We start from the raw sequence: 44,733 nt of genomic DNA, 5'->3' as shown, positions 1-44,733 counted from the left end.
GTCCGAAGGTGTCGGCCCGCCCCCGCCTGGGACGGCGAACGGCGCGCCGACACCTTCGGACCCGCGCCCCTGCAACCACAGCCGCCCCGCGACTCGATCATGTACCACACCAACTTCGCCGACCGGCGTGCCCTGGTGATGAGCGAGGACTGCCTCTACCTCAACGTCTGGACACCGGACGCCGCCGGGGGACTGCCGGTGATGGTGTGGATCCACGGCGGCGGCAACCGCTACGGCCACGGGGGCCAGGAGATCCACGACGGCACCTCCATGGCCCGCCGCGGCCTGGTCGTCGTCACCCTCAACCACCGGCTCGGCGCCCTCGGCTTCCTCGCCCACCCCGAACTCGCCGCCGAGGACGACACGGGCGCCTCCGGCAACTACGGGCTGCTCGACATCGTCGCCGCCCTGACCTGGGTACGGGAGAACATCGTGGCCTTCGGCGGCGACCCCGACCGGGTCACCCTCGCCGGCAACTCCGCCGGAGCCGCCCACATCTGCCACCTCATGGCCGCACAGCGGGCCAGACCCTTCTTCCGCGCGGCCCTCGCCCAGAGCGCCTCGGGCATCGGCCGCGCCGAGGGACCGCTGCCCGCGCAAGCCGCCGCGCAGAAGCGGGGGCTGCGCTGGGCCGAGGACTTCGGCGACCGGGACATCGCCGCACTGCGCCGCCTCGACGGAGTCGAACTCGTCCTCAAGGGCCACTTCGGACCGGTCGTCGACGGACACCTCCTCACCGAGCCCAGCGACGACGTCTTCGCCTCCGCCCGCCAGCACGCCGTACCCCTCCTGCTCGGCAGCAACCGCGACGAGGGATCCGTGTACGCGTCGCCGGCCGCCCTGCGCCAACTGCCCGTCGAACCCGGCACCGACGAGGTCTACCCCGTACGCGACGCCGACGAGGCCCGGCTCACCGCCCGCCGGTTCACCGGGGAGAGCCGCTTCACCCACCCCGTGTGGCACTGGGCCACGGCCCACCACATCAAGGCCCCCACCTGGCTCTACCGCTTCGAACGCACCCCACCGCTCCCCGCCGACCTGCCCCTGACACCGCCACGCGACGGCCTGCGCTCCTACGGTGTCCATCACACCGCCGAACTCCCGTACACGCTGGACACCCTGGACTGCCGCCCCTGGCCCTGGACGGACACCGACCGTGCCCTGGCCCGCACCATGGCCGAGGCCTGGACCCGCTTCGTCGCGACCGGCGATCCCAACGGGGGAGCCCTCCCGGCCTGGCCCGCCTTCACCGGAACCGAGGCCATGGTCTTCGGGGAAACGGTGGCGGCGGGAACCGTGGAGCGGCTCGACGCCCTGCGACTGCTGGCCCGCTGTCCCCGCCCGCTCTGAAAGGACCGCACGTGGCAAGACTCCCCGACACCGACGGCAGCGGCGAGATCGCCCAGCGCGTCCGCGACCGCCGGGGCGGCACCCTGCGCCCCCTGGACCGCATGCTGCTGCACAGCCCCCAACTCGCCGACGGCTGGAACAGCCTCCTCGGCGCCGTCCGCAGCCGTATGGAACTACCTCCCGACATCAGGGAGCTGGTGGTCCTGCGCATCGCGGTCCTGAACCGGGCCGACTACGAGTGGACGGCCCACGAGGGCGAAGCACGCAGAGCGGGCCTCGCCGACGCCGAACTCACCGAACTGCGCCGCGAGAAGCCCGAGTTGGACGGGCGGCGCCGACGGGTCATCGCCTACACCGACGCGATGACCCGTGACATCCAGGTACCGGACGAGCTCTTCGACGCCCTGCGCGCCGACTTCACCGACGCGGAACTCGTCGAGCTGACGGCGACCGTGGCGGCGTACAACATGGTGTCCCGCTTCCTGGTCGCCCTGGACGTCTAGGACCTACGGCCGTGTCGTCGCATGAAGCGGATCAGCAGCCTGTTCCACGCGTCCGGCTGCTCCCAGTGCGGGTTGTGCCCGGCCTCGGCGACCACATGGGTCTCCACGTCGGCGAGGTGCCGGGCGTTGAGCCGCATGACCGAGGGCGGGCTGTACAGGTCCGCGTCGCCGGTGATGAGCTGGACGGGCAGGTCGATCGTCTCCAGCGCCGCCCAGGTGATCGTGTTCGCCAGCGACTGCGGGAAGGCGTCGGCGGTCCTGGCCCGCTCGTGGATCTCCAGCCAGGCCGCGACCCCGTCCGGGTCACCGCCCCGGTACGAGGGGCCGAGCTCCTTGAACTCGACCGGCATGTCCCCGAACGGGTCCGGCTGCAGCGCGGACGTCAGAGCCAGGTACTCGGCGTCCTGGATGCCCATGATGCTGCCGGAGACGGTGAGGCTGAGGAGGCGGTCGCCGTGGGCGAGCGCGTAGTCGATCGCCAGCGGGCCGCCCGCCGCCGAGCCGTCCACGTGGAAGCGGCCCAGCCCCAGGTGGTCGGCGAGGGCGTCGAGGTCCCCGGAGGCGGTGTCGGCGTCCGCGCGGGTGCCGGCCACCGATCCGTACGCGCCCCGCCGTGAGTAGCCGATGACGCGGAAGCCCGCCCCGGCCAGCACCGGCTGCTGGTACGGCCAGCTCTCGCCGCTGCCCGACCCCGGGTGCAGCAGCACCACCGGCTCGCCGTCGCCGCCGGTGTCCCAGCACCACAGACTGCCGCCCCCGGAGACGGGCACCTGGTACTCGGTCACCGGCACCTGCTCGGGTACCGCGACCGGCTCCCACGGCTCCCGCGTAGGTGACGTGGTGGCCTGGGCCGTGCCCTGCGCGGCGCCCGTCACGGCGAGCGCGGCGAGGGCGCCCGAGACCACGGTGCGTCTGCTGACGGACGCGGCTGTGCGGTCCGGATTCATGGGTCCTCCATTGATCGTTTGTCTGTCGACAGGTGAACGGGGATGGCCGAAAGGGCTTACAGGGGGATGAGATAGTGTCGACACCGTTGAACCGGCTGTGAGCCGTCGCAGGCAGGGAGAGTCGCCGCATGACCGACGATCAGGACACGCACCTGGTACTGGAACGCCTGCTGCGGCTACGGGACCGGCGTGAGCCGTTGGTCGCGCAGATCGCCGAATGGGTCGGCGCGGGCATCATCGAGGGGCGTCTCGAACCGGGACAGGACCTCAACAGCGTCGAGCTGTCCCGCCGGTTCGACACCAGCCGCACGCCCGTCCGCGAGGCGCTGATGCTCCTCGAACAGGAGGGCCTGGTCGAGATGAAGGCCCGCCGCAGGCCGCGGGTCGCGGCCCCCTCCCTCCAGGACATCCGGGACATCTACCAGGTCAGGCGGCAGCTCCTGGCGATGCTCGCGAGCCTGCTGGTCGAGCGCGCCACCGACGCCGAACTGGCCGAACTGCGGGGCCGGGTGGAACGGATGCGCAAGGTCGCCGACTCCGGGGACGTGGACGGCTACTTCTGGGCCCACGTCCAGCTCCAGGAGCGCATGACCGAGGTCGTCGGCAACGCCACCCTGAAGCAGATCCTCGACTCGCTCGCGCTGCGCACCCTGATGCTGCGCCACCTCAGCCTGACCCGCGCCGGGCGCCTCGCCTACAGCATCGACGACCAGGAACGCCTGTTGCAGGCCTGCGAGGAGCGGGACGGGGAGCTGGCGTCGGCGCTGATCGCGGGGGCGACCGTCCGGGCGCTGCGCGCGGTGGAGGAGCAGCTGGAGCAGGACGCGGCCCGCAACCGCAAGCCGGTGCGGAAGCGGGGCGCGGCCGCCTCCTGACGAACGGCCCCCGGGCGGTGGTCACTTGGCGAGGACTCCGCCGTCCACGGGGAAGTTGCCGCCGGTCACCCACGCCGACTCGTCCGACGCCAGATACACCGCGCACCACGCGATGTCCTCGGGGGTGCCGGTCCGCCCCAGCGGAATGCGGGCCAGCAGCGCCTCCCGGGCGGCACCCTCGTGGGCCCCGGCCGACTCGGTGGCGGGGGTGCGGACCATCCCGGGCGAGATGGTGTTGGCGCGGATACCCGACGGCCCGCCCTCCACGGCGAGTTGGCGGGTCAGCCCGAGCACGGCCGACTTGCCCGCACAGTGCGCCACCATGCCGAAGGTCCCGCTGCCGCGGAACGCGTTCACCGAGGCGAAGTTGACGATCGAGCCGCCCCCGGACGCCTCCAGGTGCGGCCAGGCGGCCTGCACGGGCAGGAAGACCACGTCGACCTCGCCCTGGAGCGTGGGCGTCCACTGTCCGTCGAAGTCCATGTCGGCGGCCGTGGCCATGTGCGGGGCGATCGCGCCCGCGGTGACCAGGACGTCCACGCGCCCGTGCCGTGCGGCCGACTCGTCGGCGAAGCGGCGGGCGTCCGCGGGCCGGGTCATGTCGAGCGGGGCGAGCATGTCGACACTCAGCCCGCGATCGGCCGCGAGCTTGCGCGTTCCCTCCGCCGCGTCCGCGTCGATGTCGCAGCCGACGACGGTCGCGCCCTGCTCGGCGAAGAGCAGAGCGCACCCTTGTCCGATGCCGGCGCCCGCGCCGGTGACGAGAGCGACTTTTCCGGAGAGCCTGCCGGTCACGTGGACCCCCTTGTCGAGGCAGTCGTACGAGACCGCGGTACGGCTCGCCCTCCATTCCTAGTGTCGACACTATGGCGCGGTCAAGGGTGAGGGCGTTCGTCATTCCCGATAGTGTCGACAGTCGGGGTGAATTGCAGCCGTGTACGCGCTTTCTATTGACGTGTACTTGGCATGATGGCTTTTATGGGAGCGCTCCCACCCCCTCTTCCCCAGCCTGAGTTTCTTGGCGCTCACTCCCTGGAGTCGCAGTGAGAAGAACAAGAAGCACAACAACAAGCAGAGCGAGAAAGAGCCTCCTCGCGCGTCTGGTGACCGTCCTCCTCGGCCTCGTCGTCCTGGGCGCCCTGTGCCCGGCCGCGGCCCTGGCCCAGGCCGAACCGCCGGGCATCCAGGCCACCGGCCTGCACATCAGCAACGGCAGACTGCTCGAAGGCAACGGCAACGACTTCGTGATGCGGGGCGTCAACCACGCCCACACCTGGTACCCCAACGAGACGCAGTCGCTGGCCGACGTGAAGGCGCTCGGCGCCAACACCGTCCGTGTCGTCCTCGCCGACGGTCACCGCTGGACCGCGAACAGCGCCGCGGACGTCGCCAACGTTGTCAGCCAGTGCAAGGCCAACAAGCTCATCTGCGTCCTGGAGGTGCACGACACCACCGGATACGGCGAGGAAGCCGCGGCCGGTACCCTCGACAAGGCGGCCGACTACTGGATCGGCCTCAAGAGCGTGCTCGCCGGCCAAGAGAACTACATCATCATCAACATCGGCAACGAGCCCTGGGGCAACACCAACCCGGCCGGCTGGACCGACCCCACCATCGCCGCGATCAAGAAGCTGCGCGGCGCCGGATTCGAGCACACGATCATGGTGGACGCGCCCAACTGGGGCCAGGACTGGCAGGGCGTCATGCGCGCCAACGCCCAGTCCGTGTACGCCGCCGACACCACCGGCAACCTGGTCTTCTCGATCCACATGTACAGCGTCTTCGACACGGCGGCGGAGATCACCGACTACCTCAACGCCTTCGTCACCGCCAAACTCCCGCTCGTCATCGGCGAGTTCGGCGGCCCCGCCGACCAGTGGGGCGACCCCGACGAGGACACCATGCTGGCCACCGCCGAGCAGCTCGACCTCGGCTATCTCGCCTGGTCCTGGAGCGGCAACACCGACCCGATCCTCGACCTGTCGATCGGCTTCGACCCCGCTCAGCTGAGCGCCTGGGGCCAGCGCATCTTCAACGGCGTCAACGGCATCGCCCAGACGTCGAAGGAAGCCACCGTCTACGGCGGCGGCACCCCGGGCGACACCCAGGCGCCCACGACCCCCGGCACCCCCAGCGCCTCCGCGGTGACCGCCACCTCGGCGACCCTGACGTGGACCGCCTCGACCGACAACGTGGGCGTCGCCGGATACGACGTGGTGCGGGTGAGCGGCGGCACCGAGACGAAGGTCGCCGCCTCCACCACCAACTCGGTCACGGTCTCCGGCCTCACCGCCGAGACGGCGTACACCTTCGCCGTCTACGCCCGTGACGCGGCAGGCAACCGCTCGTCCCGGTCGGCCACGGTGAACGTGACGACCGACGACACCCCCGCCGGCAACTGCTCCGTCGGCTACCGCGTCGTCGGGGAATGGCCCGGCGGATTCCAGGGCGAGATCACCATCCGCAACACCGGGACGGCCGCCATCAACGGCTGGACCCTCGGCTTCTCCTTCGCCAACGGTCAGACCGTCTCCAACATGTGGGGCGGCACACCCACCCAGAACGGCGCCGCGGTGAGCGTCACCCCGGCGTCCTACACCTCGACCATCCCCGCCGCCGGCTCCGTCACCGTCGGCTTCATCGGCACCAAGGGCACGACCAACACGGCCCCGACCGCGTTCACCCTGAGCGGGAGCACCTGCACGACCGCCTGACCGGTGCACCTGAGCGAGCGACCGGCGGGGGCGCTGCCCCGCCGGTCGACGCGTGTCGTGACGTGCGTCCTTCAGTGGTGGTGCCCGTGCCGGCCGAGGGTCTCCACAGGCGTCGCGCCGGGGCGGGTCCACTGCGGCACCGGGCGGCCGGTCGGGCCCCACGTGGGGTTGCCGTCCGCGTCCGAGCGCCAGGACCAGCACGCGTCGCGCCCCTCGGGCCAGCCCTCCGGGTTGTCCTCCCACGCCTCGCCGCGGCCGTACGGCGTCATGTCGAGCAGACCCATGGCCGCGTTGACCCGTTCGTTGCCGCGGCCCGTCGTGGAGTAGGTGAGGAACACGCGGTCGCCGTCGCGCAGGAAACCGGTGAGGAACCCCATGTCCCCGCCGGCCGGTCCGTCGACGTCCCGCACCGAGTACCAGGGCTGGGTGTACCCCATGAACGCGACGTAGGCGGCCACCTCGTCCCACGGTCCCGTCGTCAGGACCGCGAACGAGACGCCGCGGGCGTGGAGGTACGCGGCGTCCTGGAGATGCCAGGCCGTGGTGGTGCATCCCTCGCACTGCCCTTGGTGCGGGGCGCCGTCGTACCACATGTGCTTGTAGACCACGAGCTCGTCGCGCCCCTGGAACAGGTCGAGGAACGGGACCGGCCCGTCGGCGCCGACGACCTCGACGGCCCCGTCGAACTCGACCATCGGCAGCCGCCGCCGGGCCGCGGCGATGGCGTCCCCCTCACGGGTGTGCGCCTTCTCGCGGACCAGCAACTCCGCACGCGCCGCCTCCCAGGTCCTGAGGTCGACGACCGGCGGCCTGCCGGGGAGGTCGCCGCTCATGCGGGCGGTCGTGTCGGTCATGGTGTCCTCCGTGGTGTCTCGTCCGGGGCAGCGCCGTACGACGTCCCACGACGCTCACGAGCACAGACTCGTGCCCCGGCCGGAACTCATCGCGGGGAGGAGCGGAAGAAGTACGTCACCCGGACGGGACGGTCTCCGGTCCTGCGCGCAGTCACCTACACTGCGGCCACCGGCACGAGTGACGCGGGCGGACTGGGCCTGCCGCGTGCCGTGGGTATGACGGGTGTCTCCGGCAGCTGTGCCGTCGAGGAACCGCCTCCGTCACCGCCCCCACCACTTCCACCATGCACGAGAGGCTTTCGAATCATGCGCCGTTACGTTCTCACCGGCACGCCGGGCGCGGGCAAGACGTCGATCCTGCGCGGCCTGGCCGACCTCGGTCACGTGGTCGTCGAGGAGGCGGCGACCGCGCTCATCGCCGAGGCCCAGGCCCGCGGGGAGGACGAGCCGTGGACTCGGGCGTCCTTCGTCGAGGAGATCGTGGAGCTGCAACGGCGACGGCAGTTGGCGGCCGCGGCCACCGACTCCCCCCAGGTGTACGACCGTTCACCGGTGTGCACCCACGCCCTCGCCCGGTACCTGGGGCAGCCGGTGCCGCCGTCGCTGACCGCGGAGATCGAACGGATCACGACCGAGGCGGTCTACGAGCCCGAGGTGTTCTTCGTCCGCAACCTGGGCTTCTGCGAACCCACCAGCGCCCGCCGGATCAGCTTCGAGGACTCGCTGGAGTTCGAGAAGGTCCACGAGGAGAGCTACCGGGCCTTCGGCTACGAGCTCATCGACGTCCCCGCCGCCGACCTGGCCCGTCGCGTCGCGTCGGTCAGCGCCGCGATCTCGCGCTGCGGCCCGTGAAGGCGTCGGCCTCGACGAAGTGCTCCACGTCGTCCGGCGTGGGCCGCAGCACTCCGTCCCGTACGCACAGCGCCGTCGCCTCGGCGCGCGAGGCGCAGCCGGTCTTGCGCAGGAGGTGCTCGACATGGCTGTGCACGGTCCGCGGCGACAGGAACAGCGCCTGGGCGATGGCCTGGTTCGTCTGTCCCCTCGCGGCCCGGGTGAGCACCTCCAGTTCGCGCGGGCTCAGACCGTACGGCAGTTCCGTGGGCGTCTCGGAGACCAGCACCGCCCGCCGTGTGCGAGGCGACCCCGTCGTGCATCGGTGCAGCACCACCCGGTACCACCTGCGCCCCACCGGCCACAGGAAACGCAGCCGCAGGCCGTCCGAACCCAGGAACGCGCCGACCAGGGAGGCGAACTCGGCGTCCTCCAGCACCTGGGCGTGCCCCCGGCCCGGGAGGCCGACGGCGCCCTCGGCGGTGACGAGGCTGGCGTCCGCCTCGGCGGGCAGGTCGTACAGTTCGCCGACGCGGGCCGTCGGGTCCGCGAGGGTGCCCAGGGCCGGCAGGACCGAGGCGAGCAGGTGGCGGGCCTCGGAGTCGTAGCGGTCCGGCCCCTCGACGGACAGGGTGATCAGACCGACGAGGCGCCCGTGGTGCCGCAGCGCCCCGGACAGCGCGTCGCGGAACCCGGCCGGGCGGACCCGCTCGGCGTAGAACCAGCCGTTGCGGAAGCGCTGCCCGCCGTCGGCCGTGTCCTCGGCGTCCTCGGTGATGGACGGCGGGAGGGACTGCCGTACGACATTGGCGTACCACTGCGTGGCCACGAACTCGGCGGCCAGTGCCTCCGAGGCCACCGCGGTGTAGCCGATGCCCGCGACCTGGACATGGGTCCCCGTGAGGGGATCGATCGTCAGCAGGGTCGCCGCGTCGAGGGGGAGGGCCTCGGCCAGTTCGCGCAGGGCCTGGGCGCAGGCCGAGGCGGTGTCGCGTTCACGGGTGAGCATGCCGATGCGGGTGGCGGCGGCGAGCTGTTGGTGGGTGACCATGCGGGCCTCCGGGAACCCACGACCGAGCATGTCGTTTGGCCCCTAACGATAGGCGGCCGCGGGGCACCGGACAAGGGCTTCGCCGTTTCGTGACGCTCGGACGGGCCGCCCGTCCGCAGTCGGTATTTGTACGGATGGCGGGGCGGGGCGCCCCGGTCTTTCCTGTTCGGCACAGCCGGACGCCCGATTGCCAGTCATCCCGGGCCACATCCCTCGGAGCCCCGCCATGACCAGATTCCCGACACCCGCCCCGGCCTCCCGCCGCCAGTTCCTCGCCCTGTCCGGAGGCGTCACGGCCGCCGCCCTGCTGGGCGCCGCGGGCTGCTCGGCACCCGACGACGGCTCGGCGAGCGGCGCCCAGGCCGCCGGGGCCTCGGCCGGGGCGAGGAAGCTCACGACGATCGGCCTCGACTACCCCTTCACCCAACTCCCGCTCTACTCGACCCTGGTGAAGCTCTCCACCGCCGCGGCGAAGAAGCACGACGTCTCCCTGCGCACGACCAGCGACGCGGGCAGCGCCGACACCCAGGCCACCAACCTCAAGGCATGGGTGGCCCGGAAGGTCCCGGCCATCGTGTCCTTCCCGATGGTCTTCGAGGCCACCGAGTCGATCGCGAAGTCCGCGCTGGACGAAGGGCTGATCTGGGTCACGTACGGCGGAACCCTGGAACACCAGAGCGCGGACATCCAGTTCAGCTTCCTCGAAGGCGGCACACTGCTCGGACAGGCGGCCGCCCGGTGGGCCGACGAACACCTCGGCGGCAAGGGCAAGATCGCGTTCCTGACGGACAGCACCATCCAACTGGGCCGCGAACGCACCAAAGGCATGATCGACGCGTTCACCAAGGCCGCGCCCGGCGTCGACGTGGTCGCGCAGGAGCAGGCCATCGACCCCGACACCGGGCTGTCGAAGACCCGAGCCGTCCTCGCCAAGCACCCCGACCTCAACATCGTCCTGGGCGTGACGGACGCCGCGGCCTACGGCGGCTTCAAGGCGCTCCAGCAGACAGGTCGCAAGGCGGCCGACGCCAAGACCTTCGTCGGCGGCCAGGACGGCTCCGCCCCCTCCCTCCTCGCCATCAAGCAGGGCACCTTCTACCGTGCCTCGGCAGCCCTCGCCCCGCGGGACATCGCCGACGCCATCGTGGACGTGCCCCTCGCGGTCGCCGCCGGCAAGGCGAACCCCGGCGCCCAGGTGCCGATCGCACTCGTCCAGCGCGCCGACACCGCGAAGATCGACGCGCTGCTCGCCCAGAACTCCTAGGCCCCGCCATGACCGAACCGACCCTCCGCATCCGCGGCCTCACCAAGTCCTTCGGCGGCGTCAGAGCCCTCGACGACGTGGACCTCACCGTCCCGGCCGGACAGGTCCACGCCCTCCTCGGCCACAACGGCGCCGGCAAGTCCACCCTCATCAAATGCCTCGGCGGCGCCTTCTCGCCGGACGCCGGCACGATCGAGGTGGCCGGAACCCCGTACCCCCGACTGTCCCCACGCGAGTCCATCGCCGCCGGCGTCGCGATCATCTACCAGACCCTCAGCGTCGTCGACTCCCTCACCGTGGCCGAGAACATCTTCCTCGGCCAGGAATGGACCCGCTACGCAACCGTCCACCGCCGCGCCCAGGACGAGGTGGCGGCCGGCCTCCTGGAACGCGTCGCGGCGACCTGCTCCCCACGCGACCGCCTCAGTGAACTCCCCATGGGTCAGCGTCAGTTGGTGGAGATAGCCAAGGCCCTGAGCCGCAGCGCCTCGATACTGGTCCTGGACGAGCCGACGGCGGCCCTCTCCGGCGCCGAGAGCGACGCGCTGGCCGAGCGGGTGGAGGACCTGCGGGCCCAGGGATTGGCGATCGTGTACGTGACCCATCTGCTGGGCGAGGTAGAACGACTGGCGGACGCGGTCACGGTTCTGAGAGACGGCCGGGTAACCCACCAGTCGTCGGGCCCGGGACAGTCACGGCACGATCTGATCACCGCGATCACCCACCAACCCAAGGGGCGCGGGGAACGGCGCGACCAGCCGCATACAACCGTGAAGTCGCCCGCGAACACACAGTCCCCACCCCTTGGGCGAACCGCTCTCAAGCTGAACGCTCTGTCAGGCCCCGGCTTCGGCCCCATCGACCTCACCGTCGCCGAAGGCGAGATCGTAGGCCTCTACGGCCTGATCGGCTCCGGCCGCACCCGCATCCTGGAGACCCTCTACGGCAGACGCCCCGCCTCGGCCGGAACGGCTCAGGTGGGCGAGCGGCCCGTCACCGCCGCCCGTCCCGCCGACGCCCTCGCCGCAGGCATCGCCCTGGTACCCGCGGACCGTCGCGGACAGGGCCTGTTCCCGTCACTGAGCGCCCAGGACAACACCCTGCTCCCGTCGATCCGCACACTCGCCCGGCACGGAGTGCGATCCCGACGTACGGAACAGCGGGTGTTCGCCGCCCTGGCCGACGCCGTAGGGCTGCGTCCCGCGCGACCACACCTCCCCGCCACCGCCTTCTCCGGCGGCAACCAGCAGAAACTCGTCCTGGGCCGCTGGATCCACGAGGCACGCGACGTCGACGTCCTGCTCCTCGACGAACCCACCCAGGGCGTCGATGTCGGCGCGCGCCACGAGATCTATCAGGTGGTCTCGGGCCTCGCCGAACAGCAGGGCACCGCCGTCCTGTTCGCCTCCAGCGACCCCGAGGAAGTCGTCGCCCTCGCCCACCGCTGCCTGATCGTCTCCGCCGGCCGGATCGTCGGCGAACTCTCCGGCCCGCGGCTCACCGAGGCCGCACTGCTCGCGGCCGTCCACGACCTCACCTCGCAAGGAGCAGCATGACCACCGCCCTGCCCCTGCCCCGCACCCTCGCGGGCGGCGGCCTGAACGCCCTACGGCGGCAGCCGCTCCTCGTCGTCCTGACGCTCATGGTGCTGGTCTTCCAGCTGACCACCGGCAGCTTCCTGGACGCCGGCAACCTGCGCGGGATCGCCACTGACGCCGCCACCCTCGCCATCGTGGCCGTGCCGCTCGCGCTGCTCGTCATCAGCGGCTACCTCGACCTGTCCGTCGGTTCCACCCTCGCCCTGGGCGGGCTGGTGGGGGGCTGGCTCGCCGGTCAGCAGCACCAGTCACCGGTCGTCGCCGTGCTCGGCGCGCTGGCGGTGGGCGCGGCGGTGGGTGCGGTGAACGGCATCCTGTGCTGCTACCTGGGTCTGTCGGCGTTCATCGTGACGCTGGGCATGCTGACCGCGGTACGCGGACTGGCCCAGCAGCTCTTCCCGCTGCCGCTGAGCAGCTTCGGGTCCGGGTTCGCCTGGCTCGGCGGATCACGGATCGCCGGGATCGACGCGCCGGTCGTCCTCGCCGCGCTCGTGCTGGTGGCGGGCGCGGCGTTCCTGGCGCTCACCCCGGGCGGGCGGCATGTGTTCGCCATCGGGGTCAACCGGGAGGCCGCCTACCTCTCCGGGATCAATGTCCGCCGGATGCCGTTCGCGTTGTTCGTCGTCACCGGGGTCGCCGCGGCCCTGGCCGGCGCCATCAAGGCGTCGGTCCTGGACAGCGCGGTCGCCGGTACCTCCGGCGCCGGATTCGAGCTGACCGTGCTCACCGCCGTACTGCTCGGCGGAGTCGCCCTCACCGGCGGATCGGGCTCAGTTTTCGGCGTACTCCTCGGCGTGCTCTTCCTCGGTAGCCTCCAGAACGGGCTGACCCTGTTGAACGTGCCCGCCTTCTGGCAGCAGATGGCTCAGGGCACCGCCCTGGTGGCGGGCGCCGCCCTCGCCTGCTTCGGACCGCGGGCGACGCGGTGACACCCCACAACTCCCGAACCCCGAGAGGAATCGCGTGAGCGACAGCGACCCGACCCTGATCCTGACCGGTGGCCAAGTCATCACCGTCGACGCGGACTTCGGCGTCACCGAAGGCGTGGCCGTGCGCGGGCGGGACATCGTGGCCGTCGGCAGCGACGCCGAGATGCGCGCCCTGGCCGGCCCCGGCACCCGGATCGTCGAACTCGGCGGCCGCAGTGTCCTGCCCGGTATCAACGACTCCCATCTGCACGGGGCGGCGTACGGACTGACGAAGCCGCCGTTCGCCCTCGACGTCGGTCATCCGACGGTCGCGTCGATCGCCGACGTCGTCGCCGTGATCGGGCAGGCGGTGGGGGAGGCCCGGCCCGGTGAGTGGATCGTCGGGCTCGGCTGGGACCCGGGTTATCTCGCGGAGTGCCTCGCGGATCCGCGCCGCTTTCCGCACCGCCGGGACCTGGACGCGGTCGCGCCGGACCACCCGGTCTGTCTGACGGACTTCTCCTCGCACATGGTGTGGGCCAACAGCGAGGCGCTGCGCCGCTGCGGCATCGACGCGCACAGCGGGGAACCGGCGGGCGGTGTCATCGACCGCGACCCCGACGGTTGGCCCACCGGCATCCTGCGCGAGACGGCCCAGCGGCTCGTCCAGGCCGCGCTGCCCAGCCCGACCGTGGCCCAGCGCCGCGAGGCGATCGGGACGGTGATCCGTGAACTCCACACCCGCGGCATCACCAGCTACACCGAGCCCGGTCTCGGCCCCGGCGGCACCACCTCGCTGTTCGGCGGACTGAGTACCGACAACTGGACGGCGTACGCCCAACTCGCCGACGAGAACGCCCTGGACGCCCGGGTCAGTGTCCTCCTGCTCCCCGCCCCCATGGGCGGCTCCGCCGACGACGTACGCAAGGGGCTGGCCGAGCTGCGACGCCCCGCGTCCGCGGACGAACGGCTGCTGCGCGCCATCGGGGTCAAGATCTTCGCCGACGGAGTCCCGCCGAACCGTACGGCCTGGATGAACGAGCCCTACGCGGACGGCGGCCACGGCGCCCTGTGCGTGCACGGTGACACCCCGGCCCTCCGGGCCGGCGAGCTGCGCGAGATGATCCGGGTCGCGCACGAGGCCGGGTACCAGCTCGGCGTGCACGTGACCGGTGACCGGGCCATCGACGAGGTCGTCGACGCCTTCGTCGCCGCGAACGAGGCGGCGCCCCGACCGGAGGCGCGGCACTACGTCATCCACGGCGACTTCGTCGGCCCCGCGAGCCTCGCCGCGCTCGCCGCGCACGGCTACGGCGTCAACATGAACCCCGGTATCAAATGGACCATCTCCGACCTGATGGACGAGGTCGTCGGCCCCGAGCGCTCCGCCTACCAGTGGCCCGTACGCTCCGCCCTCGACGCCGGGGTCACGGTCTGCGCCAGTTCCGACGCGCCGATCACGGAACCCGACTGGCGTCAGGGGGTCGCCGCGATGATGCTCCGGGAGTCCAAGGCCAGCGGCCGGGCCAGCGGTCCCGAGCAGTGCGTACCGCTCGCCGACGCCCTGCGCGCGTACACGATCAGTCCGGCCCGCCAGGACTTCGCCGAGAAGTGGAAGGGGTCGATCGAGGTCGGCAAGGTCGCCGACCTGTGCGTCCTGGACCGGCCGCTGCTGGAGCTGGACCCGCACGACATCACGGATGTACAGGTGGATCTGACGGTGTTCGACGGACGCGTGGTCCACGAGCGGGGCGCGCGCTGAGTGCCGGACCCCGCGACTTTACGAGGTGGGGGGTGTTCTCTGTTCGCGTGGTGGACTAGTTTTCACTCTCGTACGGACTGGTTGATCCCCTGAGGAGTCGTCGATGAGCGCAAGCGAGCATCCGGAGGCCGCGACGGCGGCGGGTACCGTGCGGGGCCGGAGGGAGGGGGAGCTGGCGGTGTTCCGCGGGGTTCCCTACGCGCGGCCGCCCGTGGGCGAGGCCCGCTTCGCGGCTCCGCGCCCGGTGGAGCGCTGGGACGGTGTGCGGGAGGCCTTCGCGTTCGGTCCGCCTCCTCCGCAGGAGCCGATCGGCCCCGAGTTTCCCGGGAACCCCGCGGCCGGTGACGACTGGCTGACCGTGAACGTCTGGACCCCGGACGCGGACCCGGCGGCACGCCGTCCGGTGATGGTGTGGATCTACGGGGGCGCCTACAAGTTCGGTTCCTCCGACGACCCCGCCTATGACGGGGGCCGGCTCTCCCGCGAGGGCGGGCTCGTCGTGGTCACCCTCAACTACCGGGTCGGCATCGAGGGCTTCCTGCGGATCGAGGGCGCTCCCGCGAACCGGGGCCTGCTCGACCAGGTCGCGGCGCTGGAGTGGGTGCGCGAGAACATCGCCGCCTTCGGCGGAGACCCGGACCAGGTCACCGTCTTCGGAGAGTCGGCCGGCGCCGGGTCCATCGCCGCTCTGCTCGCGATGCCACGGGCGCGGGGCCTGTTCCGGCGGGCCATCGCACAGAGCGTGCCGGGCACGTACTTCTCGGACGCGCTCGCCGCCGACATCGCCCAGGCCCTGGCCGCGGAGGTCGGTCTGCGGCCCACCGTGGCCGACCTCGCCGGGGTGGACCCGCGCAAGCTGCCCGAGGCGGGGGCCGCACTGACCGGCCGTATGCGGGAACACGTGCCTCGCTGGGGCGCGGTCGCCCTCACCCCCACCCCCTTCTCGCCCGTCGTCGACGGCGAGGTCCTGCCCACCGCGCCCTGGGAGGCCCTGGCGAACGGCGCCGCCCGTGACGTGGAGCTGATCGCCGGACACAACAGGGACGAGTACCGCCTCTTCCTCCTGCTCGGCGGGCTGCTCGGCCGGGTGGACGACGGGCTGGCCGCACTGGCCCTGAGCCTGTTCGGTCCGACACCGGACGCCGAGCGGGCCTACCGGGCGGCCTTCCCCGACGCCTCCACGGAGTACCTGTTCGAGCTCGTGCAGTCCGACTGGCTGTTCCGGATGCCCTCACTGCGTCTGGCCGAGGCCCACGTGGCCGGCGGCGGCCGGGCGCACGTCTACGACCTCACCTGGTCCGCCCCCGCGAACGGCGGCGCGCTCGGTGCCTGCCACGGACTGGACGTACCCCTGACCTTCGGCGTGTACGACGGCAACGGTCTCGGCACCATGCTGATCGGACCCACTCCCACGCCCGAGACCGAGATCCTCTCCACCCACATCCGGTCCTCCTGGACCGCGTTCGCCACGACGGGCGACCCGGGCTGGCCCGCCTACGACCCCGAGCACCGTCTGGTCCGGCTCCTCGACGCCGAGCCCACGGTCGCCGCCTACCCGGAGGAGGCCTCGCGCCGGCTGTGGGAGCGGCACACCTTCACCGCGCTGCCCCTGACGACGGCGTAGCCCCACCCGCGTAGGTCACAGGCGTGCCGCGTGGTCGGGGACGTAGGTCTGAAGATCGCGCGGCGTGCGCTGGTAGCCGGTCGACGCCGGGCGCTCGGGGAGCTCCAGCACCGGCGGCGGCACCTCGTGATACGGCACCGAGCTCAGCAGATGGGCGATCGTGTTCAGCCGGGCCCGGCGCTTGTCGTCGCTCTCCACCACGGACCACGGGGCCTCGGCGATGTCGGTGTGCACCATCATCTCGTCCTTGGCCCGCGAGTACGCCTCCCAGCGGGTGATCGACTCCAGGTCCATCGGGGACAGCTTCCAGCGCCGCAGCGGATCCTCCAGCCGGCGCCGGAAGCGCTCCTGCTGCTCGGTGTCGCTCACCGAGAACCAGTACTTGTGCAGCAGGATGCCGTCCTCGACCAGCATCCGCTCGAAGACGGGGCACTGGCGCAGGAAGAGCTGGTACTCCTCCTTCGTGCAGAAGCCCATCACGTGCTCGACCCCGGCCCGGTTGTACCAGGACCGGTCGAACAGCACGATCTCCCCGGCGGCCGGCAGCTGCTCGACGTAGCGCTGGAAGTACCACTGACCGCGCTCGCGCTCGGTCGGCTTGGGCAGTGCGGCGATCCGCGCCACGCGGGGGTTGAGATGTTCGGACACCCGTTTGATGGTGCCGCCCTTGCCCGCCGCGTCGCGTCCCTCGAAGACGACGACCAGCCGGGCCCCCGTGGCTCGCACCCACTCCTGCAGTTTCACCAACTCCGTCTGCAGGCGCAGCAGTTCCTTCTCGTACACCTTGCGCGGAAGCTTCTCCGCCTTCTCGCCGACCATGCCAGCACCGTACTGTCCGGGCGGTGACCGCGCATCGTGGACGCAGCCTTGTCCGGAGTACTGACAGTGCGAAGTGTGGCGTGTAGATTGCGGCCGTCACGAAAATGCACAAAATAAGCCGGGCTGTCGAGCCGCACCAGGACAGCCGTGGTCTCTTCCCCCACCCCTTCCCCCCAGGAGGAGCCCATGCACAGACGCGTACTCGGGCTTGGCGCAGCGCTGATCACCGTCATCGGTGTGGCCGGATGCGGATCCTCGGACTCGGGGACGAGCGGGTCGTCGTCCCCGGGAGGCGGCGGGACCACGACGGTCAAGGTCGGCATCGTTCCGATCGTCGACGTCGCCCCGCTCTATCTGGGGCAGAAGAAGGGCTTCTTCAGCAGCCGCGGCATCAAGCTGGAGATGGTTCCGGCCCAGGGTGGCGCCGCGATCGTTCCGGGTGTGGTGAGCGGTCAGTTCAAGTTCGGGTTCAGCAACACGACCTCGCTGATGGTCGCCCAGGTCAAGGGAGTTCCGGTCAAGTCCGTCGTCAACGGGGCGGCCTCCAACGGCAAGGTCGGCGGCGACGTCACCGCCGTGATGGTGAAGAAGGACAGCCCCGTCAAGACGGCCAAGGACCTCGCCGGACGGACGGTGGCCGTGAACACGCTCCAGAACATCGGCGACACCACCGTGCGCGAGTCGGTGCGCAAGGCCGGCGGCGACCCCTCCGCGGTCAAGTTCGTCGAGATCCCCTTCGACCAGATGCCCGCCGCCGTGGACGACGGCCGGGTCGACGCGGCCTGGATGGGCGAGCCCGCGCAGACGGTCGCCAAGGCGCAGGGTGCCCGCGTCGTGGCCTCACCGTTCGCCGAGACGGACCCCCGGCTCACCGTGGCGACCTACTTCACCTCGACGCAGTTCGCACAGCAGAACCCGGACCTGGTGAAGAAGTTCGCCGAAGCCACGACCGAGTCGCTCGAGTACGCCTCCGCCCACCCGGACGAGGCCCGCCAGACCCTCACGAGCTACACCAAGATCAGCGGCGACGTACTGAAGAACCTCATCCTCCCCAGCTGGCCGGCCGACGTCGACATGGCCTCCCTGGAGAAGCTGGCCTCGCTCAGCGAGGAGGACGGCCTGTTCGGCGGCAAGAAGCCGGACCTGGACGCCCTGTTCTCATGACCGGGCCGTGCCGTCGTCCTGGGGGCGAGGCGGGACGATCTCGCCCTGAATCACCTGAGGGGTCGCGGGTTCCTCGGCGGAACCGTCCTGCGCGGCGTTCTTCTCCGCCTTCAGGATGCGCGCCGACTTGCCCGCCGAGCGGGCCAGTTCGGGGAGCTTCCTGGCCGCCAGGACGGCGACGACGACGATGAGGAGGATGGCGAGCTCGCTCAGTCCGAACATGGGGATCCCTCCGGATCAGACGGTGACGCCGAAGTCGGAGGCGATCCCGGCCAGGCGGGCAGCGTACCCTTGCCCGGCCGCACGGAGCCGCCCGGTGTCCCTACCATGGACCGCCTGTGAGGTGCGTGGCAGCGGAAGGGAGACAGGACGTGACGGATCACCGACGGCCCCGGCGGGGGCAGGGCGAGCTGGAGGCGCAGGTCCTGTCGGCCCTGCGCGAGGCCGACGGTCCGGCGACGGCGGGCTGGGTGCAGGAGCGGCTCGGCGCGGGCCTCGCCTATACGACGGTGATCACGATCCTGACCCGGCTGCTGGCCAAGGCCGCGGTGACCCGGGAGCGCTCGGGCCGGTCCTTCGTCTGGACACCGGTGTCGGACCAGGCGGGTCTGGCCGCCCACAAGATGCGCAAGCTCCTGGACGGCGAGAGCGACCGCGAGGCGGTCCTCGCCAGCTTCGTCACCTCGCTCGATCCGGACGACGAGAAGCTGCTGCGTGACCTGCTGGGGCAGGCGAGGGGCGAAGGGGACATGAGCGCGGGGGACATGGGCGAGGACCCCGAGGACGAAGGGGACGTCTGACTTCTCATGGGAGTGTTCGTCTTCCTTCCGCTGGTGCTGCCCTTGACGGCCTGGCCGATCGCGCGGCTCGCGGAACAGCATCTGCATCCGCGCGTCGCCACCCGCCTGCTGACGGGCGTGGCCGGGGTGATGGCGCTGTGCAGCACCGTCTGTCTGGGGCTGCTGATGGTGGTCGGCACGGCGCAGCTGCCGGGCAACCCCCTGCCCGACGGCTGGTCGGACCCCGAGGTGCGCGAGGCCGTCCCCTACGACGAGGTGGCCGGCAAGGCGGCCATCCCGGCCCTGCTGGCCGTCGCCGTGCTGTGCGGGCGGGCGCTGTGGCGACATGCCCAGGTGCGGCGGCGCGCCCATCGGGCACTGGTCGGACTGCCCGGCACGGAGGTCGCGGTGCTGCCCGACCCTGAGCCGTACGCGTACGCGCTGCCCGGCGGGGCCCGTGACCGCATCGTGGTGAGCGCGGCCCTGCTGTCGAGTCTCCGGCCCGCCGAGCGGCGTGCCCTGTTCGCCCATGAGCGCGTGCACCTGGCCGCCCGCCATCACCGGTTCCTGCTCGTCGCCGAGCTCGCGGCGCGCGCCAACCCTTTTCTGCGTCCGCTGCGCACGGCGGTCGCGTACACCACGGAGCGCTGGGCGGACGAGGAGGCGGCGCGGGTCGTCGGCGACCGCCGCACCGTGGCACGCGCGATCGGCAAGGCGGCGCTGGTCTCCCGCGGCACCCCTGTGCCCACACTCGCGGGCTTCGCGCTGCCCGGACCGGTGCCCCGGCGGGTGGCGGCCCTGCTGGCGCCCGCTCCCGCCGGCCGGAGCTGGCCGTCGGTGTTCACCGCGGTCGGGATGGCGGCCTGGGCGGCCGCCGCGGGCACGGCGGTCTCCGCGCTGTCGTCCGCCAACTCCGCGGTGACGATGATCGTCATCCTGCGCGCGGCGACACCGCTGTGACGGCGCCGCCGCGTGCTCTCCTCGCTCAGAGGTCGAACTCGTGCGGCGGCAGGTCGAGTGCGAAACACGCCTCGCGTACGACGGCCTGCTCGGTCTTGTCGAAGTCGCCGTCGGCGCCGCCGATGACGATGCCGATCTGGACCACGGCACGCGCCTCGGCGGGCTTCTTCTTCGCCTTGCCGATCTCCTGGAGGACGCTCACCTTGCCGAAGGCGAAGTCGGCGGTCAGCTTGTCGATGTTGGCGTCGAAGCGGCGCTGGAGATCCATGGCGTCGAAGTTCTGCAACACCTCGTTGGTGGCGATCAGCTGGGCCACCCGCTGGCGCTCCGAGGGATCGACGGTGCCGTCCGCGGCGGCGACCAGCGCGCACATCGCCATGCTCGCGTCGCGGAAGGCGCCGCTCTTGAGATCGTTCTTCTTCGCCACGAGCTGGGTCTGCATCGTCGACGCGGACTCCTTGAACCGGTCCCACAGGGCCATGACTACTCCAAAAGGTCGGTCGGGGCCCGGCCCGCTCCGGCGGCGATCCGGGCACCCCGTAATATCTACAGCAACGTAGAAACTAGCGGCCGGGGCGATAAGTTCCACCGATCCGGAAGGAACTCGACTCCCGCCCCGCTCGTTCACGCACCGCACACCGACTGAAGGAGCAAGGCTTGTCCGCCACCATGACGGACTCCCCGGGGCACGCCCCCTCTCGATCGACCCGCCGATGAGCACCGTGAACGCGCTGCTCGGCCTGCTGGCCGTCTTCGTCCTCACCGCCGGCACCGGCTATTTCGTGGCCCAGGAGTTCGCCTACGTCTCCGCGGACCGGCTCGCCCTCGCCCGTGAGGCCGAGGCGGGCGACCGGCGGGCCGCCCGCGCCCTGACAGTGCTGGAGCGGCTGTCGTTCATGCTGTCCGGCGCACAGCTCGGCATCACCGTCACCGGCCTGGTCGTCGGCTTCATCGCCGAACCCTCCGTCTCCGCGCTGCTCAAGCCCGCGCTGACCGGCATCGGCATCCCCGAGGGCGCCGTCGCAGGCATCTCCGTCGTCCTCGCCTTCGTCCTGGCCACCGTGGTCCAGATGGTGCTGGGCGAGCTCGCCCCCAAGAACCTCGCCATCGCCGTCCCGGAGCGCCTGGCCAAGTCCCTGGCCGCCTCCACCCTGGCCTACCTCAAGGTCGTCGGCCCGGTCGTGCGGATCTTCGACGGAGCCGCCAACCGGCTGCTGCGCAAGGCCGGCATCGAGCCCGTCGAGGAACTCCACCACGGCGCCACCCTGGAGGAACTCGGCCACCTCATCGGCGAGTCCCACCAACAGGGCGAACTGCCCAAGGAGACCGCCGAACTCATCGACCACGCCCTGGAGTTCTCCGAGCGCACCCTCGACGAGGTGATGGTCCCGCGCGTGGACGCCGTCTTCGTCCGCAAGGACGCCACCGCGGCCGAGGCCGTCGACCTGATCGCCGAGTACGGTCACTCCACCTACCCCGTCCTCGGCGACCACCCCGACGACGTCCCCGGCGTCGTCGGCGTACGCGAGCTGATGCGCCTGCCCGCCGCGGCCCTGGCCACCACCGCCGCGGGCACGCTGGCCCGGCGCCCACTGCTGCTGCCCGACACGCTCCCGCTGCCCGACGCCGTCGAGCAGATGCGCGAGCGGGACGACGAGTTCGCGGTCGTCCTGGACGAGCACGGCGGCGTCGCCGGGATCGTCACCTACGAGGACATCGCGGAGGAACTGGTGGGAGACATCGCCGACGAGACCGACACGGTCATCGAGGTCGCCGTCCAGGACGGTGCGGGCTGGCTGGTCGACGCGGGCCGCCGCCTAGACGAGGTCGCCGACGCCACGGGCGTCGAACTGCCCGAGGAGGACGACTACGACACCGTGGCCGGCCTGATCGTGGACCGCCTGGGCCGCTTCCCGGCCATCGGCGACCGCCTCACCGTCGAACTCCTCGACGGAGGACGCGCGCTGATCGACGTACGCACCCTCGACCGGCACGTGCCGGAGCGGGTCCGGATCCAGAAGGTGGAGGAGTACCCGTCATGAGCTTCCCGATGGCGCTCTTCGTCACCGTGCTGCTGCTGATCGGCAGCGGATTCTTCGTCGCCGCCGAGTTCGCCCTGGTCGCTGCCAAACGGCACCGCGTGGAGAAGGCCGTCGCACAGGGACAGCGCGGCGCCAAGGCGGCGCTGGCCGGCATGCGCGAGCTGTCGCTGATGCTGGCCGGCGCCCAACTCGGCATCACCGTCTGCACCCTGGGCCTGGGCTCGGTCTCCAAGCCGGCCATCTCCCACGAACTCGACCCGCTCCTGCACGACCTGGGCCTGCCCAGCGCTCTCAGCTACGGCATCGCGTTCGTCCTCGCCATGGTCGTCGTGGTGTTCCTGCACATGGTGCTCGGCGAGATGGCCCCCAAGTCCTGGGCCATCGCCCACCCCGAACGCTCCGCGATGCTCCTCGCCCCGCCCTTCCGGGCCGTGGTGAGGACGGTACGGCCGCTGATCGCGGTGCTCAACCGGATGAGCAACGCGCTCGTACGGCTGTGCCGCGTCACCCCGCGCGACGAGCTCGCCTCGGTCCACAACCGGGAGCAACTCACCCACCTCGTCGAGGAGTCCGAGCGCCTCGGCCTGATCAGCGAGAGCGACTCGGAGCTGCTCACCCGCTCGCTCGTCGAACCCGAGACCCCTGTCGGCGACCTCCGGATCCCGGCCGCGGAGATCACCTCGGTCGACGGCGACGCGGGCATCGACGACATCCTGCGGCTGGCCGCCGAGCACGACCGCACCCGCCTGCTGGTCCAGGACGCGGGCACCGTCCTCGGCTCCGTCCATGCCCGCGACGCCCTGGTCGCCCGGGCCCGGTCCCGCGCCACCAGTGCCCGCGCGCTGGCCCGACCGGTACCGGAGGTGACGCAGGAGACCACGGTCGCCGACGCGATCGAGCTGCTGCGCCGCAACCGTGCCTCCCTGGCGGTCGTCCGGGACGGGACGGGCCGCCTCACGGGCATGGTGACGCTGGACGACCTGCTGGCCCGTTATCTGCAACCGGCGTGAGGGTGAGCCGGGGAGCGCCCCGGCTCACTGGAAGGCCGGCACGACTTCCTTGATGAACAGCTCCAGCGAGTCACGCTTCTCCTCGTGCGACAGGCTGTTGTCGATCCAGAAGCTGTACTCGTCGACGCCGAGTTCCTCATAGGCGCGCAGCCGCTCGATGACCTCCGCCGGAGTACCGATCATCGCCGTCCTGTGCAGCGATTCCGGTCGGAACTCCGGCCGGTCCTCGAACTTCGACTCCGGGCTGGGCGGCAGGAACCCGTTCACCGGGGTGGCCTTGTTGCCGAACCAGGCGTCGAAGGTGCGGTAGAACCGGTTGATCGCCTCCGCGGCCGGGCGCCAGCCCTCGGGGTCGTCGGGGGAGTGGACGTGGGTGTGGCGCAGGACCATCAGGTCGGGGCGCGGCACCTCCGGGTGGTTCGCCACGGCGGTGTCGAACTTCCGCTTGAGGTCGACGACTTCCTCGTCACCCTTCATCAGCGGTGTGACCATGACGTTGCAGCCCTGCGCCACCGCGAAGTCGTGGGAGGCGGGGTCGCGGGCGGCGATCCACATGGGCGGGGTGGGCTGCTGCACCGGCTTGGGGACGCTGGTGGAGGTCGGGAACCGCCAGATCTCGCCGTCGTGGGCGTAGTCGCCCTGCCACAGCGCCCGGACGGCCGGCACGAGCTCCCGCAGGTGCTTTCCGCCGTCGGCGGCCGGCAGCCCGTCCGCCAGCCGGTCGAACTCGAACTGGTAGGCGCCGCGGGCGAGTCCCACCTCCATCCGGCCGTTGCTGATGACGTCCAGCAGCGCACACTCACCGGCGACCCGCAGTGGATTCCAGAACGGGGCGATGATCGTCCCCGCGCCCAGCCGGACGGTCGAGGTCTGCGCGGCCAGGTGGGCCAGCAGCGGCATCGGGCTGGGGGAGATCGTGTACTCCATCGAGTGGTGCTCGCCGATCCACACGGTGGAGAACCCGCCGGCCTCGGCCATCAGGGCCAGCTCGGAGAGGTTCTCGAAGAGCCGGCGATGGCTGACCGACTCGTCCCAGCGCTCCATGTGCACGAACAACGAAAACCTCATGACTGCTCCTTGACGGTTGCTGCCGCCGTGACGGCGTCCATCTCGGTGAGGGTGATGTCACCGGTGGCCCAGTGCGTCCGGGGGACCTCGTGGACGACGACACGGATGTACTCGGGCCGGGTCCGCACGGTGCGCAGGACCGCCTCGTGGACCTCGTGGATCAACTCCCGGATCTGCGCCGGGGTGCGGCCCTCGGCGAGGGTGATGGCGACCTGTGGCATGTCAGCTCCGCATCGTGAACGGGTCGGCCACGGGCTCCTCGCTCGTGTTGATCCACACGCTCTTGAGCCGCGTGTACTCCAGGACCGTCTCGGTGCCGTGCTCCACGCCGACCCCGCTGCTCTTGAAGCCCTGGCGCGGTGACATCGGGGACATGGCCCGGTAGGTGTTGACCCAGATGGTTCCGGCGTCCAGGCGCCCCGCCATCCGGTGCGCCCGCGCGAGGTCGGTCGTCCACACGCCGGCCGCGAGTCCGTACTCGGTGTCGTTGGCCAGTCGTACGACCTCCTCCTCGGTGTCGAACGGCATGACCGCCAGCACGGGCCCGAAGATCTCCTCGCGCACGACACGCATGCTGTTGTCGACGTCCACGAGGACGGTCGGCTCGTAGAAGTACCCGCCGAGACCGCCGTCCGTGGCCCGGCCGCCGGTGAGCACCCGGGCGCCCTCGCCGCGCCCCAGGTCGACGTACCCGGCGACCTTGTCGCGCTGGTCCTCGAAGGCCAGCGGGCCCAGCTCGGTCTTCTCGTCCAGGGGGTCGCCGATGACGATGGTCCGGGCGCGTTCCGAGACCCGTTCGAGCAGCTCGTCGTAGACGGACCGATGGGCGAACACCCGGCTGCCGGCGATGCAGGTCTGCCCGGCGGCGGCGAAGATCCCGGCGACGACCCCCATCGCGGCGTTCGCGACGTCGGCGTCCTCGAAGACGATGTTGGGCGACTTGCCGCCGAGTTCGAGCGTGGCGCCGATGAAACGGCTCGCCGTGGCGGCGGCGATGCGGGCCCCGGTGGCGGTGCTGCCGGTGAAGGAGATCTTCGCGAGGTCGCGGTGGTCGACCAGGGCCTGTCCCGCCTCGGCGCCGAACCCGGTGACGACGTTCACCGCACCCGGCGGGAACCCCGCCTCCAGCGCCAGCTCGGCCAGCCTCAGCACCGTGGCCGAGGTGTGCTCCGAGGGCTTGATCACGACGGTGTTGCCGGCGCAGAGCGCGGGCGCCAGCTTGCTGCTGGTCAGCGTCAGCGGGGAGTTCCAGGGGGTGATCGCCCCGATCACGCCCAGGGGTTCGCGGGCCGTGTAGTTGAGCACCTGCCGGTCGGAGGTGGGGATGAAGTCGCCGTGGATCTTGTCGGCCAGTCCGGCGTAGTAGTAGTAATACTCCGGCAGTGTCGCCAGCTGCCCGCGCATCTCCCGCAGCAGCTTGCCGTTGTCCTGCGTCTCCATGCGGGCCAGGTCCTCGGCGTTCGCCGCGATCAGGTCGCCCAGGCGCCGCAGCAGATGCCCGCGCCGCGTCTGGCTGAGGTCGCGCCAGCGCGGATCCTCGAAGGCCTTCCGCGCGGCGGCCACGGCCTTGTCGACGTCGGTGGCGTTCCCGCGCGCGGCCCGGTAGAGGACCTCGCGCGTGGCCGGGTTGGTGCTCTCGAAGTACTCGCCCGACGCGGGCTCGACCCGTGCCCCGTCGATGAAGTGCCGCAACGTGGTGAGGTCAGACATGTGCGCACTCTCCGATGAAGGTGGTGAGGCGGTCGACGAACGCCTCGGGGCGCTCGACGGGCAGCATGTGACGCGCCTGGGGGATGATCTCCGCCCGGCAGTCGGGGAGCGCCGAGGCGAGCCGGTGGGTCATCGCGGGGGTGGACCCGGGATCGTTCTCACCCGTCACCGCCAGTGCGGGTACGGCGATGGCGGGCAGGTCCGGCGCGAGGTCGGCGTCCGCCGTGGCGAACACGCGGTAGCAGGCCAGGAACGACCCGATGTCGTTGGCGAGCAGGGTGGCCTCGGTGCGGGCCACCCGGTCGGCGGGGACGTCGGTGCCGTCGTACCAGCGCTTCAGGGACGCGGTGGCGCTCGCCGTGAAGTCGGCCTCGGCGGTGCGCAGCCGGTCGAGCACGGAGGCCCGCTCCCCGGCCGTACGCGCGCACACCGAACTGACCGAGACCAGCGTGGCCACCCGCTGGGGGTGGTGCAGGGCCACGTACTGCGCGACCAGGGCGCCCAGCGAGAATCCGACCAGGTGCGAGCCGGCCGGGATCCCGTCGAGCACCCCGGCGGCCAGCTCCGCGAGGTTCACCCCGTCGCGCACCGGTGGGCGGGTGCCGTGGCCCGGCAGGTCGGGGGCGAGCACGGTGAAGCGGTCGGCCAGGAGCGCGGCGGTGGGCTCCCACATGGTGTGGTCGAGCCCTACGCCGTGCAGCAGCACCACGGTGGGCTTGCTCATGTATGCCTACTGCTCGGTCGAGAGCGGCGCCAGGCGCTGCTGGGGGCGCCCCTGGGAGGCCGCGGCCAGTGCGATGACGATCTCGTGCGGGTGGGGGGCGTCGGCGATCCTGACCTCGAAGCTCTGGTGGTGCGAGCGGATCGTGGCGTCGGTGATGTGCTTCAGCGGGATGTCGAAGACCACACCGGCCGGCCCGCGCTTCTCGACGGCGGGCAGCAGGGTGGTGGCGTTCGCGGCCTTGCGGAAGTGGTCGCCGAACTTGAGCGTGTGGATCAGCCCCGAGCCGTGCTCGATCTCGCCGTCCAGGCCGACGATCGCCGCCTTGCCGTACGCCTCGGCGGGGGCCTCCAGGGCGTCGAGCACCGCGGGGGCGAGCAGGGCTCCGAGGTCGGAGGCGTGGGCGTCGATGCCGGGGTTGAGGTCCTCGACGAAGCCCTGACCGGCCCAGGGGTTCTCGATCACCGCCGCGACGACGGCGATCCGGGCGGGGCCGGCGACCGCGCGGCCGCCTTCGGTGCGGATCTCCTCGACGACGGTCACGATCTTGCGGACGTTCATGAGGGAACAACCTCCAGGCTCTCGGTGGTGACGACGGGGTCGGTCATGCGGTCCCCGATCCGGGGGTGCGGGCGCGGGCCCGTCGACGCGGCCGCGATGACGACGATCTCGTCCGCGCGCGGGGCGTCGCAGACGCGGGCGCTGATGGTCTGGTAGTGGCTGCGCGTCGAGGCGTGTGTCTTGTGCCAGAGCGGCACGACCAGCGTCTCGCCCGCCTCGGCACGGGCGTCGGCGAAGCAGATGATCGACTCGCCCTGGAGGTACTCCCGCACCAGATTGCCGAAGTACGGGGTGTGGATGAGGGCACCGGCGTGCTCGATCTCGCCCGCCGTACCGACGATGGCGGCCTTGCCGAACGCCTGGATCTCGCCCACGCCGCCCAGCGAAGCGCTGAGTCGGTCGGTCAGCAACCTGGCGAGCACGGGAGCGATGCGCTCCTGCTGCCGGGACAGGTCGGCCGCCGGGCCGGTGCCCGCCCACGGGTTGCGGATGACCGCGGCGACGCTGGCTCTTCGCGCGGGCTGTGCGGGTGTCTCGCCCGCCTCGGTGAGAACGACATCGCGGTAGAGCACGAGCTTGCGCAGACCGATGCCCTCGTCAGGATGTTCCATGCGCTCTTGCATGGCACAGGACGATAGGCATCGTCATCTGCGGTGGTCAAGGGGTGAGCTGGCCGACGCCATAAATGCGGTCCTGAACTGCATATATCAGCGATACGCAAAGTTAACCGGATTCCGCGCAGGCGAACTCTTGACGCTCCATCTGTGACATGCCTTACTGCTTCTTGCATGCCAGAGCGGGGGCATCAGGCTCTGCGGACTCTTAAGGAGTTTCATGTCCAGTCACCTTCGGACCGGCGCGGAGACGACACCCGCGCCACAGTCGGGCAGCGGTGCGCAAGGCACCTCGGACGACGGCGGCAGGCTCGGATCCGTCTTCTGGACCTCGCTCGGTATCTCCGCGATCTTCGTGGCCTGGGCGGTGCTTTTCACCGACAACCTGAACAAGGTCACCGACACGTCGCTGAACTGGGTGACCTCCACGTTCGGCTGGTCCTATCTGGTGATCACGCTCGCCATCCTGATCTTCCTGGTGTTCCTCGCCTTCAGCCCGGCCGGCGACATCCGCCTGGGCAAGGACGAGGACCGCCCCGAGTTCTCGACCCTCACCTGGTTCGCCATGATCCTCAGCGCGGTCATGGGCATCGGACTCGTCTCGTACGGGGTCGCCGAACCGATCTCCCACCTGGCGTCGCCGCCGCACGGTCTCGCCGAGCCCAACACCCCGGCGGCGGCCGTCCGCGCCCTCCAGTACTCCTACTTCGACTGGGGCCTCCAGGCCTGGGCGATCTTCGCCGTCTTCGGTCTGGCCATCGCCTACTCGACCCACCGCAAGGGCCGCCGCACCCTGGTGAGCCAGCTGTTCGTACCGCTGCTCGGGGACCGGGTGAACGGGCCGATCGGCAAGACGATCGACGTACTCGCCGTCTTCGCGACCCTCTTCGGCACCACGACCTCCCTCGGCCTGGGAGCACTCCAGGTCAACAACGGGCTCGGCAGACTGTGGGGGATGCCGGTCAACAACGTCAGCCAGGTGCTGATCATCGCCGCCGTCACCTCGATCTTCACGCTCTCGGCGGTGACCGGCGTCAGCAAGGGCATCAAGTTCCTGAGCCAGGGCAGCACCCTGCTGGCGATCGGGCTCTTCGTCTTCATGCTGGTCGTCGGCCCGGCCGTGTTCATCGCGAACCTGTACATCGAGTCCGTGGGCCAGTGGGCCACCGACTTCTTCCGGATGAGCCTCCAGGGCACCGCCTTCGGCGGGCTCGAATGGATGCAGTGGTGGACCTACTTCATGATGGCCTGGTGGGTCTCCTGGGGCGCCTTCGTCGGCGTCTTCCTGGCCCGCATCTCACGGGGCCGCACCATCCGCGGCTTCATCATGGGCGTCCTGGTCGTGCCCAGCGTGGTGTTCTTCACCTGGTTCACGGTCTTCGGCGGCACGGCGATCCACGTCGACATGTACGAGGGCGGCGACATCGCCAAGCAGACCGCGGCCGACATCAACAGCGCGTTCTTCGCGACCCTGGACCACTTCCCGCTCGCCTCGGTCACCTCGGTGATCGCGATCATCCTGGTCGTGATGTTCTTCGTCTCCGGCGCGGACGCCAACACCTACGTGCTCTCCATGATGACCTCGGACGGTTCACTCACCCCACGCCGTTCGGTGCTCATCCTCTGGGGCGTCCTCACCGGTGTCACCGCCGTCGTCCTGATGCTCGCCGGCGGACTGAACGCCCTTCAGAACACCGTCATCGTGACGTCCTTGCCGTTCCTCGTGATCATCGCCGGACTGGCGGTGTCCTTCTGGAAGGAACTGAGCGCGGACAGGAAGGAGAAGTCCGGTGCCGCACTCTGACGCCCGTCGCGGACTCATCGAGAAGGCCTGGGCCGCTGCCTGGGGCGAGGGGGACGTCGACGCTCTCGACGCGGTGCTCAGCCCGGCGTACCTCCGCCACAGCCAGGACCCGCAGCCGCAGGACCTGAACTCCTTCAAGGCCGCGATCGTCTCGACCCGGGCGGCCTTCCCCGACCTGGTCACCACGATCGACGACATCGTGATGGAGGGCGACCGGGCCGCGATTCGCTGGCACAGCAGCGGAACCCACGAGAACTCGCTCCTCGGTGTCCCCGCCACCCGGCGACGGGTCGAGGTCAGCGGCGCCACGTTCGCCCGCTTCGAGGGCGACCGGGTCGTCGAGGAGCACGTGACGTGGGATCCCAGGGCGCTGCTCGCGGCGCTGGGGGTCATCCGGGTGGGACAGGACTGAGGACCGAGATGGACAGGAGCAGTTCCATGGCCGCGCTCGCCGCGAAGCCCGACCTCGATGTGATGAAGCAGGTCAACCGGCAGTTCGTCACCGGTGTCACGGTCGTGACCGCGATGGACGGGGAAACCCCCAGAGGGCTGGCCGTCAACGCGTTCTCGAGCATCTCGCTCGACCCCGCCACGGTGATGGTGTGCGTCCAGCACACCTCGTCCACCCACGACTGTCTGTTCCGGGCGGACCATCTGGCGATCAACATCCTCTCCACGGACCAGCTCGACGTCGTCGGCAGGTTCGCGAGCAAGGCCGACGACAAGTTCAAGGACCTCGACTGGGAGCCCGGCCCGTTCGGCAGCCCGCTGATCGCCCGGAGCAGCGCGCGGATGGAGGTCGAGATCCGCGAGCGGCTCCAGGCGAGCACCCACACCGTGTTCATCTGCCGCGTGGTGCACGCCGCGGTCTCCGAGCGTCATCCGATGGTCTACAGCGCGGGTAAGTTCTTCGACGGCGGCGCGCTCGCGCCGCTGGGATGAGGAGGGTTCGGTGAATCGCGCAGAGGGCCCGCAGGGCGAACCGAAGTCGGGGTCCCCCCGGTCGGAGGCCGGGGGAGGGTCGATGCAGGGCAGGGTGATCGCCGAGATGCGCGGGCGGATCATCAAGGGCGACATCGAACCCGGCGCCCCGCTCTCGGAGCTCGCCCTCGCGGAGGAGTTCGGCGTCAGCCGGACGCCGGTGCGCGAAGCCCTCAAGCAGTTGCAGACCGAGGGGCTCGTCGAGATCAGGCCGCGCGTCGGGACGTTCGTCTCCACGCCCTCGCGCCGTGAGATCACGGAGCTCTTCGAGATGAAGGAGCTCATCGAGGGCGCCGCGGCCCGGCTCCTCGCCCGGCGCGGCCGTGTCGCGGAGATCGACCTGCTGGAACGCAACCTGCGGGAGTCCGACGAGGCGGTGGCCCGGGACGACCGGGAGCGGTACGCGGAGCTGGTCCAGGAGTTCCACGACCTGCTGATCACCGGTGCCGACAACAGCAAGCTGGAGGCCCACTACCGGATGCTGATGAACCAGCTGGCCTACTACTCACGGCTGGTGCACACCTCGCTGAGCCGGCCGGGCCGGGTCCTCCAGTCGGACCGTGAGCACCATGTCGTCCTGGAGCTGATCCTGGAGAAGGACGGCGACAGCGCCGAGCAGGTGATGCGTGAGCACGTCAGGGCGAGCCGACGCGCCCTGCTGGCGGGGCTGCCGATCGGCGGCCCGCACACCTCCTGACGGTGCGCCAGGGCCGGGTTCCGCCTCTTGGGAGGTGGTGCCCGGCCCTTCGGCTTACCGGGACCTTCCACGGCGGAAATCTCTCCGAAACGCCATCGGTGTCTACTCATATGCAACAACGATTCACCGCAGTGGACACCCTAAGGAGGGGCCCATGGTGACCGCCGCCCCCGATCCCGCCGAACTCCCTGATCTCGCCGAACTGGTCCGCGCCGACGGCATCGAGTTCGTGCTCGCCGTCTTCGTCGACCTGACCGGCAAACCGTGCGCCAAACTCGTCCCCGCCCAGGCCGTCGAGGAACTCCGCGACGAGGGCGTCGGGTTCGCCGGATACGCGGCCGGAGCACTCGGCCAGCAGCCCAGCGACCCCGATGTCGTCGCCCGTCCGGACGCCCGCTCCTACACCCCCCTGCCCTTCGTGAAGCCCGGCCTCGCCCTCGTCCACTGCGACCCGTACGTGGAGGGCGAACCCTGGCCGTACGCCCCACGCGTCATCCTGCGCACCCTGCTGGAGCGGGCCGCGGCACACGGACTCGCCCCCTCGGTCGGCGCCGAGGTCGAGTACTTCCTCGTCAACCGCGACGAACACGGTGTCCTCAGCGTCGCCGACCCCAAGGACACCGCCAGCCAGCCCTGTTACGACGCCCGCGGCCTGACCCGTATGTACGACCACCTCACCGCGGTCTCCAGCGCCATGAACTTCCTCGGCTGGGGCAACTACGCCAACGACCACGAGGACGGCAACGGCCAGTTCGAGCAGAACTTCAAGCACGCCGACGCCCTCACCACCGCCGACCGGGTCATCACCATGCGCTACCTGGTCTCGGTACTGGCCGAACAGCGCGGCATGACCGCCACGTTCATGCCGAAGCCGTTCACCGACCGCACCGGCACCGGCATGCATCTGCACATCTCGCTGTGGCGGGGCGACGAGCCGGCCTTCCCCGACGCCACCGACGGACGCGGCCTCGGCCTCTCCCCGCTCGCCTACTCCTTCGTCGCCGGAATCGTCGAACACGCCCGCGCGCTCCAGGCCGTGATCGCGCCGACGGTCAACTCCTACAAGCGCACCGGAGCGGTCTCCACCCGCTCGGGCGCCACCTGGTCACCGCGCCTGGCGAGTTACGGCGGCAACGACCGCACCCACTTCATCCGCGTCCCCGACGGCAACCGCGTCGAACTGCGCGGCGGAGACGGGGCCGCCAACCCCTACCTCGCCGCTGCCGCCGCGCTCGCCGCGGGCCTCGACGGCATCGAACGCGGCCTCGACCCGGGCGAACCGGGCGCGGCCGGCAAGGGCCCGGAACTCCCGCCCACCCTGCTGCACGCCGTCGAGGCGCTCCAGGAGGACGAGGTGATCAGCGGCGCCCTGGACGCGGCCGGGTCGGGCGTGAGCCGCTACTTCGCCGACCTCAAACGCGAGGAGTTCTTCGACTGGCACGCCACGGTCGGCCCCTGGGAGCTCGACCGCTATCTGACCGCCTTCTGAAGGGACCTGAGATGTGCGGAATCGTGGGGCTCCATCTGCGCGAGCCCTCCCTCGAACCGCGGCTGGGCGAACTGCTGACCGCGATGCTCGGACAGGTCGTCGAGCGCGGCCCGGACTCGGCGGGTGTCGCGGTGTACGGCGACCCGCGCCTGTCGCCGCCCGGCCGAACCGTCGTATCGGTGCTGGGGACCTCACCGGCCGAGGTCGCTCAGGCCCTGCCCGGCACGGTCGCCCACGACGCCGACGCCACCACCGTCGTGCACGCGGATGCCGCCGAGGTCGCCGCCGCGCTTCCCGGCGCCAGGATCATCGGCTCCGGCGAGGGCTTCGCCGTACTCAAAGGCACCGGCAACCCGCTCGAACTGGCCGACTCCTTCGGGCTCGCCTCCGTCACCGGCTGGCAGGGCGTCGGCCACACCCGCATGGCCACCGAGTCCGCCGTCACCCCCGAGGGCGCCCACCCCTTCTCCGTCGGCCCCGGACAGTGCCTGGTGCACAACGGCTCCTTCGCCAACCACGCCACCATCCGCCGTGAACTGCGCGCCCAGGGCGTCGAGTTCGACAGCGAGAACGACTCCGAGGTCGGCGCCCGCTTCATCGCGCACCACCTGGAACAGGGCGCCGACCTGGAGAAGGCACTGCGGCTGCTGTGCGAACGCTTCGACGGCTTCTATACCCTGCTCGTCTCCACCGGCGACTCCTTCGCGGTCGTCCGTGACGCCATCGCCTGCAAGCCGGCGCTCGTCGCCGAGACCGACGCCTGGGTCGCGATGGCCTCCGAATACCGGGCGCTCGACGTCCTGCCGGGCATCGAGAACGCCCGCATCTTCGAACCCGAGCCGGAAGAGGTGTACGTATGGCGACGCTGATCGACCTGGCGGCGACGCCGGTACGCGAGCTCAACCAGGCCCTGCACGAGGCGCCCGCGGCGGCCTGGCGGGTACTGAACCCGCGCGGCGCGCATGCCGTGGCCTGCGGGATCCGCGAGAACCTCACCGTCGACATCGAAGGCCACGTCGGCTACTACTGCGCCGGCATGAACCAGCGCGCCACCGTCACCGTCCACGGCAACGCGGGCACCGGGGTCGCCGAGAACATGATGTCCGGCACGGTCCGCGTGCACGGCAACGCCTCCCAGTCGGCCGGCGCCACCGCGCACGGCGGCCTGCTGGTGATCGACGGGGACGCGTCCGCGCGCTGTGGCATCTCGATGAAGGGCGTGGACATCGTCGTCGGCCAAGACGTCGGCCACATGAGCGCGTTCATGGGGCAGGCCGGCCGCCTGGTCGTCTGCGGTGACGCGGGCGACGCCCTCGGGGACTCGCTGTACGAGGCCCGCATATACGTCAGAGGCACGGTGAAGTCCCTCGGCGCGGACTGCGTCGAGAAGGAAATGCGGCCCGAACACCTCGCGGAACTCGCCGAGTTGCTGAAGGCGGCCGAGCGGGACGAGGACCCGGCCGACTTCCGCCGCTACGGATCGGCCCGGGAGCTGTACCACTTCAACGTCGACAACACCGCCGCGTACTGAGGGAGTTCGACCCCATGGAACCCGCATCCCACGGACTGCGCGAGTCGGCGACCTTCGACCGCGCCACCATCCACGCCATCCAGCGCGCCGCCGAGACCGGCATCTACGACATCCGCGGCTGGGGCGCCAAGCGGCGACTCCCGCACTTCGACGACCTGCTGCTGCTCGGCGCCTCCATGTCCCGCTATCCGCTGGAGGGTTACCGTGAACGCTGCGACACGGACGTCCTGCTCGGCACCCGGCACGCCAAGAACCCTCTCAGGCTGGCCACCCCGGTCACCATCGCCGGCATGAGCTTCGGCGCTCTGTCCGCCCAGGCCAAGGAAGCCCTCGGACGCGGCGCCAGCGAGGTGGGGACCTCCACGACCACCGGCGACGGCGGCATGACCCCCGAGGAGCGCGGCCACTCCAAGCACCTCGTCTACCAGTACCTGCCGTCCCGCTACGGCATGAACCCCGACGACCTGCGCGCCGCCGACGCCATCGAGATCGTCCTCGGACAGGGCGCCAAGCCCGGCGGCGGAGGCATGCTGCTCGGCCAGAAGATCACCGAGCGGGTCGCCGGCATGCGGACCCTGCCCGTCGGCATCGACCAGCGCAGCGCCTGCCGCCACCCCGACTGGACCGGCCCCGACGACCTCGCCATCAAGATCCTCGAACTGCGCGAGATCACCGACTGGGAGAAGCCGATCTATGTGAAGGTCGGCGCGACCCGGACCTACTACGACGTGAAGCTGGCCGTCCACGCGGGCGCGGACGTCGTGGTCGTCGACGGCATGCAGGGCGGCACGGCCGCCACCCAGGACGTCTTCATCGAGCACGTCGGCATCCCCACCCTGGCCGCCCTGCCCCAAGCCGTGCGCGCCCTCCAGGAGTTGGGCGTGCACCGCGAGGTCCAGCTGATCGTCTCCGGCGGCATCCGGGGCGGCGCCGACATGGCCAAGGCCCTCGCCCTCGGCGCGGACGCGGTCGCCATCGGCACCGCCGCGCTGATCGCGCTCGGCGACAACCACCCGAAGTACGACGCCGAATACCGTCGACTGGGCTCCGCGGCCGGCTACTTCGACGACTACCAGGACGGCCGTGACCCGGCCGGCATCTCCACCCAGGACGAGGAACTGTCCGCCCGCCTGGACCCCGTCGACGCCGGCCGCCGGCTCGCGAACTTCCTGCGGGTGATGACCATGGAGGCCCAGACCCTCGCCCGCGCCTGTGGCAAGGGACACCTCCTCAATCTGGAGCCCGAGGACCTGGTCGCCCTGACGATAGAGTCCGCCGCCATGGCCCGCGTACCGCTCGCGGGTACGAACTGGATCCCCGGGGAGGGTCTGTGATCGCAGTCGTGGGTGCCGGTCTGATGGGCGCGGCCACCGCCTGGCAACTGGCCCGGCGGGGCCACGAGGTCACGCTGATCGAGGCGTACGACATCGGCCACCGGCGGGGGAGCTCGCACGGCAGCTCGCGGATCTTCCGACGGGCGTACGCCGACGGCCTGTACGTGGACCTGACCGGGCGGGCCTACGAGCAATGGCGCGAGCTGGAGCACGACAGCTCGACCCCCTTGCTGCGCATGACCGGCGGTGTCGACTTCGGGGCGGGGCGCGACCCCGAGGGGCTGGCCGGAGCGCTGGGCGGGGCCGGAGTGCCGCACGAGGTCCTGGGCGCCGAGGCCGCGTCGGAGCGCTGGCCGTACATCCGCTTCGACGGGCCGGTCCTGTACCACCCGGGCGCCGGGGTGCTCGATGCCGACGAGACCGTCGCGGCGTGTGTGCGCAGGGCCATCGAGCACGGGGCGGACGCGTGGATCGGCGTACGGGTCACCGGGTTCGACGTGGGGGAGAAGGTCCGTCTGCGTACGGACGACGGCCGTGAACTGACCGCCGACACCGTGGTGATCGCCGCCGGGGCCTGGCTGCCCGAGCTCGAACTGCCCGTCCGGCTGCCGGAGTTGAAGGTGACCCAGCAGCAGGTCTTCCACTTCCGTCAGCGGGAGTCCTCGGCCGGGTGGCCGACCCTGGTCTTCAAGGACGAGTCGATGCAGACGTACGGGCTGCCGTCCGGCGGCGACGGCGGACCGCTGCCCGCCATGAAGGTCGCCGAGCACGACCGCGGCACCCCCGCCAGGGCCAGTACCCGGACCGGTGTCGTCGACCCGTCGTCGCGCACCCGCGTGAGCGACTTCGTCCGCGACCGGCTCCCGGGCCTGGACCCCGACCCGGTGGCGGAGGCGACCTGCCTGTACACCACCGCCCCGAAGGACGACTTCGTCCTCGACCGGCACGGCCCCGTCGTCATCGTCTCCCCCTGCTCCGGCCAGGGCGCCAAGTTCACCCCGCTCATCGGCGCGATGGCCGCCGACCTCGCCACGGGCCGTGCCGAGCCCCACCCCCGCTTCCGGCTGGACCGCTCGGCATAGGATGCGCCGATGACCGAGAACCCCGAATCCGCAGCGGACTCAGACGACGAGGCCCTGGAGCGCGTCATCGCGGTCCGGGCCCGTGAGTACCGGCAGGCGGCGGGCCTCTCGGTCGGTGAGATGGCCCAGCGGGTCGGCATCTCCAAGGCCATGCTGTCGAAGATCGAGAACGCCCAGACCGCGTGCAGCCTCACCACGCTCTCCCGGCTCGCGCGGGGTCTCGACGTCCCGGTCACCGCCCTGTTCCGCGGCATGGACGACGAACGCGAGGCGGTCTTCGTGCCCGCCGGTCACGGCGCCCGGATCGTCCGGCGGGGGACGAGAGTCGGCCACGAGTACGCCCAGCTCGGCTCGCTGAGGGGCGCCCACAAGCGGATGGACGCCCTGCTTGTCACCCTCACCGAACAGAGCGAGGTCTTCCCGCTCTTCCAGCACGCCGGCACCGAACTCCTCTACATGCTGGAAGGCGTCATGGTCTACGGCCACGGCAAGTCCAGCTACACCCTGCGCCCCGGCGACGCCCTCCAGTTCGACGGCGAGGCCCCGCACGGCCCCGAGAAACTCGTCGAGTTGCCGATCCGCTTCCTGACGGTGACGGCTTTCGGGGACAGCGCCCCGCACTGAAACCCGTCGTTAATCGGCCACGGTCGAGTCTCGTAACGCACTCCCGGTCTACTGCGGTGAAACGAAGTTTCCCACTGCTGGACCTCTCCTCGGAGTGTACGCATGGACACCGGAAGTACCGCTTGGATGCTCGCGAGCACGGCACTGGTCTGTCTCATGGTGCCGGGCCTCGCGCTCTTCTACGGCGGCATGGTCGCCGCCAAGAGCGTCCTGAACATGATCATGATGACGTTCGGGTCCGTCGCCCTGGTCGGCTGCATCTGGGTCGTCTACGGCTACTCGGCCTCCTTCGGCGACTCGATCGGCGGCGCCGGGATCCTCGGTGACGTCACCGAGTACTTCGGCCTGAGCGGCGTCATGAAGGACGACCCGAAGGCCGTCATCCCGCTCTCCGTCTTCGTCGCCTTCCAGGCCCTGTTCGCGGCCCTCACCGCCGCCCTGATCTGCGGGGCGATCTCGGACCGCATCAAGTTCGGCGCCTGGATGGCGTTCACCGGGATCTGGGTGACGCTGGTCTATCTGCCGGTCGCCCACTGGGTGTTCGCCTTCGACGGCAAGGACGTGACCGGCGGCTGGATCGTCAACAAGCTCGGCGCGATCGACTTCGCGGGCGGCACGGCCGTCCACATCAACTCGGGCGCGGCGGCGCTGGCGATGATCCTCGTCCTCGGCAAGCGCCTCGGCTGGAAGAAGGAGGGCGGCGCGGACAAGCCCCACAACCTGCCCCTGGTGATGCTCGGCGCGGGTCTGCTCTGGTTCGGCTGGTTCGGCTTCAACGGCGGCTCCGCGCTGACGTCCTCGAACGCCGCCTCGGTCGTCGTCCTCAACACCCTCACCGCCACCTGCTCCGCGATGCTCGGCTGGCTCCTCGTGGAGAAGCTCCGCGACGGCCACCCCACCACCCTCGGCGCCGCGTCCGGCGCGATCGCGGGACTCGTCGCCATCACCCCGTCCTGCGGTGCGGTCTCCCCGGTCGGCGCCCTCGCGCTCGGCGCGGTCGGCGGCGCGGTGTGCGCCCTCGCGGTCGGCCTCAAGTACCGGTTCGGCTACGACGACTCCCTCGACGTCGTCGGTATCCACCTCGTCGGAGGCATCACCGGCACCCTGCTGGTCGGCATCCTCGCCACGTCGGACGCCCCCAACGGCGTCGACGGTCTCCTGTACGGCGGTGGCCTCTCCCTCCTCGGCAAGCAGGCCGTCGGTGCCTTCGCCGTACTGGCGTACTCCTTCGGCGTGACCTGGCTGATCGCCAAGGCCCTCGACAAGACGATGGGCCTGCGGGTCCACCCGGAGGCGGAACAGGAGGGCGTCGACGTCCACCTCCACGCGGAGAGCGCCTACGACCTCACCCACACGCCGGCCAACGCCCCCGCCCCGGAGCCTGCCCCTGCGGGGTGAGGCGGGCGGAACCTGGGGCGGGCCCGGAGGAGCGCGGCGCGGCACCACATCCCGGGGCCGCCGCGCGAGGAACTGCCACGGCCCGCCCCGACCCCGGCTGCCGGTCATCGGACCGTCGCGGTCATCCACGACAGAACGGGCGCTTCCCCATCGCCGACTCGATGCCGCCGAGGACCAGCTTCTGGAACGCGGCGGCACCGGCGTAGGAGCCGTCGGTGGAGAACGCCCGCGCGTCATGGCCGAGGGTGGTGAGCCAGGCGCGACCGCCGTCGTAGTACTGGCACCAGGCGACCGGATGGTCCTTGCCGTGCCCGGGGTGGTGGTAGTTCCCGGCCACGCCCTCCGCCAGGGTGCTCTCGTCGACCTCGGCCAGCACACGGACCTTCGAGGGGGCCGGGACCAGGTTGTACCACTCGTCGGTGAAGGTCCACGTCGACGGCAGCGAGGCGGTCGAGGCGTCCTTGCGGCCCACCACACGTACGGTGCCCGGCTGCACGGGCCCGTGGTCGTAGAAGTTCGCCCCGCCCAACAGGCCCTCGTACCAAGGCCAGTTGTACTCCGTACCGAAGGCGTTGTGGATGCCCACGAAACCCCCGCCGCCGCGCAGGTACTGGCGCAGCGAGGTCTGCGCGGCGTCGTCGAGCGTGTCGCGGCTCGTGGAGAAGAAGACGACCGCGTCGTAGCGGAACAGGGTGGCCGGGGAGGCCAGTTGGGTGACGTCCTCGGTGTAGTCGACCTGGAAGCCGTTGTCCGCGCCCATCGCGCGGACCGCGTTCTGGACGACGTTCGCGGGGGTGAGCGGCGGGTTGAGTCCGGTGGACAGGGCCGGCCCGAGGTTGGCGTGACGGGGACCCGCGGTACGCGTGTAGAGGAGGATCCGGTAGCCCTGGGAGGCGTCGAAGTTGCCCCAGTCGTGGTAGCAGCGGGCGTTCGTGCCCCGGCACACGCCGTAGTCGGGGTCGCCCAGTTCCTGTGCACCCTGCCCCACCCCGCCCTGGGCGAAGCTCACGGTGGCGGTGGCCACGAGGGCGCTCAGGGCGACGCCCAGTGCGGCGAATCTGGCTCTCGATGTCATGGTCGACTGCCCTTCCTCAGCTCACGACGATCTTTCCGGTGCTCTGGGGTGCGATCGGATCGTTGTAGAAGTACTCGCCGGGTGTCTCGAAGGTGTGCGTGTACGACTGGCCCGGCATGAGCAGCCCGCTGTCGAACTCGGCCTCGAAGAACGACACGGCGCCGTGCGCGGACCTGTTGTCCGCCGGGTTGGTGAAGGTGACGGTCGTGCCCGTCGCGACACGAAGATGCTGGGGCGCCATGGCGTTCTGGGCCACGAGGTTCTCCGTCGTTCCCGGCGTCTGGGTCGTGCTGTTCCAGACGCGGCCCAGGGTGACGGTGTCGCCGGTCACCGCGGCCACGCGGATCTGGTTGCGGCGCGAGGGCGCAGTGGGGGCGGCGGCCGGTCCGACGCCACCGTCGAGCTTGAACGCCCACAGGCTGTCCCCCTTGGGGATGTCGGGATACGGCAGCCAGTTGCCGCCGGCCAGGACGGCGACGTACTGCTCCCCGTCGATCTCGTACGTCAGCGGGCTGGTGTTCACACCGGCCCCGCACTGCCAGCTCCACAGCTGCCGGCCGTCGCGGTCGTCGAGGGCCGTGAGGACTCCGTCGGGACGGCCCTGGAACAACACGCCCCCGGCGGTGCTCAGTACGCCGTTGCCGTGGGCGAGGGACCAGTCGCCCTCGCGGCGCCAGGCCACGGTGTTGGTGCGCGGGTCGACCGCGGCGAGGCCTCCGGCGAAGTACTCGCCCAGCGGGCGGGCGGTGTTGACGCGTCCGCCGCGGGTGTTGGAGTACGCGGAGTTGATCAGGCCGTAGCCGACGTAGACGAGGCCGGTGCGGTGGCTGAAGGAGGGGAAGGCCCAGTCGGCGCCGCCGCCCGCGCCGGGGAACAGGATGGTGGCGCGGTCCCAGAAGACCTCGTAGATCCCGCCGGTGGGATAGAAGGGGACCGGCCGGGTGGCCTTGTCCAGGCGGGGCTCGCTCTCCACGAAGGGCTCGCCGCCGGGGAAGGGCTGGGTGGGGGCGGTCTTCTGGAGCGCGTGCTGCGGTACGGCGCGCTCCTCCATCCCGTGGACGGGCTCTCCCGTGACGCGGTCGAGGACGTAGTACATGCCGGTCTTGCTGCCGTAGACGACGACCCGGCGCTTCCTCCCGTCGATCGACAGGTCCGCCAGGACGGGGGACATGACGTTGTCGTAGTCCCAGATGTCGTGGTGGACGGACTGGAAGTGCCAGCGCCGTTCACCCGTCTTGGCGTCGATGGCGACCAGGCAGTTGGAGAACAGGTTGTCCCCGCCGCGCAAGGAGCCGTCGGTGCGGGGGTAGGGGTTGCCGAACGTCCAGTAGACCAGGCCGAGTTCGGGGTCGATGGCGGGGTGGATCCAGCACACCGCGCCGCCGTTCTTCCAGGAGTCGCCCTCCCAGGTGTCGTGTCCGTACTCGCCGGGGCCCGGGGTGCCCCAGAACGTCCAGGCGAGCTCTCCGGTCGCCGCGTCGAGCGCGTATCCGCGGCCGCGGGCTCCGGCGGTGCTGCCCTCGGTGCCGATGTAGATCAGGCCGTCCCAGTAGACGACCGCACCGGCCAGCCCGCCCGAACTGCCCCCGCACTGACCGCTCTCGGGGTCGCAGCCGGGGTCCCCCTGGTCCTCGACGAGCAGCTCGCGGGTCCAGACGACGGCGCCGGTCCGCTGGTCCAGGGCGTGGACGATGTTGGCGCCGGAGATGGTGAAGGCGAGTCCCTGCCCCAGGGCGACGCCGCGCATGTTGGTGGTCTCGGTACCGACACTGGTCTTCCAGCGCACGGCTCCCGTGCGGCCGTCGACGGCGAAGACGTTCTGCTGGGTGGTGACGGCGTAGAGGATGCCGTCCTGCGCGATGACCGCGCACTGCTGGTGGGCGGAGGTGGAACCGCCCTCCAGGTCGATGCGCCAAGCCCCGCGCAACGTGCGGACGTTGGCCGTGGTGATCTGCTTCAGCGACGAGTAGCTGTGGTTGCCGAGGTTGCCGCCGGCCTTGGGGTAGTCCTTGTCGGCGGCCCGGTGCGACTGGGGCGGCACGGGGAGCGCCGACCCGCCGGAGGTCTCGGCCGCCTGGGCGACGGACGTGCCGAACAGGGCGACGGTGCCCGCCGTCCCGAAGGTCGTCGACGTGAGAAAGCTGCGTCTGTCCATGATCCCTCTTTCGTGGCGCATGCGTCTGACTCGCATGAGGTGGGGGAGGGAGGAGCTCTGCGGCTCGTGGTCCGCTGTACGGTTTGCACAACCCGCACTGTGGTTGGCGTTACGTTAGGGATGTGCCACGGGTGTGGCAAGGGGGCGGGACGGGACTTGTTCAGCCGTCGAGACGGGCGGGCAGCACGCCGCGCGGGATCGGGCCCTTGTTCCGGCGGCCCTGGCCCATCTCCTCCCAGGCGTGGGCGAGCAGGCCCACGGAGCGGCTGAGGACGAACAGACCGCGGGCGAGCGGCGCGGGAAAGCCCAGCTCGGCGTAGATGACGGCGGTGGCGCCGTCGATGTTCATCGGCACGGGGCGGGGGCGTCGCAGCAGTGCTTCCTCCACGGCCAGGGCGGCGTCGAGGTGGTCGCCGCGGACGATCCCGTCCTCGACCGCCTGGCGGACCAGGCCGATCAGCGGGTCGCGGCGCGGGTCGACCGGGTGGAAGCGGTGACCGAAGCCGGGCAGATAGCGGGAACGCCGCTGCCAGTCGGCCATGACCGTACGGGCCGCGTCCGCCCAACTGCCGTCGATCTCATGGCGGTCGCGGATGTCGTCGAGCATCTCCACGCACTGCTGCCCCGCGCCGCCGTGGGAGTCGCCGAGCATGTTGACGCCGGTGGCCATCGCGTTGTTGAGGCCGATTCCGCAGGTGGCGGCCATACGGGCGGCGGCGATGGAGGGGGCCTGCGGACCGTGGTCCACGCCGGCCACGAGGGCGGCCTCCAGCAGGGCGGACTCGCGGGCGTTCGGCAGATCGCCGCGCAGCAGCAGCCAGATGACGTCCACCAGGCCGGCGGAGCCGATCAGGGACTGGACGGGGCGGCCGCGGAGCTCGATGCTGCCGGGCTCGATATGGCTGATCGCGGTGGCCCACCACAGCGCGCTCTCGTCGGCGCTCATGACGCGGCCGCCTCCTCGGCGGCCCGGGACGTCCAACGGCGGGCCAGGGCCTGCCGTTCGTGGTTGTGCTCGCCGAGCAGCGGCGGACTGGCCGTGGGTGCGAACGCCTCCCCGTCGAAGAGCACACCGCTGCCCACCACCCGCAGGGGTTCCCCGGCGCGCCCGGGATGCTCCAGCTCGGAGACGAAGCGGCGGTGGTCCAACTGCGGTTGCTCCAGGGCCTGCGGCACGGTCAGTACCCGGGCGGCGGGCACCCCGGCCGCGGTCAGCTCGCTCTCCCAGTCGGCCGCCGGTCTGGCCGACAGGGCCGCGTCGAGGGCGGCGTTGAGCTCGCTGCGATGGGCCTTGCGCTGTTCGCGGTCGCCGAAGCGCGGATCGGTGACGAGACCGGGTGCGCCCACCAGACGGCAGAGGGTCTCGAACTGGCCCTGCTGATTGGCGGAGATGTTCAGGGGCCCGTCGAGGGCGCGGAAGGTGCCGGAGGGAGCCGCGGTGGCGTTCTGGTCGCCCAAGGGCCTCGGCGGGACCCCGCTGACCAGGTAGTTCGACACCGCCCAGCCCATCGCCGACAGGGACACCTCCAGCATGGAGACATCCAACCGGCTGCCCTGTCCGGTGCGTTCGCGGTGCAGAAGGGCCGCGCTGATGGCGAGGGCGGCCATCAGACCGCCCGTGGTGTCACAGACCGGGAAGCCGACCCGCTGGGGCGCCGTGTCCGGGGTGCCGGTGATGCTCATCATCCCGGTCAGGCCCTGCACGATCTGGTCGTAGGCGGGGGCGTCGCTCATCGGACCGGTGTGGCCGAAGCCGGAGATGGAGCAGTAGACGAGCCGCTCGTTGATCCGGCCGAGGCGGTCCGTGTCGTAGCCCATCCGGGCCAGGACGCCTGCCCGGAAGTTCTCCAGGAGGACATCGGCGCCGCCCAGGAGGGTCTCGAAGAAGGCCTGGTCGGTGGTGTCCTTGAGGTCCAGTTCCAGGGATTTCTTGCCCGCGTTCTGGGCCAGGAAGGAGGCCCCGACGCCGTCGCGGTTCAACGCGGGATCGGGGCCGAGGCCGCGCGCGAGATCGCCTTGTCCGGGTCGCTCGATCTTGACCACTTCGGCGCCCAGGAGCATGAGTTGGTAGCTGCAGTAGGGCCCGGCCAGCACGTTCGTGAGGTCCAGAACGCGGATGCCGTCGAGCGGTCGGACGTGCATGGGGCGTCTCCTTCCGGGCGCCGCGGACGGCGCCGGTTGTCGGCGTGTACGTCAGCCGCGCGGCCCCAGGGGGTGGTCGAAACCCTGGGAGGCGATACGCGCGGCCACCTGCGTCAGGTCGTGCGCGAAGTCCTTGGTCACGCGGTCCGGGATGCGCGCGGAGGGACCGCTGAGCGAGAGCGAGGCGACCACCACGCCCGAGTGGGTCGTGATGGGCACGGCGACCGCCGTCAGGCCGACGTCACGCTCGCCGTGACTCACCGCGTAGCCGTGTGTCGTGGCCTCCTCGGCCCACTGCCGCAGCTGCTCGACATGCGCCACCCCGTGCGGCGAGGCGGCGGCGACCCGCTGGAGCAGACCGTCGGTCGCGCCGATGAGGAGCACCTTGGACGAGGCGCCCGCCCACAGGGGCAGTTCGTCACCGACCCGCACCACGTGCCGCAGCGGCTGCGGACTCTCCTGCTGGGCCACACAGACGCGGTGGATGTCACGGCGGATCATCAGGTTCGCCGTCTCACCGCGCCGGTCCGCCAGATCCCGCAGCAGCTTCTGGGTGTCCGGGGGCAACTCCCAGCTGGTGTGGGCGAGATGGGCCCAGCGCCACAGACCGGGCCCGGCCGAGTAGCCGGCGGGCGTGGCCCACAGCAGCCCGTACTGCTCCAGTGTCTGCACCAGCCGCACCACGGTGGTCT

At 71.0% G+C, this 44,733-nt stretch carries 44 protein-coding genes (1 of these 44 running past the window's edge); 26 read left to right on the top strand and 18 right to left on the bottom strand.

The genetic code is table 11. The annotated features are described in order from the left end of the window. Both HLK59_RS06815 and HLK59_RS06810 read left to right on the top strand, forming a co-directional pair. Positions 1 to 1,350: carboxylesterase family protein (locus HLK59_RS06815; protein ID WP_171140332.1), on the top strand; the 1,350-nt coding region annotated here is incomplete at its 5' end. Positions 1,351 to 1,361: 11 nt separating this feature from the next. Next, positions 1,362 to 1,853: a carboxymuconolactone decarboxylase family protein gene (locus HLK59_RS06810; protein WP_346779662.1), complete on the top strand. Its 492-nt coding sequence runs from the start codon at positions 1,362 to 1,364 to the stop codon at positions 1,851 to 1,853. On the opposite strand, the gene HLK59_RS06805 is transcribed toward HLK59_RS06810, so the two are convergent. Continuing rightward, positions 1,850 to 2,800 carry an alpha/beta hydrolase gene (locus tag HLK59_RS06805; protein WP_171140331.1) on the bottom strand — a complete coding sequence of 317 codons (951 nt, stop codon included), beginning with the start codon at positions 2,798 to 2,800 and terminating at the stop codon, positions 1,850 to 1,852. The genes HLK59_RS06810 and HLK59_RS06805 overlap by 4 nt on opposite strands. Positions 2,801 to 2,928: 128 nt before the next feature. Between HLK59_RS06805 and HLK59_RS06800 the strand changes: the two genes are divergently transcribed. Then, complete coding sequence (locus HLK59_RS06800) at positions 2,929 to 3,675, top strand: GntR family transcriptional regulator (RefSeq protein WP_171140330.1); 747 nt, start codon at positions 2,929 to 2,931, stop codon at positions 3,673 to 3,675. Between the two features lie 21 nt (positions 3,676 to 3,696). Here the strand turns inward: HLK59_RS06800 and HLK59_RS06795 are convergent, their stop codons facing one another. Further along, a complete protein-coding gene (locus tag HLK59_RS06795; protein WP_171140329.1) occupies positions 3,697 to 4,470 on the bottom strand; it encodes an SDR family oxidoreductase in 774 nt (257 codons plus the stop codon). Between the two features lie 308 nt (positions 4,471 to 4,778). Here HLK59_RS06795 and HLK59_RS06790 point away from each other — a divergent pair, with 308 nt between their 5' ends. Continuing rightward, entirely contained in the window at positions 4,779 to 6,389 is a 1,611-nt protein-coding gene (locus HLK59_RS06790) for a cellulase family glycosylhydrolase (protein ID WP_346779661.1), read from the top strand. A gap of 71 nt (positions 6,390 to 6,460) precedes the next feature. Here HLK59_RS06790 and HLK59_RS06785 read toward each other — a convergent pair whose 3' ends face one another. Beyond that, positions 6,461 to 7,243 (bottom strand): DUF899 family protein, encoded by a 783-nt coding sequence (locus HLK59_RS06785; protein WP_171140327.1) that lies wholly within the window; start codon positions 7,241 to 7,243, stop codon positions 6,461 to 6,463. Positions 7,244 to 7,549: 306 nt separating this feature from the next. Here HLK59_RS06785 and HLK59_RS06780 point away from each other — a divergent pair, with 306 nt between their 5' ends. After that, the gene (locus tag HLK59_RS06780) at positions 7,550 to 8,095 is read left to right on the top strand and encodes an AAA family ATPase (protein WP_171140326.1); all 546 of its coding nucleotides are present in this window, start codon (positions 7,550 to 7,552) and stop codon (positions 8,093 to 8,095) included. On the opposite strand, the gene HLK59_RS06775 is transcribed toward HLK59_RS06780, so the two are convergent. Next, a complete protein-coding gene (locus HLK59_RS06775) occupies positions 8,064 to 9,155 on the bottom strand; it encodes a LuxR C-terminal-related transcriptional regulator (RefSeq protein ID WP_346779660.1) in 1,092 nt (363 codons plus the stop codon). The two genes, HLK59_RS06780 and HLK59_RS06775, sit on opposite strands and share 32 nt — an antisense overlap. Before the next feature lie 196 nt (positions 9,156 to 9,351). Here HLK59_RS06775 and HLK59_RS06770 point away from each other — a divergent pair, with 196 nt between their 5' ends. The 5 genes from HLK59_RS06770 (at position 9,352) to HLK59_RS06750 (ending at position 16,281) form a co-directional block, all read left to right on the top strand. Continuing rightward, complete coding sequence (locus HLK59_RS06770; protein ID WP_171140325.1) at positions 9,352 to 10,389, top strand: sugar ABC transporter substrate-binding protein; 1,038 nt, start codon at positions 9,352 to 9,354, stop codon at positions 10,387 to 10,389. An 8-nt stretch (positions 10,390 to 10,397) separates the two neighbouring features. After that, positions 10,398 to 11,945, top strand: coding sequence for a sugar ABC transporter ATP-binding protein (locus HLK59_RS06765; RefSeq protein ID WP_171140324.1), 1,548 nt, complete (start codon positions 10,398 to 10,400; stop codon positions 11,943 to 11,945). Further along, positions 11,942 to 12,916, top strand: coding sequence for an ABC transporter permease (locus HLK59_RS06760; RefSeq protein WP_171140323.1), 975 nt, complete (start codon positions 11,942 to 11,944; stop codon positions 12,914 to 12,916). The genes HLK59_RS06765 and HLK59_RS06760 overlap by 4 nt, the downstream gene beginning before the upstream one ends. 34 nt (positions 12,917 to 12,950) lie before the next feature. Further along, a complete protein-coding gene (locus HLK59_RS06755; protein ID WP_171140322.1) occupies positions 12,951 to 14,657 on the top strand; it encodes an amidohydrolase in 1,707 nt (568 codons plus the stop codon). Between the two features lie 103 nt (positions 14,658 to 14,760). After that, the gene (locus HLK59_RS06750) at positions 14,761 to 16,281 is read left to right on the top strand and encodes a carboxylesterase family protein (RefSeq protein ID WP_171140321.1); all 1,521 of its coding nucleotides are present in this window, start codon (positions 14,761 to 14,763) and stop codon (positions 16,279 to 16,281) included. Between the two features lie 15 nt (positions 16,282 to 16,296). On the opposite strand, the gene ppk2 is transcribed toward HLK59_RS06750, so the two are convergent. Continuing rightward, positions 16,297 to 17,100, bottom strand: coding sequence for a polyphosphate kinase 2 (ppk2, locus tag HLK59_RS06745; protein WP_171140320.1), 804 nt, complete (start codon positions 17,098 to 17,100; stop codon positions 16,297 to 16,299). A 186-nt stretch (positions 17,101 to 17,286) separates the two neighbouring features. Between ppk2 and HLK59_RS06740 the strand changes: the two genes are divergently transcribed. After that, a complete protein-coding gene (locus tag HLK59_RS06740) occupies positions 17,287 to 18,264 on the top strand; it encodes an ABC transporter substrate-binding protein (protein ID WP_171140319.1) in 978 nt (325 codons plus the stop codon). On the opposite strand, the gene HLK59_RS06735 is transcribed toward HLK59_RS06740, so the two are convergent. Next, a complete protein-coding gene (locus tag HLK59_RS06735; protein ID WP_171140318.1) occupies positions 18,259 to 18,486 on the bottom strand; it encodes a twin-arginine translocase TatA/TatE family subunit in 228 nt (75 codons plus the stop codon). The genes HLK59_RS06740 and HLK59_RS06735 overlap by 6 nt on opposite strands. A 149-nt stretch (positions 18,487 to 18,635) precedes the next feature. Here HLK59_RS06735 and HLK59_RS06730 point away from each other — a divergent pair, with 149 nt between their 5' ends. Both HLK59_RS06730 and HLK59_RS06725 read left to right on the top strand, forming a co-directional pair. Further along, on the top strand, positions 18,636 to 19,064 hold the full coding sequence (locus tag HLK59_RS06730; RefSeq protein ID WP_171140317.1) for a BlaI/MecI/CopY family transcriptional regulator: 429 nt from the start codon (positions 18,636 to 18,638) through the stop codon (positions 19,062 to 19,064). Between the two features lie 6 nt (positions 19,065 to 19,070). Continuing rightward, positions 19,071 to 20,003 (top strand): M56 family metallopeptidase, encoded by a 933-nt coding sequence (locus tag HLK59_RS06725; RefSeq protein WP_171140316.1) that lies wholly within the window; start codon positions 19,071 to 19,073, stop codon positions 20,001 to 20,003. A gap of 25 nt (positions 20,004 to 20,028) precedes the next feature. Here the strand turns inward: HLK59_RS06725 and HLK59_RS06720 are convergent, their stop codons facing one another. Beyond that, positions 20,029 to 20,484, bottom strand: coding sequence for a TerB family tellurite resistance protein (locus tag HLK59_RS06720; RefSeq protein ID WP_171140315.1), 456 nt, complete (start codon positions 20,482 to 20,484; stop codon positions 20,029 to 20,031). 232 nt (positions 20,485 to 20,716) lie between these two features. Between HLK59_RS06720 and HLK59_RS06715 the strand changes: the two genes are divergently transcribed. After that, positions 20,717 to 22,045 (top strand): hemolysin family protein, encoded by a 1,329-nt coding sequence (locus HLK59_RS06715; protein ID WP_171140314.1) that lies wholly within the window; start codon positions 20,717 to 20,719, stop codon positions 22,043 to 22,045. Next, positions 22,042 to 23,055, top strand: coding sequence for a hemolysin family protein (locus HLK59_RS06710; RefSeq protein WP_171140313.1), 1,014 nt, complete (start codon positions 22,042 to 22,044; stop codon positions 23,053 to 23,055). Before HLK59_RS06715 ends, HLK59_RS06710 begins: the two co-directional genes overlap by 4 nt. A 24-nt stretch (positions 23,056 to 23,079) precedes the next feature. Here HLK59_RS06710 and HLK59_RS06705 read toward each other — a convergent pair whose 3' ends face one another. Genes HLK59_RS06705 through HLK59_RS06680 form a run of 6 tightly spaced genes read right to left on the bottom strand, consistent with a single transcriptional unit; the run spans position 23,080 to position 27,726 of the window. Further along, positions 23,080 to 24,123, bottom strand: a complete 1,044-nt coding sequence (locus tag HLK59_RS06705) for an LLM class flavin-dependent oxidoreductase (protein ID WP_171140312.1) — start codon at positions 24,121 to 24,123, stop codon at positions 23,080 to 23,082. Further along, entirely contained in the window at positions 24,120 to 24,344 is a 225-nt protein-coding gene (locus HLK59_RS06700) for a tautomerase family protein (protein ID WP_171140311.1), read from the bottom strand. The genes HLK59_RS06705 and HLK59_RS06700 overlap by 4 nt, the downstream gene beginning before the upstream one ends. A 1-nt stretch (position 24,345) precedes the next feature. Then, complete coding sequence (locus tag HLK59_RS06695; RefSeq protein WP_171140310.1) at positions 24,346 to 25,833, bottom strand: aldehyde dehydrogenase; 1,488 nt, start codon at positions 25,831 to 25,833, stop codon at positions 24,346 to 24,348. Then, positions 25,826 to 26,557: an alpha/beta hydrolase gene (locus HLK59_RS06690; RefSeq protein WP_171140309.1), complete on the bottom strand. Its 732-nt coding sequence runs from the start codon at positions 26,555 to 26,557 to the stop codon at positions 25,826 to 25,828. Before HLK59_RS06690 ends, HLK59_RS06695 begins: the two co-directional genes overlap by 8 nt. A gap of 6 nt (positions 26,558 to 26,563) precedes the next feature. Next, positions 26,564 to 27,115, bottom strand: a complete 552-nt coding sequence (locus HLK59_RS06685; protein WP_171140308.1) for an amino acid synthesis family protein — start codon at positions 27,113 to 27,115, stop codon at positions 26,564 to 26,566. Next, on the bottom strand, positions 27,112 to 27,726 hold the full coding sequence (locus HLK59_RS06680; RefSeq protein WP_240982246.1) for an amino acid synthesis family protein: 615 nt from the start codon (positions 27,724 to 27,726) through the stop codon (positions 27,112 to 27,114). The genes HLK59_RS06685 and HLK59_RS06680 overlap by 4 nt, the downstream gene beginning before the upstream one ends. Positions 27,727 to 27,949: 223 nt before the next feature. Between HLK59_RS06680 and HLK59_RS06675 the strand changes: the two genes are divergently transcribed. From HLK59_RS06675 to HLK59_RS06625, 11 genes are all read left to right on the top strand, one after another. Further along, on the top strand, positions 27,950 to 29,533 hold the full coding sequence (locus tag HLK59_RS06675; RefSeq protein ID WP_171140306.1) for a BCCT family transporter: 1,584 nt from the start codon (positions 27,950 to 27,952) through the stop codon (positions 29,531 to 29,533). Beyond that, the gene (locus HLK59_RS06670; protein WP_171140305.1) at positions 29,520 to 29,945 is read left to right on the top strand and encodes an ester cyclase; all 426 of its coding nucleotides are present in this window, start codon (positions 29,520 to 29,522) and stop codon (positions 29,943 to 29,945) included. The genes HLK59_RS06675 and HLK59_RS06670 overlap by 14 nt, the downstream gene beginning before the upstream one ends. A gap of 8 nt (positions 29,946 to 29,953) precedes the next feature. Beyond that, positions 29,954 to 30,475, top strand: a complete 522-nt coding sequence (locus HLK59_RS06665; protein WP_206326845.1) for a flavin reductase family protein — start codon at positions 29,954 to 29,956, stop codon at positions 30,473 to 30,475. Positions 30,476 to 30,557: 82 nt separating this feature from the next. Beyond that, a complete protein-coding gene (locus HLK59_RS06660; RefSeq protein ID WP_171140304.1) occupies positions 30,558 to 31,211 on the top strand; it encodes a GntR family transcriptional regulator in 654 nt (217 codons plus the stop codon). A 154-nt stretch (positions 31,212 to 31,365) separates the two neighbouring features. After that, positions 31,366 to 32,700: a type III glutamate--ammonia ligase gene (gene glnT, locus HLK59_RS06655; RefSeq protein WP_171140303.1), complete on the top strand. Its 1,335-nt coding sequence runs from the start codon at positions 31,366 to 31,368 to the stop codon at positions 32,698 to 32,700. A gap of 11 nt (positions 32,701 to 32,711) precedes the next feature. Beyond that, a complete protein-coding gene (locus HLK59_RS06650) occupies positions 32,712 to 33,569 on the top strand; it encodes a glutamine amidotransferase family protein (RefSeq protein WP_171140302.1) in 858 nt (285 codons plus the stop codon). Then, positions 33,557 to 34,231: a glutamate synthase gene (locus HLK59_RS06645; RefSeq protein WP_171140301.1), complete on the top strand. Its 675-nt coding sequence runs from the start codon at positions 33,557 to 33,559 to the stop codon at positions 34,229 to 34,231. The genes HLK59_RS06650 and HLK59_RS06645 overlap by 13 nt, the downstream gene beginning before the upstream one ends. A 14-nt stretch (positions 34,232 to 34,245) precedes the next feature. Beyond that, on the top strand, positions 34,246 to 35,565 hold the full coding sequence (locus tag HLK59_RS06640; protein WP_171140300.1) for an FMN-binding glutamate synthase family protein: 1,320 nt from the start codon (positions 34,246 to 34,248) through the stop codon (positions 35,563 to 35,565). After that, on the top strand, positions 35,562 to 36,647 hold the full coding sequence (locus tag HLK59_RS06635; RefSeq protein ID WP_171140299.1) for an FAD-dependent oxidoreductase: 1,086 nt from the start codon (positions 35,562 to 35,564) through the stop codon (positions 36,645 to 36,647). Before HLK59_RS06640 ends, HLK59_RS06635 begins: the two co-directional genes overlap by 4 nt. Positions 36,648 to 36,656: 9 nt before the next feature. After that, entirely contained in the window at positions 36,657 to 37,271 is a 615-nt protein-coding gene (locus HLK59_RS06630; RefSeq protein ID WP_171140298.1) for an XRE family transcriptional regulator, read from the top strand. 102 nt (positions 37,272 to 37,373) lie between these two features. After that, entirely contained in the window at positions 37,374 to 38,669 is a 1,296-nt protein-coding gene (locus HLK59_RS06625) for an ammonium transporter (RefSeq protein WP_171140297.1), read from the top strand. A 121-nt stretch (positions 38,670 to 38,790) separates the two neighbouring features. Here the strand turns inward: HLK59_RS06625 and HLK59_RS06620 are convergent, their stop codons facing one another. The 5 genes from HLK59_RS06620 to HLK59_RS06600 form a co-directional block, all read right to left on the bottom strand. Further along, the gene (locus HLK59_RS06620; protein ID WP_171140296.1) at positions 38,791 to 39,744 is read right to left on the bottom strand and encodes a ThuA domain-containing protein; all 954 of its coding nucleotides are present in this window, start codon (positions 39,742 to 39,744) and stop codon (positions 38,791 to 38,793) included. A 16-nt stretch (positions 39,745 to 39,760) separates the two neighbouring features. Next, the gene (locus tag HLK59_RS06615; protein ID WP_171140295.1) at positions 39,761 to 41,899 is read right to left on the bottom strand and encodes a PQQ-binding-like beta-propeller repeat protein; all 2,139 of its coding nucleotides are present in this window, start codon (positions 41,897 to 41,899) and stop codon (positions 39,761 to 39,763) included. A 160-nt stretch (positions 41,900 to 42,059) separates the two neighbouring features. Continuing rightward, positions 42,060 to 42,845: a citryl-CoA lyase gene (locus HLK59_RS06610; protein ID WP_171140294.1), complete on the bottom strand. Its 786-nt coding sequence runs from the start codon at positions 42,843 to 42,845 to the stop codon at positions 42,060 to 42,062. Beyond that, on the bottom strand, positions 42,842 to 44,041 hold the full coding sequence (locus HLK59_RS06605) for a CoA transferase (RefSeq protein ID WP_171140293.1): 1,200 nt from the start codon (positions 44,039 to 44,041) through the stop codon (positions 42,842 to 42,844). The genes HLK59_RS06610 and HLK59_RS06605 overlap by 4 nt, the downstream gene beginning before the upstream one ends. Positions 44,042 to 44,092: 51 nt before the next feature. After that, positions 44,093 to 44,733: the 3' portion of an IclR family transcriptional regulator gene (locus HLK59_RS06600; protein ID WP_171140292.1), read on the bottom strand. 127 nt of this gene lie beyond the right edge of the window; the window shows 641 of its 768 coding nt (coding positions 128–768); its start codon lies beyond the right edge, outside the window — the gene reads right to left on this strand; its stop codon occupies positions 44,093 to 44,095.

This window comes from Streptomyces sp. S3(2020) (assembly GCF_013044505.1).
GTDB lineage: Bacteria > Actinomycetota > Actinomycetes > Streptomycetales > Streptomycetaceae > Streptomyces.
This window is presented reverse-complemented; position numbering and strand designations above follow the sequence as displayed.

What these genes read in the sequence shown, in the direction of transcription:
- HLK59_RS06805 (WP_171140331.1), bottom strand. Translation starts at nt 2,800, where the DNA reads ATGAATCCGGACCGCACAGCCGCGTCCGTCAGCAGACGCACCGTGGTC.
- HLK59_RS06800 (WP_171140330.1), top strand. Translation starts at nt 2,929, where the DNA reads ATGACCGACGATCAGGACACGCACCTGGTACTGGAACGCCTGCTGCGG.
- HLK59_RS06785 (WP_171140327.1), bottom strand. Translation starts at nt 7,243, where the DNA reads ATGACCGACACGACCGCCCGCATGAGCGGCGACCTCCCCGGCAGGCCG.
- HLK59_RS06780 (WP_171140326.1), top strand. Translation starts at nt 7,550, where the DNA reads ATGCGCCGTTACGTTCTCACCGGCACGCCGGGCGCGGGCAAGACGTCG.
- HLK59_RS06775 (WP_346779660.1), bottom strand. Translation starts at nt 9,155, where the DNA reads ATGCTCGGTCGTGGGTTCCCGGAGGCCCGCATGGTCACCCACCAACAG.
- HLK59_RS06770 (WP_171140325.1), top strand. Translation starts at nt 9,352, where the DNA reads ATGACCAGATTCCCGACACCCGCCCCGGCCTCCCGCCGCCAGTTCCTC.
- HLK59_RS06765 (WP_171140324.1), top strand. Translation starts at nt 10,398, where the DNA reads ATGACCGAACCGACCCTCCGCATCCGCGGCCTCACCAAGTCCTTCGGC.
- HLK59_RS06760 (WP_171140323.1), top strand. Translation starts at nt 11,942, where the DNA reads ATGACCACCGCCCTGCCCCTGCCCCGCACCCTCGCGGGCGGCGGCCTG.
- HLK59_RS06750 (WP_171140321.1), top strand. Translation starts at nt 14,761, where the DNA reads ATGAGCGCAAGCGAGCATCCGGAGGCCGCGACGGCGGCGGGTACCGTG.
- ppk2 (WP_171140320.1), bottom strand. Translation starts at nt 17,100, where the DNA reads ATGGTCGGCGAGAAGGCGGAGAAGCTTCCGCGCAAGGTGTACGAGAAG.
- HLK59_RS06740 (WP_171140319.1), top strand. Translation starts at nt 17,287, where the DNA reads ATGCACAGACGCGTACTCGGGCTTGGCGCAGCGCTGATCACCGTCATC.
- HLK59_RS06735 (WP_171140318.1), bottom strand. Translation starts at nt 18,486, where the DNA reads ATGTTCGGACTGAGCGAGCTCGCCATCCTCCTCATCGTCGTCGTCGCC.
- HLK59_RS06725 (WP_171140316.1), top strand. Translation starts at nt 19,071, where the DNA reads ATGGGAGTGTTCGTCTTCCTTCCGCTGGTGCTGCCCTTGACGGCCTGG.
- HLK59_RS06720 (WP_171140315.1), bottom strand. Translation starts at nt 20,484, where the DNA reads ATGGCCCTGTGGGACCGGTTCAAGGAGTCCGCGTCGACGATGCAGACC.
- HLK59_RS06715 (WP_171140314.1), top strand. Translation starts at nt 20,717, where the DNA reads ATGAGCACCGTGAACGCGCTGCTCGGCCTGCTGGCCGTCTTCGTCCTC.
- HLK59_RS06710 (WP_171140313.1), top strand. Translation starts at nt 22,042, where the DNA reads ATGAGCTTCCCGATGGCGCTCTTCGTCACCGTGCTGCTGCTGATCGGC.
- HLK59_RS06705 (WP_171140312.1), bottom strand. Translation starts at nt 24,123, where the DNA reads ATGAGGTTTTCGTTGTTCGTGCACATGGAGCGCTGGGACGAGTCGGTC.
- HLK59_RS06700 (WP_171140311.1), bottom strand. Translation starts at nt 24,344, where the DNA reads ATGCCACAGGTCGCCATCACCCTCGCCGAGGGCCGCACCCCGGCGCAG.
- HLK59_RS06695 (WP_171140310.1), bottom strand. Translation starts at nt 25,833, where the DNA reads ATGTCTGACCTCACCACGTTGCGGCACTTCATCGACGGGGCACGGGTC.
- HLK59_RS06690 (WP_171140309.1), bottom strand. Translation starts at nt 26,557, where the DNA reads ATGAGCAAGCCCACCGTGGTGCTGCTGCACGGCGTAGGGCTCGACCAC.
- HLK59_RS06685 (WP_171140308.1), bottom strand. Translation starts at nt 27,115, where the DNA reads ATGAACGTCCGCAAGATCGTGACCGTCGTCGAGGAGATCCGCACCGAA.
- HLK59_RS06680 (WP_240982246.1), bottom strand. Translation starts at nt 27,726, where the DNA reads ATGGAACATCCTGACGAGGGCATCGGTCTGCGCAAGCTCGTGCTCTAC.
- HLK59_RS06675 (WP_171140306.1), top strand. Translation starts at nt 27,950, where the DNA reads ATGTCCAGTCACCTTCGGACCGGCGCGGAGACGACACCCGCGCCACAG.
- HLK59_RS06665 (WP_206326845.1), top strand. Translation starts at nt 29,954, where the DNA reads ATGGACAGGAGCAGTTCCATGGCCGCGCTCGCCGCGAAGCCCGACCTC.
- HLK59_RS06660 (WP_171140304.1), top strand. Translation starts at nt 30,558, where the DNA reads ATGCAGGGCAGGGTGATCGCCGAGATGCGCGGGCGGATCATCAAGGGC.
- glnT (WP_171140303.1), top strand. Translation starts at nt 31,366, where the DNA reads ATGGTGACCGCCGCCCCCGATCCCGCCGAACTCCCTGATCTCGCCGAA.
- HLK59_RS06650 (WP_171140302.1), top strand. Translation starts at nt 32,712, where the DNA reads ATGTGCGGAATCGTGGGGCTCCATCTGCGCGAGCCCTCCCTCGAACCG.
- HLK59_RS06645 (WP_171140301.1), top strand. Translation starts at nt 33,557, where the DNA reads ATGGCGACGCTGATCGACCTGGCGGCGACGCCGGTACGCGAGCTCAAC.
- HLK59_RS06640 (WP_171140300.1), top strand. Translation starts at nt 34,246, where the DNA reads ATGGAACCCGCATCCCACGGACTGCGCGAGTCGGCGACCTTCGACCGC.
- HLK59_RS06630 (WP_171140298.1), top strand. Translation starts at nt 36,657, where the DNA reads ATGACCGAGAACCCCGAATCCGCAGCGGACTCAGACGACGAGGCCCTG.
- HLK59_RS06625 (WP_171140297.1), top strand. Translation starts at nt 37,374, where the DNA reads ATGGACACCGGAAGTACCGCTTGGATGCTCGCGAGCACGGCACTGGTC.
- HLK59_RS06620 (WP_171140296.1), bottom strand. Translation starts at nt 39,744, where the DNA reads ATGACATCGAGAGCCAGATTCGCCGCACTGGGCGTCGCCCTGAGCGCC.
- HLK59_RS06615 (WP_171140295.1), bottom strand. Translation starts at nt 41,899, where the DNA reads ATGGACAGACGCAGCTTTCTCACGTCGACGACCTTCGGGACGGCGGGC.
- HLK59_RS06610 (WP_171140294.1), bottom strand. Translation starts at nt 42,845, where the DNA reads ATGAGCGCCGACGAGAGCGCGCTGTGGTGGGCCACCGCGATCAGCCAT.
- HLK59_RS06605 (WP_171140293.1), bottom strand. Translation starts at nt 44,041, where the DNA reads ATGCACGTCCGACCGCTCGACGGCATCCGCGTTCTGGACCTCACGAAC.